We start from the raw sequence: 54,755 nt of genomic DNA, 5'->3' as shown, positions 1-54,755 counted from the left end.
ATGGAAGAAATCCAACTGCACCCGCAGGTTGGGTTCGCCCAGCTCGGCCAGGATGGCGTGGGCCTCGGCCTGCCGGTTGATGAAATAGCCCGGGATGCTGCGCGTGTTGATCGGCTCGATCAGCAGGGTCAGCCCGTGTTCGGCCAGGCGCCGCGCGGAATAGCGCAAGTTTTCCAGATAGGTTTCGCGCATGCGCGGGCGCTGGCTTTCGTCGGTCACCAGTCCGGCCATGGCATGCAGGCGCGGACAGCCGAGGGCCCGGGCATATTCGATGGCGCGATCGACGCTTTCGCGGAACTCCGACTCACGACCCGGCAATGCCGCCAGGCCACGCTCGCCGGCGGCGAAATCGCCCGGCGGCAGGTTGAACAGCACCTGGGCCAAACCATGGGTCTGCAAGCGCTCGGCCAGTTCGGCCGGGGCGTACTCGTAGGGGAACAGGTACTCGACGCCCTTGAAACCGGCGGCGGCGGCGCGGCCGAAGCGTTCGAGGAAGGGCACGTCGTTGAACAGCATGCTGAGGTTGGCGGCGAATCGGGGCATGGGCATTCTCACCACTGGGCGCCGAAGGTCTGGCGCAGTTCTTCGATTTGTTCGTCGTTGAGCAGGCGGACCGGCTGCTGGCGCAGGAGAAGGTACAGCTTGGCGGTCTCCTCCAGCTCTTCGATAGCGTAGGTCGCCGCCTCCAGATCCTTGCCGGAAACCACCGGGCCATGATTGGCCAGCAGCACCGAGCTATGCCGGCCGACCAGCCCGCGAATCGCCTCGCCCAGCTTCGGATCGCCGGGGCGATGGTACGGGATCAGCGGCAGACGGCCGACCCGCATGACGAAATAGGGCGTCAGCGGCGGCAGGCAGGATTTCGCGTCGAGGCAATCGAGACAGGACACCGCTGCCGAGTGGGTGCAATGCAGGTGCACGATGGCCCCGGACTCCTCGCGTCCTTCGTAGACCGCGCGATGCAGGAAGGCTTCCTTGGAGGCGGGTTTGCCGGCCTGGTGGTTGCCGTTCCAGTCCAGCTTGGCGATGTCCGCCGGGTCCAGTTCGCCCAGGCAGGCGTTGGTCGGGGTCAGCAGCCAGCCGTCGTCCAGGCGCGCGCTGATGTTGCCTGAGGAACCCGGGCTGAGGCCGCGCAGGTGCAGCGAGCGGCCAATCCTGACGATCTGTTCGCGCAGGGCGCTTTCCTTGCTCATGCCAACATCCCCCAGGCCTTGACCATGAAATCGGCACTGCCGAAGTTGCCGGACTTCAGCGCCAGGCTGAGTGGGCGGCCGGCCTGCCCGAGGGTCTGGGTCCAGGGCACGCCGGGGTCGATGCTCGGCCCGATGCGCAGCCCTTCGACGCCCAGTACACCGACCACCGCGCCGGAGGTCTCGCCGCCGGCCACCAGCAACTGACCGACCCCCTGCCCTTCCACCAACCCCTTGGCGATAGCCGCCAGGGCAGCTTCGATGCGCTCGCCCACGACCTGGCCGCCGAAGGCTTCCTGCACACGGCGCACCTCGTCCGGCGCGCTGCTGGCGTAGATCAGCACCGGCCCACGTTGGCCGTGCTCGGCGCTCCAGGCCAGGGCTTCGGCCACCAGCGCGTCGCCACGCGCCATCAGCTCGGCCGCTTCCAGGCGGAATGCCGGAAAAGCGGCCCTGGCCTGTTCGATCTGGCCCAGCGTGGCGCGCGAACAACTGCCGCTGAGGATCGCCTGGCGTCCCCAGGGCTGTTCCAGACGACCGGCGTCCTGGCCACCACCCAGCTCGCCCGAGGCACGCCAGTGCGCCGCCAGGCCCAAGGCCAGGCCGGAGCCGGCGGTGACCAGCGGCAGGTCGGCGCAGGCGGCACCAAGCACGTCCAGATCGCTGTTATCGATGGCGTCGCTGATGGCGATGCCGATACCGTCGGCGCGCAGCGCAGCGATCCGCGCACGGGTCGCCTCGACACCGGCACGCAGGGTGCGATAGTCGATCAGGCCGACGCGGCGGCGGGTTTGCGGCTGCAGCACGCGCAGCAGGTTGGCGTCACGCATCGGCGTCAGCGGATGGTCCTGCATGCCGCTCTCGTTGAGCAGCACGTCGTTGGCGAACAGATAGCCGTTGAACACGCTGCGGCGATTGTCCGGCAGCGCCGGGCAGGCCACGGTGAAGTCGCTGCCGAGGGCATCGAGCAGCGCATCGGCGACCGGGCCGATGTTGCCTTCGGCGGTGGAGTCGAAGGTCGAACAATATTTGAAGTAGAACTGCCGGCAGCCCTGCGCACGCAGCCACTCCAGGGCTCGCAGCGATTGCGCGACCGCCTCGGCCGGCGCCAGGTTGCGCGACTTCAGCGCCACCACCAGGGCATCGGCGCCTTCCAGGTCGAGCAAGTGCTCCGGCACACCGATGGTCTGCACGGTACGGGCACCGCCGCGCACCAGCATGCTGGCGAGGTCGGTGGCGCCGGTGAAATCGTCGGCGATGCATCCGATCAGCGGCATGGCTCAGCCCTCCTCGTTGGCAGCGGCGGGCAGGCGGATGCCGGGGAAAATCTTCGCCACGGCAATGTCATCCTCGCGGCCATGGCCAGCGGCGGACGCTTGCTTGAACATCTGGTGCGCGCTGGCGGTGAGCGGCAGCGGGAAGACCGCCTCCTGGGCACTGTCCAGCACCAGGCCGAGGTCCTTGACGAAGATGTCCACCGCCGAACGCGGCCGATAGTCGCCGGCCAGCAAATGCGGCACGCGATTCTCGAACATCCAGGAATTACCCGCGCTGTGGCTGATCACCTCGTACAGCGCCTCGGGGTCGCAGCCCTGGCGGATGCCGTAGGCCATGGCCTCGGCCGCCGCGGCGATGTGCACGCCGGCGAGGAGTTGGTTGACCAGCTTGATCTGCGAACCCTGCCCGGCTTCCGTACCGAGCCGGTAGACCTTGGCCGCCACCGCGCCGAGTGCCGTTTCGGCCCGCTGGAACGCTTCTTCCGGACCGGACGCCATGACCGTCAGCTCGCCGGCAGCGGCTCGCACGGCACCGCCGGAAATGGGCGCATCCAGCATCAGCACCCTGTGCTCGGCCAGGCGCCCGGCGATACGCCGCGCAGCCGCCGCGGAGATGGTCGCGCAGGCCACCACCACCGTGCCGGGCCGCAGGCGCGGAGCGATCCCTTCGCTGCCGAACAGCACCGCTTCGGTCTGTGCAGCATTGACCACCACGATGAACAGCACCTCCGCCGTCGCCGCCCCCTCGCCCAGCGAGACCAGCGGCTGGCCCCCTTCGGTCACGAAGGCATCGCGCACCTCTTCGCGAATGTCGTAGCCCCAGACGGGCAGCCCGGCGCGGAGCAGCGAGCGGGCCATGCCCAGGCCCATGGAGCCGAGGCCGATCACGCCGATGGTGGAGGAAACAGCAGTCATGTGGGGGACCCTCTTGTGCTTATTGTCAGGAGCCGTCGGCCTCTCGTCGCGCCTCGCGCAGGCGGCCTTCGGCGTTTTGCAGATGCAGGGACGCGGCGTGGCGCGCGGCCTCGCCATTCCCTGCCGCAATGGCTTCCACCAGCGCCAGATGTTCCTGGTCGACCTGCCGCATGTACTCCCGATTCCGCGCCTCGTTGCGCCGGGTGATGCTGATCGCCTGCTGCAGCAGCTGGTGGAGAAAATCGATGGTTTCGACGAAGTGCTGGTTGCCGGTGGCGAGCACGATAGAGCGATGGAAGGCCAGGTCCTCGCGGACGCCGTCCTCGCCGCGCTCGACGGCTTCGTCCAACTCGGCCAGGGCGTTGCGCATGGCCCGCAGTTGCGCGTTGGTCCGTCGCTTGGCCGCCAGTTCGGCTGCCTTGATTTCCAGGGCGCTGCGGATTTCCAGGATTTCCACCACCGCCTCGAAGTTGCCCTGGGGCGGCGCCAGCCGCAGCGCCACCGAAGGATTGGCGGTCACGTAGGTGCCGCTTCCCTGGCGCGATGCGACCATGCCTTCGCGCTTGAGCATGGAAATGGCCTCGCGCACCACGGTGCGGCTGACCCCGTACTGCTCGCACAGGGCCTGCTCGGTGGGCAGGCGGCTGCCGGCGGCCAGGCGGCCTTCCTGGATCGCCTCGATGAGGCGCTTGGCCAGGCGCTCGGCCAGCTTCGGTGTGGCTTCGTTCAGTGCTTCCACTCGATTCTCCCGGCAACCGACCCGATTCCATTTCGGCCTTGCGGCAGAAACCGACCCATGGGCGGGTTGCGCTCAACGTAAATTCATCATACAACATGACAACTGCTTGTCACGCAGTTCTTCGACAACAAGAATCCGGGATGTCCCGACACACCCGGGTATTCTCCTCAGTGGAGTGCGATACATGAAGATCGTAGTCACCGGTGGTGCCGGCTTTCTCGGCAGCCGTCTGATCGAGGCCTTGCTCAGCCCCGCCGCGAGCGACCTCGTGCCTGGCCTGTCCGGCATTCTCTCCGTCGACCTGGCCCCCTGTCCCGTTCAGGACCCACGGGTCGAGTCGGTGATCGGCGATGTCGCCGACCCCGCCTTCATCACCCCACTCATCGATGCCGATACCGCCCTCGTCTATCACCTGGCCGCCGTGGTCAGCGGTCAGGCCGAAGCGGATTTCGACCTCGGCATGCGCGTCAACCTGGACGCTACCCGCGTGCTGCTGGAAGCCTGCCGCCATCGCGCCCGCACCCCGAAACTGGTGTTCGCCAGCTCCCTGGCGGTATTCGGCGGCGAGCTGCCGGAGCGGGTGCCGGAAGACCTGGCGCCGCTGCCGCAATCCTCCTACGGCGCGCAGAAGGCCATGGCCGAGCTGCTGATCAACGATTACTCGCGCAAGGGCTTCATCGATGGCCGGGTGTGCCGCCTGCCGACCATCTCGGTGCGCCCCGGCAAGCCGAACGCGGCGGCCTCGTCGTTCGCCAGCGGCATCATCCGCGAACCGCTGGCCGGTGAGCCGAGCAACTGCCCGGTACCGCTGGATACGCGTCTGTGGCTGTCTTCGCCGAACACAGTGATCGCCAACCTCGTCCACGCGGCCCGCCTCGAGGGTGCGGCCCTCGGCCTGCGTCGCACGCTCAACCTGCCCGGCATCAGCGTGCGGGTCAGCCAGATGCTCGACAGCCTCGCCCGCGTCGGCGGCGATGCGGCACGGGTACTGGTCGGCCACGAGCCGGACGAACGCGTGCAGCGCATCGTCTGCAGCTGGCCCGGCGACTTCGACATCGAGCGGCCGTTGCGGCTGGGCTTCCATGTCGACGAGGATTTCGATGCCGTGGTGAGGGCGCACCAACGCTTCATGACAACGCAGTGATTACCGGTGCCCACGGGCGCCGCCGTTCCCAACCCGACGATAAAAACAAGAGGGAAACTCCATGAACGCAACCGCAATCGCGGGACCGCAGCTGATGGTCGGCCTGGTGCTGGCCATCTTCGTGCTCATCGTGCTGGTCCTGCGCACCCGTATCCATGCCCTGCTCGCGCTGGTCTGCGCGGCCTCCATCGCCGGCTTGGTCGGCGGCATGGCGCCGGATGCGCTGGTCAAGTCGATCACCACCGGCTTCGGCGCGACGCTCTCCACCATCGGCCTGGTGATCGGCTTCGGCGTGATGATGGGGCGCCTGCTGGAGGTCTCCGGCGCAGCCGAACGGATGGCCTACAGCTTCATCCGCTGGCTCGGCAGCAAGCGTGAGGAATGGGCGATGGCCATCACCGGCTACATCGTGTCCGTCCCGATCTTCTGCGATTCCGCCTTCGTCATTCTCAATCCGCTGGTGCGCGCGCTGTCGCGCAATACCGGCAAGTCCGTGCTGACCCTCGGCATCGCCCTGGCCGGCGGCCTGATGCTGACCCACCACGCGGTACCGCCGACGCCCGGCCCGCTGGGCATCGCCGGCATCTTCAACATCGACATCGGCCTGATGATCTTCTGGGGCGTGGTGTTCACCATTCCCGGCCTATTCGTGCTGATCGCCTACGCCCGCTTCATGGGGCCGCGCATCGAGGCGATGATCCAGCGCGACAACCACGTCTCCCTCGAGCCGCGCCAGGCCTACCAGCAGGTGCTCGACCAGGCCGCCGCCCGTGAGCGCGAACTGCCGCCGCTGTGGCTGTCGGTGCTGCCGATCGCCCTGCCGATCCTGCTGATCTTCACCAACACCCTGGTCGGCGCGCTGGCCAAACTCAACGGTGATGCGTCGATCAGCCAGGGGGTGATCGGCCAGGTCTGCGCCTTCGTCGGCAATCCGGTGATCGCCGTCGGGCTCGGCGTGGTCGTGGCGATCTACGGGCTGGTGCCGCGCATGCCGCGCGATGACGTGATCGCAGAGATGGAAAAAGGTGTGGAAAGCGCCGGCATCATCCTGCTGGTCACCGGTGCCGGCGGCGCCCTCGGTGCGGTACTGCGCGACAGCGGCGCCGGCCAGTACATGGGCGAATGGGTAGCGACCCTGCCGCTTCCGGCAGTGTTGATTCCCTTCGTGATCGCCTCGCTGGTGCGCCTGATCCAGGGCAGCGGTACCGTGGCGATGATCACCGGTGCGTCGATCTCGGCGCCGATCCTCGCGGCCATCCCGGACGTCAACATGGTCTTCGCCGCCCAGGCCGCCGCCATCGGCTCCATGGTGTTCGGCTATTTCAACGACAGCTATTTCTGGGTGGTCAACCGCCTGCTGGGTGTGAAGAACGCCAAGCACCAGTTGCTCACCTGGTCGGTCCCCACCACACTCTGCTGGTTCACCGCGCTGGTCACGCTGCTGCTGTTCAACGCCATCCTCGGTTGAATGGCGCGGGCATAAAAAAGCCGGCCCCGCCCATGAGGGCGGTGCCGGCAAGACGATGCACGTCCTTGTGCCGAGGAGCGGGATGACGCCTCTGCTTACAGCAGCGGCAGGGTGTAGCTGACGATCAGGCGGTTCTCGTCCAGGTCGTTGCCGAAGTTGGAGCGCACGGTGGCGTTACGCCATTTGACGCCCAGGTTCTTCAGCGGACCGTCCTGGAAGACGTAGGCGATGTCGGTGTTGCGCTCCCACTCGCGACCTTCGCTGCCATCGGCACGCTCGACGTTGTCGCCGGTGATGTAGCGGGTCATCAGGGTCAGGCCCGGGATGCCGACGCCGGCGAAGTTGTAGTCGTAACGAACCTGCCAGGAACGCTCGTCCTTGTTGGCGAAGTCGTTGATCTGCACGAAGTTCACCAGGTAGGCATCGGTACCGTTGACGTAGGCGAAACCGGTGTCGCCGCTCATCTTCTGGTAGCCCAGGCCAAAGGCGTGGTAGCCCAGGGTGTAGGTGAACAGGCCGCCCAGGGCCTTGTTGTCGACGTTGGACTGGCCGTCATCGGTGGAACGGGCGTAGCGCAGGTCGCTCTTCAGGGATTGCTTGTCGCCCAGCGGCAGGACGTGAACCAGGCTCAGGTAGTTCTGCTTGTAGAAGTTATCCAGCGCACCGTAGTGGTAGCTGGTGGTCAGGCTGTCGTTCCACTTGTAGGACAGGCCAGCGAAGTTGAACTCGTCGCTGTCCACGTTGCTGATACCGGTAATGCCCTTGCGGCCAACGGTGTTGATCACCATGGTCTCGTGGTCGGACGATTCGCGCTGGTTCACGCGGTTGAGCTGGCCGGCGTCGAAGGTCAGGCCGTCGATCTCGGCGGAGTTCAGCCAGCCGCCCTGGAAGCTCTGCGGCAGCAGACGCGAATCGTTGGACATCAGCACCGGCATCTTCGGCATCAGGGTGCCGACTTTCAGGGTGCTCTTGGAGATCCGGGCCTTGGCGGTCGCGCCGAGATCGCCATAAGTGTCCTGCGCTTCGCCAGTTTCCTTGTCCACTTGCAGCAAGCCAGTGCCGGAAGTGCCGCGACCGGAATCCAGCTTCACGCCCAGGGTACCGATGGCGTCGAGGCCAAAACCGACGGTGCCTTCGGTAAAGCCCGACTCGTAACGCACAATGAAGCCCTGTGCCCACTCTTCGGACTTACTACGGAACTCGGCCGGGGTCTTGCCGGTGACGCGCGGCGGGTTAGGCTCGCCCAGGTCCTGGCGGAAGTCGCGGTTCATGTAGAAGTTGCGCAGCTCCAGGGTGGCCTTGCTGTCCTCGAAGAAGCCGGCAGCGCTTGCCTGCTGGCTGAGGGCGATGCCCAGGGTGCCGGCGGCGACGGCCAGCGCCAGGGTGGTTTTTTTCATTATGGTTTCTCCAGTGTGTTTACGGTTGGGCAAAACGGTCCTGGGAAACTTCACGGGAGAAGCGGCAGCCCGGGACCGGATCCGGCAAACCGCACGCCGTCGCACGAGCGAACAAAGGTCCGTCGCGTACAAGGCATGCGGTTGGAAACTAGGAGTATTCGATCCGTGGATGGACGAAGGCCGAAGACGGGAAGGCGGGCGTTACGGCGAACACCGGGTGTCGGCAGTGTTTCATCGGTTGCTCTCTCATCTTTTTATAGTGGCCTTACATGGCGTCATCGAGATGGGCGAGCCAAGGCAGATATTGTGCCAGTCATCACGATCACTTCTGCGACGGTTGTTTCAGAGGTATTTCAAAGTATTTACGGATGTGTTTCCGCGCACCCATAGGCAATTTTCCGCCCACACGGATAATCAATTTGGCGGATTTCCGCCAACCAAAGTCGTAGGACGATCTTCGGCTCCCCAATCGGCAAGCCAAGAAAATTTGAATCCGCTCACGAAACGCCGATGCCAGACGGCTTTCAACGATCAGGCATGACGCCGGAGCGCGTCAGTATCTCGCGCAACGGCTCCTGGAGACTGGGCGATGCCTGCAGCCGCTCGAGCTGTCGCTCGATGAGCGCCATGGGGTTTGCCGGGCCAAGATGCTCCGGCTGGATATCCCCACCCTTGCTCACCAGCAGTGCGAAATGGATGACGTTCTCCAGCTCTCGGGTATTGCCGGGCCAGATATACCCTTCGAGTTGCCGCTGGGCCTCGGGGCTGAGCAGCGGCGGAGACAGGCCGAGCCGCTGGGCATAAATGCCGAGGAAGTATTCGGCCAGGGGCAGGATGTCGCCGACCCGCTCGCGCAACGGTGGCCAGTTCAGCCGGCCTTCGCTCAGGTAGAGATAAAGACGCTCGTCGAAGGTGCCGGCCTCCACCGCGCGCACCAAATCGATGCTGGTCGCAGCCAGCAAGCGGACCTCGACCGGATTCGGCCGCTGCGCGCCGACCCGCATCACCTCACGATTCTCCAGGGCAGCCAGCAGTTTGGCCTGAAGAGAGAGCGGCAGGTCGCCGATCTCGTCGAGATAGAGGCTGCCGCCGTTCGCCGAGCCGAACCAGCCGGCACGCCCGGCCGTTCCGGCACGGGCTCCAGCGGCATGGCCGAACAGCTCGGCCTCGGCATGCTTCGGGCTCAACGCGCCGCAATTCACGGCGACGAATAACCCTTGGCGGTCGCTGCTGCGATGGATGTGGCGTGCCAGCAGCTCCTTGCCACTGCCGGTCTCGCCCTGGATCAGCACCGGCAGCGTGCTCGCCGCCAGCCGTTCGACCTCGGCGCGCAACCGTTGGGAGGTCGGGTCGGCGAAGACCAGGGCGCGCGCCCGGATGCTCAGCGGGCTGCGATCCGCGTCGGACAGCGTCAGCAAGGCAGGGGAAGTGGAGAACGTCATGGGCGATCCAGTCAGGCTCGACGCCGCTCCAGTTGTTCGATGCGGTTCTGCAGGCGATAGAGATAGCCGAACCCCTGCTCCCAACGACGGTGGCCGGACTTCACATTGATGTGGCCGGCGCCGGGCAGGATCACCGCCTCCGCTCCCCAATCGCGCGCCATTTCCAGCGCCCGGACCGCACTGGCCGCCGCGTCGTTGTCCGAGCCGACCAATTGGCTCGGGAACGGCAGCGGGTCACGGGGGATGGGAGCGAAGTTGCGCAACGGTTCGGGGCAACCCAGCCGCTCCACGTCGGCCGGCGCCACCAGCAGTGCGCCGCGCACACGACGCAACGATGCCGCCGGCGCCTGGGCCGCCCAGTGAGCGACGGTGACGCAACCGAGGCTATGGGCAATCAGCACCACCGGCCGGGCGTCCGCCGCCACCGAGCGCTCCAGCTCGGCGACCCAGTCGGCCAGACGCGGCAACATCCAGTCGGCCTGCTCCACCCGGGCGCTGTTCGGCAGGCTGCGCTGCCAATGGCTTTGCCAATGATCGTCGGCAGAGCCTTGCCAGCCCGGCACGATCAGATAGCGGATGGATTCGCTGCGCATGGTGCTGCCTCTGCTGTTCACGAGCAGGCAGTATAGGAAGGCACCTTATACGCGTTAAGGAATAAGAAATTATTTGCTTATTCCTTATGAAAATGAAAAAGGGCGCGCCGCAGTACGGACACGCCCTTCGATTCAGGCCAGGACGATCTGGTTCTTGCCTTGGCGCTTGGCCTGGTACATGGCGGCGTCGGCGCGGGCGAACAGGGCGCTGAGGCTGGTGTCCTTCGGGCCGAGGCAGGTCAGCCCCTGGCTCACCGTGACACCGAACGATTCGCCGTCGACATGGATGACCAGGCGCTGGATTTCCCGCTGCAGACGCTCGGCGATCTGTTGCGCCAGTTCCGGGGCGCAACCGGGGAAGACCGCGGCGAACTCTTCGCCACCGATCCGCCCGAACAGGTCGCCCCGCCGCAGGGCGCCGGCCCCGCACTGGGCGACGCGCTGCAACACCAAGTCGCCGGTCTGGTGGCCGTGGGTGTCGTTGATCCGCTTGAAATCATCGATGTCCAGCAGGAGGAACGCCAGTGGGTTGCCGTACTGCCGCGCCAGTTCGAATTCGCGCTGGGCGCATTCGAAGAAGTGCCGGCGGTTGCTGCTCTGGGTCAGCACGTCGGTGGTGGCGAGGCGGTGGAGCTCGCCTTCCAGTTGTTTCTTCTCGGTGATGTCTTCGGCGATGCCCACCACGATCGGCGGCTTGCCGGCCTCGCCGCGCTGGCTGACGAAGCACTTGTCGCTGAGCCAGCGGATCTGCCCGTCGGCGCGGATGATCCGGTATTCGCGGACCTCGATGGCGCCTTTCTCGATCACTTCGGCGAGGCTCTGCTCGGCGTAGTCGAGGTCGTCCGGGTAGATGCTGTTGAGCCATTCGCCATAGTCGGCGAGCAGCAGCGCGGCGGAGCGGCCGAAAATGCGCTCGTAGGCCGGGCTGACATAAATCATCTTCCTGGCTTCCCAGTCGAAGGCCCAGAGCACGGCATTCACGCTGGCCAATAGCGAGCTGAACAGTTGTTCGCGCTCGCTCAGCCGTGCCACTTCGGCACGCGCATGCATCAGCGCGAGCAGCGTCTCGGCGGGAGCCGGCAGCTCGGCGATTTCTGAAACGGGAAGCTCGTTTTTGCTATCCATCTAGCACGACCCAAAACTGGAGGGCTATTCCTGACGTATGCCGCAGGCATACGGGCACAATGAAGCCCGCCGGATGGCGAGCACTCATCAGATGAATTACAGCGCATGAAGTTCCGGTCAGCCTGCGCGCCAGCGAAGCGTGCCGATCAACGGTTGATCCGGATGACGGCGCGTCAGGGAAGGGTGAGCGGCGGCCGGCGGCTCGCCCGCGCCACGCTGAGCGGGTCCAGTGCGCAGAGCGCTTCGTACTGGCTGACGAACACGCGCCCGCCGAAGCGCTCGAGGAAGTCCGAGCGCCTGAGCTGGTCCATCACCGGGCCCTTCACTTCCGACAGGTGCAGTTGCACCCCGGCGGCATGCAGGCGTTCGACGATGGCCTCCAGGCTGTCCAGGGCGCTGGCGTCGATCAGGTTGACTCCGGAACACATCAGCACCAGGTGTCGCACCTGCGGCCGCGCCGCCACCAGCGCGCCGATGCGTTCCTCCAAATAGCGTGCATTGGGGAAATACAGGCTCTCGTCCACCCGCAGCGACAACACGCCGGGGCTTTCCACTACGTCGAAGCGCTCGACGTTGCGGAAATGCTCACTGCCCGGCAGTTGGCCGACCACCGCCATGTGCGGGCGGCTGGTTCGCCAGAGAAACAGCAGCAACGACAGCCCGACGCCGATCAGGATGCCCGTTTCGACACCTAGCAGCAGCACCCCGGCCAGGGTGGCGAACTGGGCCGCGCCGTCCTGCCGGGAGAAACGCCAGGTGCGGCGCAGCGCACCGAGGTCCACCAGGCTGAGCACAGCGACGATGATGGTCGCCGCCAGCACCGACTGGGGCAGGTTGTGGAACAGCGGGGTGAACAGCAGCACGGTGACGGCGATTCCCACGGCCGTGAGCACACCGGCCATGGGCGTCCTGGCCCCGGCGTCGAAATTCACCACCGAACGAGCGAAACCGCCGGTGACCGGAAAGCCGCCGCTCACCGCCGCCGCCAGATTGGCCGCGCCGAGGCCGAGCAGCTCGCTGTCCGGCTCGATGCGTTCGCGGCGCTTGGCGGCCAGGGTCTGCGCCACCGACACCGATTCGACGAAGCCGACCAGACTGATCAGCAAAGCCGCCGGCAGCAGTTGCAGCGCCAGCGACAGGTCCAGCGTCGGCAACGCCAGCCCCGGCAAGCCCCGGGGAATCGCCCCCACCACTTTCACGCCGGCCTGATCCAGGTGCAGCGCGGAGACCGTCAGCACCGAAATCAGGATCGCCAATACCGGCCCGGCCTTGGCCAGGTTGCCGGCCAGACCGACTCCCAGGCCGAGCTTCATCAGCAGCGGCTTGAGACGCGAACGCACCCACCAGAGGAATGCCAGGCTGGTCGCGCCGATCGCCAGGGTGGGCAGGTGCGTCTGCGGCAGGCTGGCCAGCAGGGCGGGCACGAGCTGCGCCAGGGTATCGCCGGAAACCGGCACACCCAGGACATGCTTGAGCTGGCCGACGGCAATCAAAATTCCGGAGGCGCTGATGAACCCGGAAATCACCGGGTGGCTGAGGAAATTGGCGACGAAGCCTAGCCGCAGCAACGCCATGCCGGCCAGCATCAGCCCCGACAGCAGCGCCAGCAGCATGGCGGCGCCGACGTAATCGGCACTGCCGGCGGGAAACAACGGGCCGAGGGCTGCCGCAGTCATCAGCGAAACCACCGCCACCGGCCCCACCGCCAGGGTACGGCTGGAGCCGAACAGGGCGTAGGCCAGCAGCGGCAGGATGCTGGCGTAGAGCCCGGCTACAGGCGGCAGGCCGGCGAGCATGGCGTAGGCCAGGCTCTGCGGGATCAGCATCAGCGTGACGATCAACGCGGCCAGCCCATCCTGGGCCGCCATCGAGCGATCGTAATGCCGTCCCCATTCGAGGCAGGGCAGCCAGCGGCGCCATTTCATCCACGCTTCTCCTGCTGGAAGTCGCAGGCCGGCGAGGCCTCCACCGGACGCGGCTCATGGGGCAGGCGATGGGGCTCGGCGAGCCACTCGCGGCCACGCAGCATCAGGTCGAAGTAGATGCTCGGCATCGCCTTCACCTTCAGGTCCCAGGCCATACGCCGGGGAACCCGCGGGTCCAGCGGGAAGGTGGGCAGCAGCTTGCCGCCGTAGCCGAACTCGGCCAGCACCACCTTGCCGCGCTCCACCGTCAGTGGGCAGGAGCCGTAGCCGTCATACAGCGCCTGCGGGCCGCGCCCGGTGAGTACCGCCAGGACGTTCTCGGCGACCACCGGAGCCTGCTTGCGCACCGCGGCGGCGGTCTTCGCGTTGGGTGCGGCGCAGACGTCGCCGAGGCTGAAGATGTTGCCGTAGCGCGGATGGCGCAGGGTCTCGTGGTCGGCCTCCAGCCAGCCGTCTGCACTGGCCAGGGGGCTCTGGCGAATGAAGGCCGGTGCGCGTTGCGGCGGAACCACGTGCAGGAAGTCGAAGTCTTTCTCGACGAGGGCGCCGCCTTCCGCCGTGGTCGGCTTGAACCAGGCCTTGTGCGCCGACCCGTCCACCGCCACCAGATTCGTATTGAAGTTCAGTTGCGCGCCGTAGCGCTCCACGTAACGCATCAGGGACGGCACGAAGTCGGCGACACCGAACAGCACCGCGCCTGCCGAGCAGAATTCCACCTCGATGTCTTTCAGCACGCCCTGGCGGTGCCACCAGTCGCAGGACAGGTACATGGCCTTCTGCGGCGCGCCGGCACACTTGATCGGCATCGGCGGCTGGGTGAACAACGCCCGACCGTGGCGCAGCGCCTGCACCTGCTGCCAGGTGTAGGGGGCCAGCTCGAACTGGTAGTTGGAGGTCACGCCGTGCTTGCCGAGGGTCTCCTGCAAGCCTTCGATGGCGCCCCATTCCAGGGTCAGACCGGGACAGACCACCAGCACCCGGTAGCCCAGGCGATTGCCATCCTCCAGCACCACCCGCTGTTGTTCCGGCTCGAAACCCGCCACCGCCGCGCGCACCCATTGCGCGCCCTTGGGAATGCAGCGCGACATCGGCCGCTCGGTGCGAGCCCGGTCGAACACACCGGCGCCAACCAGCGTCCAGCCCGGCTGGTAGTAGTGCTGCTCGCGCGGCTCGATCACCGCGATGCGCAGACCGGGATCGCGCCGCAGCAGGCTGGCGGTGACGGCGCATCCCGCCGCGCCGCCGCCCACGACCAGGACGTCGTAGCGGGCGGTATGCGCCGGCGGCTGGATCGCCTCGGTGCGTGGCGCCTGCTGCCAGCGCTGTTCCAGACGCGGCAACAGCCCGGCGAGGTCGTAACCCGCAGCCTTCGCTGTCGTCATCAACGTCTCGGGGTCGAGATGATGCGCTTCGCTCAGGGCCCACAGGCTGGTGGAGCGGGTGCCGGTGCGGCAGAACGCCAGAGCCGGCCCACGCACCCGGTCGAGCAGCGCGGTGAAGGCGGCGACATCGCCATCGCCGATCTGCCCGGAAATCACCGGCAGATAGTGGTAATCCAGCCCGTTGGCCTTGGCGGCCGCCTCCATCTCGGCGGAGGTTGGCTGGCCCTCGCCTTCGCCATCGGGGCGGTTGTTGATCACGCAGCGGTAGCCGGCGGCGGCCAGGGTGCCCATGTCGGCCGGCTGCAACTGAGCGGCAACGGCGATGAACGGGGTAAGGCGTTTCAACGAATCCATGACACGGGCCTCCGCTCAGAGCACGTTCAAGGGGATTTTCAGATAGCGGGTGCCGTTGCCCTCGGCGGGCGGCAGCTCACCGGCACGCATGTTCACCTGCACCGACGGCAGGATCAGCGTGGGCATGCCCAGGGTCGCGTCGCGGGCGCTGCGCATGGCGACGAAGTCGTCCTCGCTGACGCCTTCATGGACGTGCACGTTATGCGCACGCTCCTCGGCCACGCTGGTTTGGTAGCGGAAGTCTTCGCGCCCCGGCGCCTTGTAGTCGTGGCACATGAACAGACGGGTGTCGTCGGGCAGCTCGAACAACGTGCGGATCGAGCGGTACAGCACCCGTGCATCGCCACCGGGGAAGTCGCAGCGGGCGGTGCCGTAGTCCGGCATGAACAGGGTGTCGCCGACGAAGGCGGCATCGCCGATCACGTAGGTCATGCACGCCGGGGTGTGACCCGGCGTATGCAGGGCGCGGGCCTCGAGGGTGCCGATGGTGAAGCGGTCGCCGTCGTGGAACAGGTGATCGAACTGGCTGCCGTCGGTGGCGAATTCGCTGCCGGCGTTGAACAGCTTGCCGAAGACGCCCTGGACTACGGTGATGTGGTCGCCGATGGCCAGCCGGCCGCCCAGTTCGCGTTTCAGGTAAGGCGCGGCGGACAGGTGGTCGGCGTGGACGTGGGTCTCCAGCAGCCATTCGACCGTCAGCCCCTGCGCGCGGACATAGGCGATCAGCCGGTCGGCGCTGGCGAAGGAGGTGCGCCCCGCCGCCGGATCGTAGTCGAGTACCGAGTCGACGATGGCGCAGCGCCCGGTGGCGGGGTCGCTGACCACATAGCTGTAGGTGAAGGTGTTCGGATCGAAGAAGGCTTCAACGTGGGGTTGCATGTTCGTCATCCTCAAGAATCGCCGAGCGGGATAATTAAGAAAGAGCGTAACTGTTATTTTGTTCTATGCTTAGAACTTTTATACATATAAGAGGGAAGCCTTCTTCCCCTACGCCCTAAGCCAGCGTAAGTACCTGATTCAAAAGAAAAATAGCGGTGATTCGACGATAGTCGCAGAAGACTGCCAAAAGGATGGCAAGGCGCGACGACCGAGCCAACGCCTCGGTCGTCGTGTGGGTGCAGGCCGGGATCAATGTGGCCGGTTACGGCAGGTGTTCAGCCCGAGCAGCGAATAGGCGGGACAGAAACTGAACAGGCCGGTGGCAAGCGGCACGACGCCGATCCAACCCCACAGACCTATCACACCACTGAGGCTGAGGCCGATCAGGATCAGGCCGGCGGCGATGCGCAGGCCACGGTCGAGGGTTCCAACGTTGGCTTTCATGATGACCTCCAGAGGTCAGTGCGTGCGCCGGCGTTCCAGCGCTGAATACAGCAGCATCCCCGCGACCATGGCCAGGACGAACAGCAGCACCTGCCACTGTCCGGTGAGCAGGATCGCCAGCGCCGGGCCGGGGCAGATACCGGCGATGCCCCAGCCGACGCCGAAGACTAGGCTGCCAACGATCAGACGGCGATCCAGCTCACGCTTGCGCGGTAACTGCATGGGCGCACCCAGCAGCGAACGCTCATGCCGGCGCGCCCAGGCGAACGGCAACAGCGCGGCACCGATGCCACCCACCATCACCAGCGCCAGGGACGGGTCCCAGGCGCCCGCCAGGTCGAGAAACCCCAGCACCTTGGCCGGGTTGGCCATGCCCGCCAGCAGCAGGCCGAGGCCGAACAGCAGGCCGGCGGCGAATGCAGTCAGTTTGCGCATGCTCAGCCCCCGAGAAGATGACGCAGGACAAACACAGTGGCGAAACCGCTGGCCATGAAACACAGGACAGCCACCAGCGAGCGCGGCGACAGCCGGGCCATGCCACAGACACCGTGACCGCTGGTGCAGCCGGCGCCGTAGCGGGTACCGATGCCCACCAGCAGGCCGGCAGCGACCAGCCCCGGCCAGCCGGTCTGGAATTCCACCTCGGGCAGCGAGCCGGACAGCAGCCAGAACAACGGCGCCACCAGCAGGCCGAGCAGGAACAGCGCCTTCTCGCCGCGCCCCTCCGATCCGGGCTCGAGCAGGCTGCCGAGCAACCCGCTGATGCCGGCGATCCGGCCGTTGAAGAGGACGAACGACCCGGCCGCAATGCCGATCAGCAGGCCGCCGGCCAGTGCGCTCCAGGGAGTGAAGTTCGTCCAGTCGATGGTCATGCGTTTTCCTGCCCCTCGCAGAACAGTTGGTACAAGGTATTGATCACGGCCAAGGCTGCCGGGCTGCTGATCCGGTAGAAGATCTGCTTGCCGTCGCGGCGGGTTTCCACCAGGCCTTCGCGGCGCAGCACCGCCAGTTGTTGCGATAGCGTCGGTTGCTGGATGCCGAGCAGGGCCTCCAGGTCGCTGACGTTGCGTTCGCCCTGGGAGAGCTGACAGAGCAGCAGGAGCCGGTCAGGATTGGCCAGGGCCTTGAGCAACTGGCCAGCGGCATCTGCATTGGCGCGCAACTGCTGGATATCGATTTCCGATGAGGTCATGGCGAGCCTTTCAGTTATGTGATTTACAATATATATATTTATAGATTGTTTTCAAGCCGTAGCGGCTCGGCGGTCGAATCGACGCCGGCAAACCGCCATCTGTACTGGAGAATGCAATGAGCGACAACCAACGGATTCACCTGCGCCTGCGGCAGGAAGAGGATTACCGCTGCACCCTGGCGTTCGACGACGGCGTTCCGCCCCTGACCGCCGATGAGCCGCCGCCCCTCGGCCAGGGCCAGGGACCGAGCCCGGTGCAACTGCTGCTGGCGGCGGTCTCCAACTGCCTGACCGACAGCCTGCTGTTCGCCCTGCGCAAGTTCAAGCAGGACGCCGAGCCGCTGTCCGCCCACGCCATCGCGGAGGTCGGGCGCAACGCGGAGAACCGTCTGCGGGTGGTGGGTATCGAGGTGGATCTCAGCCTCGGCAAGCCAGCGGCGGAGATGCAGCACATCCCGCGCATCCTCGATCAGTTCGAGGCGTTCTGCACCGTGTCGCAGAGCGTGGCGGCGGGCATCCCGATCCGCCTGCGGGTATTCGACCGCGACGGCCAGTTGCTGAAAGGCGAGTGAACCCCGGAAAGCAGAACGCCCCGAACCGGTCGGGGCGTTCTGGCGATGCGTCGGCGATCAGGCGATGGCCGGTGCCGGGCGCAGCGAGTAGGTCTTGAGCTGCTCAGCGAATTCGCGCAGCGACTGGATGCCGCTGGCTTCCGCCTCGTGGACCCACTCCTTGATGGCCGCAAGCATGTCGTGGCCGTTGGCGCTGGTCTTGACCCAGATTTGCTGCAGGGCCAGGCGCTTCTCGTAGATCACCTTTAGCGCCTGGCTGTGCGCCAGCATCTCCTGGATGCGCAGTTGATGACGCTCTTCCAGCAGGCTGGTTTCACGCGACAGCAGACGCTTGGCACGATGGAACAGATGGCGGACCGATTCGTCGGCCTTCGCCAGTTCTTGCTTCACCAGCGGCGCGATCACCAGCTTGCGGTACTGCGCCATGATCTGGAAACGGTTGTTGAGGATGGCCATGGCGGTGTCCATGTCCAGCTGGCCCTTGCCTTCCACACGGTGGGCGATGGGCGCCACGCGGGCGACCTTGGCCAGGCCGAACAGGCTGAACAGCTTGATCCAGGCGAAGCCGATATCGAACTCCCACTTCTTCACCGACAGCTTGGCCGAGTTCGGGTAGGTGTGGTGGTTGTTGTGCAGCTCTTCGCCACCGATCAGGATGCCCCAGGGCACCAGGTTGGTCGCGGCGTCGCGGCATTCGAAGTTGCGGTAGCCCACGGCATGGCCGAGGCCGTTGATCACGCCGGCCGCCCAGAACGGAATCCAGATCATCTGCACGGCCCAGACGGTCAGGCCGAGGGCGCCGAACAGCGCCAGGTCGATCAGCGCCATCAGGGTCACGCCCAGGTTCGGGTAACGGCTGTAGACGTTGCGCTCGATCCAGTCCTCGGGGCAGTTCTTGCCGTAGATACGCAGGGTGTCCTCGTTCTTCGCCTCTTCCTTGTACAGCTCGGCGCCCTTGCGCATCACGGTGGACAGGCCCTTGATCACCGGGCTGTGCGGATCGTCCACGGTTTCGCACTTGGCGTGGTGCTTGCGGTGGATGGCGGTCCATTCGCGGGTGTTCATGGCGGTGGTCATCCACAGCCAGAAGCGGAAGAAGTGCTTGAGCGCGGGGTGCAGTTCCAGTGCGCGGTGCGCGGAGTAACGATGAAGATAAACAGTGACGCTGACGATGGTGATATGGGTCAGTACCAGGGTGACCGCCACCAGTTGCCACGGTGACAGATCGAGAAAACCGTTGTACCACATGCGGGTATTGCCCTCGGAGGATGGAAACGCAGCTTGTCGAACAAGCACCGCCGCATTATCACTGACCGGGGCCAGAAAACCAGTCCGTCTTTTAGATAAGACAGGGCACTGTGCCATCACGCTATACTCGCCGCATGCCCGCAGGACTACCCCCTTGAAAAAACTCCAGCAGAGCGCGTTGCGCATCAGCCTGATCTATCTCGCCTTCGCGAGCTTCTGGATTCTTTTCAGCGACGGCATCGTCCTGTGGCTGGCCGGCGACACCAGACGGCTGGCCGAATGGCAGACCGCCAAGGGGCTGCTCTTCGTCGCCGCCTCCAGCGCCTTGCTGTACAGCCTGATCAGGCTGAACCTGGGCCGCGTGACGCAACTGCTCAAGGCCCGGCTCAACCATGAAAGCCGCCTGCGCCAGGCCGCCGCCGTGTTCGAGAGCACCCAGGAAGGCGTGCTGGTGGCCGACAAGAACAACCGCATCGTCCACGTGAACCCGGCCTTCAGCCGCATCACCGGCTACGCGGCGAAGGAAGTGCTGGGCCAGAACCCGAGCCTGCTGAAGTCCGGCCGCCACGACCGGCAGTTCTACGAAGAAATGTGGCAAACCTTGCAGCGCCAGGGCTTCTGGAGCGGCGAGGTGTGGAACCGGCGCAAGAGCGGCGAGGTGTATCCACAATGGCACTGCATCCGGGTCATCCATGACGAGGCCGGCGTGCCCAGCCACTATGTCGCGGTGTTTTCCGATCTCAGCGCGATCCGGCATTCGCAGAGCGAACTGAACCACCTGGCCAACTACGACCCACTTACCGACCTGCCGAACCGCCTGCTGTTCAGCGAACGGATCGAACAGGCCCTGCAGCGCCAGCAGCCGGACAGACCGGGCGGCGCGCTGCTGCTGATCGACCTCGACCACTTCAAGCACATCAACGAAAGCCTCGGCCACAGCGTCGGCGATCAGCTTTTGAAGGCTGTGGCAGAGCGCTTCGCCAACCTCCAGAGCGGCTCCACCACCCTGGCCCGCCTGGGTGGCGACGAGTTCGGCCTGCTCTGCGAAGACCTGGACCAGGCCGCCCAGGCCGGGGCGAAGGCCCAGCGGCTGCTCGATCTGATGAGTGCCCCGTTCAACCTGAACGGCCAGGAGTTCTTCATCGGCGCCAGCGTGGGCATCAGCCTGTTCCCGACGGACGGACAGAATGTCGATCAACTGCTGCGCAACGCCGACTCGGCCCTGTTCAAGGCCAAGAGCAGCGGGCGCGAGTCCTATGCCTTCTACACCCAGGAGCTGACCCAGCAGGCGCGGCAACGCATCGAGCTGGCCGCGGCCCTGCGCCACGCGCTGGAGAACGATGAGCTGCGCGTCTATTACCAGCCGATCCATGACCTGGAGAGCGGCCGGGTGGTGGGCGTGGAATCCCTGGTGCGCTGGGAACATCCGGAGCGCGGACTGGTCCCGCCGGGGGAATTCATCCCGATCGCCGAAGAAGGCGGCCTGATCGGCGCCATCGACCTGTGGGTGCTGGAACAGGCCTGTCGGCAGATGCGCCAGTGGCAGCAGACCGGGATCATGCTGCAGTTCATCGCGGTGAACATTTCCAGCCGCCTGTTCGGCCGTGCCGAGCTGGACGCACGGGTCGCCCAGGTCCTGGAAGAGACCGGCCTGTCCCCCTCCTGCCTGGAGCTGGAAGTCACCGAAAGCGCGGTGATGGACAACCCCGATGCCGCGCTGGAACTGCTCGAACGCCTGCATCGCCTGGGCGTGCGCCTGTCCATCGACGACTTCGGCACCGGCTACTCCTCGCTGCAACGTCTCAAGCGCCTGCCGGTACACAAGCTGAAGATCGACCAGGGCTTCGTCGCCGGCCTGCCGGACGACAGCGAGGACGCCGCCATCACCCGCGCCGTCATCGGCCTGGCGCACAATCTGGGCCTCAGCGTCCTGGCCGAGGGGATCGAGCAGCCGGAACAGGCGCTGTTCCTGCTTCAGCACCGTTGCGAACTGGGCCAGGGCTACTGGTTCGGCCGCCCGCAGCCAGCCGAGCGGCTGCGCCTGAAGCCCCACCCGCTACCCGCCTTCTGGGCCGACAACATCTGAATCGGCCGGCACCGCCAGGCGATAGAGCTTCTGGCAGCGCTCGCAGAAGAAGCTGCGTCGCCGCGTCTTGCCCAGGTACTCCTTGACCAACGGAATCCGGCAGTGCGGGCAGACCGTCCGGGTGTGCACCAGCCAGTGCCGCTTGAGTACGAAAGCCTTCTTCCAGGCGAGGAATTCGAAGCTGTACTGCCGCACCTGCTCCACCAGCGCACGCAACTTGACTGGCGGCAGCGCACCAACCTGCGACAGCGGATGGACGCGGATACGGAACAGCACTTCGTTCTTGATGATGTTGCCGGACCCGGCGAACAGCGTCTGGTCGAGCAACGCGTCGCAGGCCAGCAGGGCGGGACGTTCGCGTAGCTTGCGCCGGGCCGCCGCGGCATCCCACTGGTCGGCCATGACGTCCGTGCGCCAGTCGTAGAGGTCGTCCAGGCGGCCTTCGAGGAATTGCACGGAGCAGGCATAGAAGTTCAGCTCGCCGTTGGCGAAGCCCAGGCTCAGGCGTGGCGAGCGGTTTTCCTTGCGCGCGTCGATGCTGTAGCTGCCGAACAGCAGGAAGTGAATCCGCAGCACGAAGCCCGGCAACTGGACGAGGAAGTGCTTGCCCCAGCTGCGCATGTCCAGCACCGGCTGGCCGACCAGCCGTGCCTTGTCCTGGGTAGTATTGCCCTCGACATGCAGGATGGTCTCGCCGACGAACCGGGCGGTCTCCTCCCGCAGGATGACAATGGAAGGCCCTTCGGGCATGGCACGCGCCTTTCTCCGCCTGTTTCAGGTAGGAGCCGTGCGGGTCCTGGACGTTCCGTCCTGTCTGCTCCCGGCTGGGCTACCTTTTATGCGATCCCACTGTCCCATCGCGAGACCCGCCATGCCCTTTCCCCGTCTTTCCGACTTCCCTCGCCTGCCCCTGCTCGGACCACCCACCGCGCTGGAAAAACTCGAACGGCTTTCCGCCCACCTCGGGCGGGCGGTCTATGTGAAACGGGACGACACCACGCCCTTCGCCCTCGGCGGCAACAAGGTACGCAAGCTGGAATACCTGGCCGCCGACGCCTTGCGCAGCGGCGCCGACACCCTGCTCACCGCCGGCGCCATCCAGTCCAACCACGTGCGCCAGACCGCCGCCGTGGCCGCGCGGCTCGGGCTGGGTTGCGTCGCGCTGCTGGAGAACCCCATCGGCAGCGACGACGCCAACTACCTGGGCAACGGCAACCGCCTGCTGCTCGACCTGTTCGGCGCCGAGGTGGTGGCGGTGGACAACCTGGACAACGCCGACGACCTGCTCGAAGCCCACGCCGAACGCCTGCGCACATTGGGGCGCAAGCCGTACCTCGTGCCAATCGGTGGGTCCAGCCCCCTCGGTGCCCTGGGCTACGTGCGTGCCGGACTGGAACTGGCCGAACAGATCGCCGCCTGCGGCGAGTCGTTCTCCGCCGTGGTGCTGGCCTCCGGCAGCGCCGGCACCCACGCCGGACTGGCACTGGCCTTGGCACAGGTGCGCCCGGAGCTGCCGGTGATCGGCGTCACCGTCTCGCGCAGCGCGGCGGCCCAGCAGCCAAAAGTCGAAGGGCTGGCGCAACGCACCGCCGACCTGCTCGGCAGCCCGCTGCCGGCAGCGTTCCGTGTCGAACTGTGGGACGAGTATTTCGGACCGCGCTACGGCGAACCGAACGAGCGCACCCTGGAGGCGATCCGCCTGGTGGCAAGCCAGGAGGGTTTGTTGCTGGACCCGGTGTACACCGGCAAGGCGTTCGCCGGCCTGCTCGACGGCATCGCCCGCCAGCGCTTCCCCGGCGACGGGCCGCTGCTGTTCCTCCACACCGGCGGTGCTCCGGCGCTGTTCGCCTATCGTCCGGCCAGTGGCGCGTAGGCTCTACCCCCTCTCCCCCGGCCCCTCTCCCGTAAACGGGAGAGGGGAGATTCGCGCCGCCCGCTGTAATGAATTGATCCGGACACCCGGCCATTTGCCTGTGAGATCAGTACCTATGCCTCGTCAGGCGGAATCATGGTGTAGGGGCGAATTCATTCGCCCGGCGAGGCGCGGATCGGGCGAATGAATCGCCCCTACAAAGCCAGCGCAGGCAGGCCCCAAATTGGCTGGCCAGAACGAGGTATTCGCCTAGTCTGTCTATGTATTCGTGCGACCTATCGCACGACGTTATTCGAAAAAGAAATAACCAGATCGCTTTTAACCATTTCAGCGCATATGCCGCTTTTGCCTATAGTGGCGTCACCCAACGCTTCACCCAGGAGGCTCCATGACGTTCGCTACATTCCGTCGTCCCCTGCTGCTCGCCAGCCTGACCGCCATCCTCGCGGCCGGGTTCGCCGGCCTGGCCAGCGCCGCCGATGACCTGCTCAAGGACATCCAGCAGCGCGGCAGCATCAAGATCGGCCTGGAGGGTACCTACCCGCCGTTCAACTACCAGGACGAGAACGGCAAGCTGACCGGTTTCGAAGTGGAACTCGCCGAGGCGCTGGCCAAGGAGCTGGGAATCAAGGCCGAGTTCCAGCCGACAAAGTGGGACGGCATCCTCGCCGCCCTCGAATCCAAGCGGCTGGACGTGGTGATCAACCAAGTGACCATCTCCGAGGAGCGCAAGAAGAAATACGACTTCTCCGCGCCCTACACCGTGTCCGGCATCCAGGCGCTGACCCGCAAGGGCCAGGAGGACAGCATCAAGAGTGCCCAGGACCTGGCCGGCAAGAAGGTCGGCGTCGGGCTCGGCACCAACTACGAGCAATGGCTGAAAGAGAACGTCCCGCAGGCGGATATCCGCACCTATGACGATGACCCGACCAAGTTCCAGGACTTGGCTGTCGGACGCCTGGACGTGGTGCTGGTGGATCGTCTGGCGGCCTTCGAGATGGTGAAGAAGACCGGCGGCCGCCTGGCCGTGGCCGGCGAGCCGTTCTCCCGCCAGGAAGCCGGCATCGCCCTGCGCAAGGGCAACCCCGAACTGCTCGCCGCCCTCGATAAGGCCATCGCCACGCTGCGCGAAAACGGCACCCTCGAACGACTCTCCGAGAAATGGTTCCAGGCTGACGTGACGCAATGATCGAAACCAGCCTGCAGCTTGCGCTGGACTCCGCGCCCTTCCTGCTGAAGGGCGCCCTCTACACGGTGATTCTCAGCCTCGGCGGCATGTTCTTCGGCCTGCTGCTCGGCTTCATCCTGGCCCTGACCCGGCTCTACGCCGTCGCCCCGTTGCGCGGCGTGGCGCGGGTGTACGTGTCGTTCTTCCGGGGCACGCCGCTGCTGGTCCAGTTGTTCATGATCTACTACGGCCTGCCGCAGCTGGGCATCCAACTAGAGCCGCTGCCGGCCGCGCTGATCGGCTTCTCGCTGAACATGGCCGCCTACACCTCGGAAATCCTTCGGGCCGCCATCGCCTCCATCGACCGCGGACAATGGGAGGCCGCCGCCAGCATCGGCATGAGCAAGGTCCAGGCGCTGTACCGGGCGATCCTGCCCCAGGCCGCACGCACCGCCCTGCCGCCGCTGGGCAACAGCTTCATCTCGCTGGTCAAGGACACCGCGCTGGCTGCCACCATCCAGGTGCCCGAGCTGTTCCGCCAGGCGCAGTTGATCACCGCGCGAACCTTCGAGATTTTCACCATGTACCTGGCGGCGGCGCTGATCTACTGGCTGCTGGCGACCGTGCTGTCGCACTTCCAGGGCCGCCTGGAAGCCCGGGTCAACCGCCATGAGCAGGACGCCTGATGATTTCCATCCGTAACCTGAGCAAAGCCTTCAAGGGCCAGAGCGTCCTCCAGGGCATCGACCTGGACGTGCAGCCCGGCGAAGTGGTCGCCATCATCGGCCCCAGCGGCTCCGGCAAGACCACCCTGCTGCGCTGCCTCAACCTGCTGGAGGAACCCAGCGGCGGGCGTATCCAGGTCGGCGGTATCGAGATCGATGCCGACCGTCCCCTCGGGCCGCAGCAAGGGCTGATCCGCAAACTGCGCCAACACGTCGGTTTCGTCTTTCAGAATTTCAATCTATTCCCGCACCGTACGGCCCTGGAGAACGTCATCGAAGGCCCGGTGCATGTGAAGAAGGAGCCGCGCGAGCGTGCCGTTGAGCGCGGCCGCGCCCTGTTGGCCAAGGTCGGCCTGGCGGGCAAGGAAGACGCCTACCCGAAGCGCCTCTCCGGCGGCCAGCAGCAGCGCGTGGCGATCGCCCGGGCGCTGGCCATGGAGCCGGATGTGATCCTCTTCGACGAACCCACTTCGGCACTGGACCCGGAGCTGGTGGGCGAAGTGCTCGCCACCATTCGCAGTCTCGCCGAGGAACGCCGCACCATGGTCATCGTCACCCATGAGATGAGCTTCGCCCGTGATGTGGCCAACCGGGCGATCTTCCTCGACAAGGGCGTGATCATCGAACAGGGCGACGCTCGCCAGTTATTCAGTGCGCCACGCGAAGAGCGCACCCGGCAGTTTCTGAGCAAGTTTCTCGGCGACGCACGCTGAGAAAGTCAGAGCGCGTCCAGCGCCTGCACAAAATCCGCAACAATGTCTGCCGCGTCCTCGATACCCACCGAGACGCGGATGGTGCCGTCGTGGATATCCAGCTCGGCCAGGGCCTCGGGCGACAGGGCGCGGTGCGAGGTCTTGCCGGGGTGGCTGATGCTGCTGGCAACGCCGGCCAAGGACGGCGCGAAGGCGGTGTGCCGCAGCCCGCGCATCAGCCGGTCCACTTCGTCCAACCCACCGTGCAGGGTGAAGCTGAGCATGCCCGAGCAACCCTTGCCGAACAGGCGCCGGGCCAAGTCGTGGTCGGGGTGCGAGGCGAGCCCCGGGTAGTGCACCTTGGCCACCCGCGGGTGCGCTTCCAGCGCCTCGGCCAACGCCTGGGCGTTGCGCGAGTGGGCCTGCATGCGCAAGGCCAGCGTCTTGGCGCCGCGGAAGGTCAGCCAGGCCTCGAATGGGCTGGCACTGCCGCCGGCATTGATCTGGAAGCGTCGAGCCTGGGCGATCCAATCGGCATCGCCGACCAGGATGCCGCCGGTGGCGTCGCTATGGCCGTTGAGGTACTTGGTGGTGCTGTGCAGCACCAGATCGGCGCCGTCGGCCAGCGGCCGGTACAGCGCCGGCGAGAGGAAGGTGTTGTCCACCAGCAGCTTGAGGCCATGGGCTTTGGCCAGCGCTGCCAGGGCCGGCACGTCGCTCACCCGCACCAGGGGATTGGAAGCCGTCTCGGTGTAGATCAGGCGCGTCGCCGGGGTGATCGCCGCCTTCACCGCGTCGAGGTCGCCGATGTCCACCAGGGTAGAGGCGATGCCGAAACGGCTCAGTTCTTTCTCGATCAGGCTCTGGGTGGTGCCATACAGCTCGCGGCTGGCGATCAGGTGGTCGCCCGCGCTCAGCAGGCCAAGCAGCGCGGCGCTGATGGCGGCCATGCCGGAAGCGGAGAACAAGGCCGCCTCGCCGCCCTCCAGGTCGCGCACCAGCATTTCCAGCGCCGCCTGGTTGGGGTTGCCGATGCGGGTGTACATGTAGTTGTCCGGGTTGCCGGCGAGGAAATCGTCGACCTGTGCCAGGCTGTCGTAGACGAATACCGAGGTTTCGTAGATCGGCAGGCTCTTGGCCCGGGTGACCATGTGCTGGTCGATGTCGTTGCCGCTGTGCACGGCACGGGTGGAGACGCCGAGGGGACGTTCGGACATGGGAGGCTCCGCTGCGCAGAAAAAAAGACGCCGACGATCATAGCGCTCGCCGGCGTGAGGAGTAGCACGGAATACGCCGCGCATGGGAGATCAGAACGCCGGCACCACCGCACCGGCATAACGGCTTTCGATGAAGGCTTTCACTTCGGGACTGGTCAGGGCCGCGGAAAGCTTTTTCAACGCCTCGCTGTCCTTGTTGTCCGGCCGCGCCACCAGATAGTTCACGTAGGGCGAGGTACTGTCTTCGATGACCAGGGCATCCCTGGCCGGATTGAGCTTGGCTTCCAGCGCGTAGTTGGTGTTGATCAGCGCCAGGTCCACCTGGTCCAGCACACGCGGCAGCAGGGCCGCTTCCAGCTCCTTGAACTTGAACCCCTTGGGATTCGCGGCGATGTCCTTGGGCGTCGCCAGGGCGTTGTCCGGGTCCTTCAGCGTCAGCAGACCGGCCTTTTGCAACAGCAACAGTGCGCGGCCGCTATTGCTGCCCTCGTTGGGGATGGCGATGGTGGCGCCCTCCGGCAATTGCTCGAGCGAGGTGTAGCGACGCGAGTAGCCGCCGAACGGCTCCACGTGCACGCCCTGGACGATCACCAGATGGGTGCCTTTGCCGGCGTTGAAGTTGTCCAGGTAAGGCTTGGTCTGGAAATAGTTGGCATCGAGGCGCTTCTGATCCACCTGCAGGTTCGGTTGCACGTAGTCGGTGAAGACCTTCACCTCCAGATCGATACCCTCCTTCGCCAGCTGCGGCTTGATCAGTTCGAGGATTTCCGCATGCGGCACCGGCGTCGCGGCCACGCTCAGTTTTTCCCCGGCAGCCGCCAGGCCAGCGGATAACGCAGCCGCCAGGGCTGTCAGAAGCAACGTTTTTTTCATCGAAGAATCCTTCTCGTCAGTTCAGCCGCGCCATGCGACCGGATAGAGGAAGCCGGCAATTGAGGGAGCCGGGTGAGGCTGGACGATACGGGTATTTGTTATTCCACATAAATACTATTTATTCATTTTTATATTCTAAATAGATATTAAAAGGTGCCCTAACAGCCTGAAACGGTTTCAATCCGCGCTGTAGTTCCCTCTGCATCTGCTAATTTCTATTAGTTATATAAAAATTCATAAACAGTATTTTTAAGAATATTCGAAGTCCTCCTACTATCCGCTCCACGCCGGTCGCCCGGCTCAGCCTTTGCACAAGCGCAACCCAACAGGAGCGACACCATGAGCGCGACGACCCTTCGCAGCCTGGAAGGCCAGGACGAGGAAAGCATCCTGCGCGAAATCCGCAGTGCCCTGCGCGGCCTGCGGTTCGGCTCGGTGGAAATCACCGTGCACAACGCCCAGGTGGTGCAGATCGAGCGGAAGGAAAAAATCCGCCTGCAGGCACCGACCAAGCAATCCTGACGTAACCCACAAGCCCGACTGGACAACCGGAGGGCGTGACCATGAAACCGAGCCTACGCATGAACACGCACCGGTACTGCAGCTGTCGACCGCGAATGCGGCCTTGACCAAGCCCCTAGCCAACACACCAATAAGTTTTCAGGAGCTGCACCATGTCCATTCGCCGTTTCGCCCTGGCTACCCTGGCCAGTGCTTTCATCGCCGCGCCCGCGCTGGCCGCGACAGAAATACTCAACGTTTCCTACGACCCCACCCGCGAGCTGTACCAGGCGTTCAACGCCGCGTTCAATAAACACTGGCAGGCCGAAGGCCACGAACCGGTAACAGTCCAGCAGTCCCACGGCGGCTCCGGCAAGCAGGCCCGTGCCGTGATCGATGGCCTGCGTGCCGACGTGGTCACCCTGGCCCTGGCCGGCGACATCGACGAGTTGCACAAGCTCGGCAACCTGATTCCCGAGGACTGGCAGAGTCGCCTGCCCGACGCCAGCACCCCCTACACCTCCACCATCGTGTTCCTGGTGCGCAAGGGCAACCCGAAAGGCATCGAGGACTGGGACGACCTGGTCAAGCCCGGCGTGGAAGTGATCACCCCGAACCCGAAAACCTCCGGCGGCGCCCGCTGGAACTTCCTCGCCGCCTGGGCCTTCGCACAGCAGAAATACGGCAGCGAGGAGCAGGCCAAGGCCTTCGTCGAGAAGCTCTACAAGAACGTCCCGGTGCTGGACACCGGCGCCCGCGGCTCGACCATCACCTTCGTCAACAACCAGATCGGCGACGTCCTGCTGGCCTGGGAGAACGAGGCCTTCCTGGCGCTCAAGGAACAGGGCGGCGAGCACTTCGAGATCGTCGCGCCGAGCCTGTCGATCCTCGCCGAACCGCCGGTGGCGGTAGTCGACAAGAACGTCGAGAAGAAAGGCACCCGGGCGGTCGCCGAGGCCTACCTGAACTACCTCTACAGCGAGGAAGGCCAGCGCATCGCCGCGCAGAACTTCTACCGTCCGCGCAACGAGAAGGTCGCCGCCGAGTTCGCCAGCCAGTTCCCGCCGTTGAAGCTGGTCACCATCGACGGCGCCTTCGGCGGTTGGAAGCAGGCCCAGCCGAAGTTCTTCAACGACGGCGGCGTGTTCGACCAGATCTACCAGGCGCAATAAGAGCAGCCGCAAGCGACAAGCCTCTAGCTGCAAGCGGGTTTGTCGCTGTGGCACCTACGTGTCGCTTGCAGCTTGGCTGCTTCCGCTGAGGTTTTATGTCCCGCCGCATCTCCCCCGTCATACCCGGCTTCGGGCTGACGCTGGGTTACACCCTGGTGTATCTCAGCCTGTTGGTGCTGATTCCCCTGGGTGCGCTGTTCCTCAAGACCACCCAGCTGAGCTGGGAGCAATTCATCGCCGTGATCGGCGCGCCGCGCGTCCTGGCGGCGCTGCGCCTGAGCTTCGGCACCGCGTTGCTGGCCGCCGTGCTCAACGGTGTGATCGGCACCCTGCTGGCCTGGGTGCTGGTGCGCTACCGCTTCCCCGGTCGCAAGCTGATCGAAGCCATGATCGACCTGCCGTTCGCCCTGCCTACGGCGGTCGCCGGCATCGCCCTGGCGGCCCTGTACGCACCGGCCGGGCCGGTGGGCCGCATCGCCACCGAGCTGGGTTTCAAGATCGCCTACACCCCGCTGGGCATCACCCTGGCGCTGACCTTCGTCACCCTGCCCTTCGTGGTGCGGACCCTGCAACCGGTGCTCGCCGACATTCCCCGGGAAGTCGAGGAAGCCGCGTCCTGCCTGGGCGCCAAGCCCTGGCAGGTGTTCCGCCACGTGCTGCTGCCGGCACTGCTGCCAGCCTGGCTGACCGGCTTCGCCCTGGCCTTCGCCCGCGGTGTCGGCGAGTACGGCTCGGTGATCTTCATCGCCGGCAACATGCCGATGAAGACCGAGATCCTGCCGCTGCTGATCATGGTCAAGCTGGACCAATACGACTATGCCGGCGCCACCGCCATCGGCGTGCTGATGCTGGTGGTCTCCTTCCTCCTGCTGCTGCTGATCAACCTGCTGCAGCGACGCATTTCCACCCCCTGAGGAGGCCCATCATGTCATCCCTCACCCTGACCGCCGCCTCTTCGGCCCAGGCCATCCGCCGCAGTCGGACATGGGGCCGGCGACTGCTGATCGCCGGCGCCTGGCTGGTGTTCGCCCTGTTCCTGCTGCTGCCATTGCTGGTGGTGCTGGCCGAGGCACTGAAGCAGGGCTTCGGCACTTTCTTCTCCGCCCTTCTCGAGCCGGACGCCCTCGCCGCGCTGAAACTCACGCTGATCGCCGTGGGCATCTCGGTCCCGCTGAACATGCTGTTCGGCGTGGCCGCCGCCTGGTGCGTGAGCAAGTACGAATTCCGCGGCAAGAGCCTGCTGGTCACCCTGATCGACCTGCCGTTCTCGGTGTCGCCGGTGATCGCCGGCCTGATCTACGTGCTGATGTTCGGCGCCCAGGGCTGGTTCGGGCCCTGGCTGCGCGAGCACGACATCCAGATCGTCTTCGCCGTGCCGGGGATCGTCCTCGCCACCCTGTTCGTCACCGTGCCCTTCGTCGCCCGCGAGCTGATCCCGCTGATGCAGGAGCAGGGCACCCAGGAGGAAGAAGCCGCGCGCCTGCTTGGCGCCAATGGCTGGCAGATGTTCTGGCACGTCACCCTGCCGAACATCCGCTGGGGCCTGATCTACGGCGTGGTGCTCTGCACCGCCCGCGCCATGGGCGAGTTCGGCGCGGTGTCGGTGGTCTCCGGGCATATCCGCGGGGTCACCAACACGCTGCCGCTGCACGTCGAGATTCTTTACAACGAATACAACCACGTCGCCGCCTTCAGCGTCGCCAGCCTGTTGCTGCTGCTGGCGCTGTTCATCCTGCTGCTCAAGCAGTGGAGCGAACGCCACGTGAATGCCAACCGCGGGGAATGAGCCATGTCCATCGAGATCAAGCAGGTCAACAAACGCTTCGGTACCTTCCAGGCGCTGCGCGACATCGACCTCAACATACACAGCGGCGAACTGGTCGCCCTGCTCGGCCCGTCCGGCTGCGGCAAGACCACCCTGCTGCGGATCATCGCCGGCCTGGAAACGCCGGACACCGGCAGCATCGTGTTCCATGGCGAGGACGTCTCGGCGCGTGACGTACGCGACCGCAACGTCGGCTTCGTCTTCCAGCACTATGCGCTGTTCCGTCACATGACGGTGTTCGACAACGTTGCCTTCGGCCTGCGCATGAAACCCCGCCGCGAGCGGCCGAGCGAAACGGCGATCGCCGCCAAGGTCCACGAATTGCTCGGCCTGGTGCAGCTCGACTGGCTCGCCGACCGCTACCCGGAACAGCTCTCCGGCGGCCAGCGCCAGCGCATCGCCCTGGCCCGCGCCCTGGCGGTGGAACCCAAGGTGCTGCTGCTCGACGAACCCTTCGGCGCCCTCGACGCCAAGGTGCGCAAGGAGCTGCGCCGCTGGCTGGCACGGCTGCATGAAGAAGTGCACCTGACCAGCGTGTTCGTCACCCATGACCAGGAGGAAGCCATGGAGGTGGCCGACCGCATCGTGGTGATGAACAAGGGCGTGATCGAACAGGTCGGCGCGCCGGGCGAGGTCTACGACAAGCCGGCCAGCGACTTCGTCTACCACTTCCTCGGCGACGCCAACCGCCTGCATGTGGGCGAGGACCACCTGCTGTTCCGGCCGCATGAGGTGTCGCTGTCGCGGCAGGCCATCGCCGATCACCGGCCGGCGGAAGTGCGCGATATCCGCCCGCTGGGCGCCATCACCCGGGTGACCCTGAAGGTATCCGGCCAGGACGAACCGATCGAAGCCGAAGTGACCAAGGACCACGCCAGCCTCGCCGGGCTGCTCCGTGGCGAGACGCTGTATTTCCGGCCGAATGCCGGCCTTCGGCCCTGACCGCGAAGAAGCCCCTCCGGCGTGCAACTCCGCGTAGGGGCGAATTCATTCGCCTACCCAAGCCCCGTCGGGCGAATAAATTCGCCCCTACAACCATGCCCACCATCACGGCTCTCGCGGCATCCATGCCGCTCAACCCCTACACGACGATTCCGCTCGGCCTCCTGACGGGGCGTCGGAGTTGGCCCCACCTCTTCTGCAAGCTTTCTGGCAATGCCAAAGCGTCAGGATCACTTCGCTGCGCCGGGCGGCACGAATCTCCCCTCTCCTGTTTACGGGAGAGGGGCCGGGGGAGAGGGTTTGCCACGCGCACAAGTTTTCGTGCTAGAGGAACAAATCCGCCCTCAAACCTTCAGGCATCCACCTGCGCAGCGATCCGGCCGATAGCCCGGCGACCTTCCGGCGATACGTGCAGTGCCCGCGAGCCGTTGGCGGGACGTAGCCAGCCAGCCTGCTTGCAGGTGTCCAGCAGCGCCGCACCGAGCGCGCCGCCCAGATGCGGTTTGCGCTCGCTCCAGTCGGGGCAGGCGCAGGCCAGTTGCCGGCGACGACGCCCGACACTGCCGAGGTCGATGCCCAGGGCGCTCAGGCCAGCGTTACCAAGGTCGGTAACCACCACCTGCTTGCCGTCCTGCACCAGCCAGCCGGCACCGGCCATGCGCTCGAACAGCCCCACCGCCAGTTCGCCGGCGAGGTGGTCGTAGCAGGTCCGCGCTTCGCGCAGGGCCAGCGGTGTGCCGCGCGACACGGGGATCGGCCGGGGCTTGCGCGGCTGCGCGGCCAGGGCGGCGCTGGCCAGGGCCTCGACCACTTGCCCCACCTCCGGCCCGGCGAGCTTGTAGTAGCGGTTGCGCCCATGGGTTTCCTGCACCAGCAGGCCGCCTTCGGTCAGCTTGGCCAGATGCCCGCTGGTGGAAGACGGCGACAGCCCGGCCAGCAGCGCCAGTTCCCCGGCCGGCCGTGCGCTGCCGTCCATCAGCGCCCAGATCATCGCCGCCCGCCCCGGATCGGCGAGCAGCCCGGCGACCTGGCTGATACCCGGTGTGTAATCCATAGTTCACCTCACGACGAAACATCCCATGCACGTGGAAGGGATACTGGCCCCGAAACCCGCAACGCGCCAGCCGGCGCCGACGAAAAGGAGCCACGCCATGATTGCCGTGATATTCGAAGCCCAGGCCCATCCCGGGCGTCGCCAGGATTACCTCGACCTCGCCGCCGAATTGCGTTCGCTGTTGGCGGACCAGGAGGGGCTGATCTCGGTCGAGCGCTTCGAGAGCCTGAGCACGCCGGGCAAGACCCTCTCGCTGTCGTTCTGGCGCGACGAAGCGGCCGTCGCCGCCTGGCGCCGCCAGGAAGCGCACCGGCACGCCCAGGCCGCCGGGCGCGGGACGCTGTTCGCCGACTACCGCCTGCGCGTGGCCACGGTGAGCCGCGATTACGGCATGCACGACCGCGAGCAGGCGCCGGTCGATAGCCTTCGCCATCACGCCGCCGTCCAGGGATAAGGAACGCCGCCATGTACGAGTCGTTTTCCACCTACTGGCCGCTGATCCTGCTCACCTTCCTGCTCGCCGGCACCGTGAAGGGCGTGGTCGGGCTCGGGCTGCCGACCATCTCGGTCGGGCTGCTCGGCCTGGTGATGCCGCCGATGCAGGCTGCGGCGCTGCTGATCGTGCCGTCGATGGTGACCAACATCTGGCAGCTCGCTGACGGCCGCAGTCCCTTCGCCATGCTGGTTCGGCTCTGGCCGATGCTGGCCGGCATCGCCGTCGGCACCTGGGGGATGAGCGCGCTGGTGAATGCCGCCGAACTGCCCGGCGCGACCCGCTGGCTGGGCATCGCCCTGGTGGTTTATGCCGTGCTCGGCCTCGCTTCGGTGCGCTTCAGCGTATCGGCGGCGAACGAGCGCTGGCTGGCGCCGCTGATCGGTACGGTCACGGGCGCCATCACGGCGGTGACCGGCGTTTTCGTGATCCCGGCGGTGCCTTATCTGCAGGCGATCGGTCTGGAGAAGGACGAACTGGTGCGGGCGCTGGGGCTGTCGTTCAGCATGTCCACCCTGGCCCTGGCGGTGAGCCTCGGCCACAGCGGCGATCTGCTGCAACCGGCGGTGCTCGGGGTGTCGCTGCTGGCGCTGTTGCCGGCCCTGCTGGGCATGGCCGGCGGCCAGTGGCTGCGCCGCAGGATCAGCGCCGAGCGCTTCCGCCGCTGGTTCTTCTGCGGCTTGCTGTTGCTCGGCGCGGATCTGAGCCTGCGCGGGCTGTTCTGACCCTAGGCAAGCGCCGGCTGCGAACGCTTCAGGCCGAAAAACTCCAGCTCGGCGAACAACGCCACCACCAGCGCCTGGCCGATGACGAAGACGTACCCGAGCACGGTCGGCGCCACCCAGCCGCCAATCAACAGCAGCACGCTGTCGGCCACCCACAGCGCGTTGACCGCGATTACCGCCCAGATCCAGCCGCGCTGCAGGGTATCGCGGTTGCTCAACCAGGCCAGCACCAGGGCGAACGGCAGCAGGCTAACGCCGGCCCCGAGCAGCAGTTCGAAAGGCAGGCCGAGCCATTCGGTGAGCCAACCGGCGGCCAGCGACATCAGCAGGCCGGTGGCGCCGCTGGCGGCGGCATCCAGCAGCAGGGCACGACGCAGCAGCGGAGAGGGTTGCAGATGAGTCATGACGAGATCCTCCTGAACGAGTGGGAAGGCACCGTCTGGCGCCTTGGCCACAGGATTCTCCCGAGCGGATCATGGCGTCGATTACCTGCCAGGTAATGGCCGCCCGGCCGCCCCTGGTCTATCGTCTCGAACCATGAACACCGCCATCGCCCACATCAACCAGATCGCCCCGGTCGGCGCCCTGCTCCGCCAGTGGCGCCAGCGCCGTCGCCTGAGCCAGCTCGACCTGGCCTGCGAGGCGGACATTTCCACCCGTCACCTGAGCTTTGTCGAAACCGGCCGCGCCCAGCCGAGCCGACAACTCTTGCTGCACCTGGCCGAACAACTGGACATTCCGTTGCGCGAGCGCAACCAGTTGCTGGTGGCCGCCGGCTTCGCCCCGCTGTTCCCGCAACATCGGCTGGATGATCCGGCGCTCGGCGCCGCGCGCGAGGCGGTCGAGGTGCTGCTCAAGGCCCACGAGCCCTACCCGGCCCTGGCCGTGGACCGCCACTGGAACCTGCTGGCGGCGAACCGCTGTGTCGCGCCTTTTCTCGCCGGCCTGCCCGAAGAGCTGCTGAAACCGCCGCTCAACGTGCTGCGCCTGAGCCTGCACCCACAGGGATTGGCACCGCGCATCGCCAACCTGGCGCCATGGCGCGAACACCTGCTGGCGCGCCTGCGCCGCGATCTGGAGATCAGCGCCGACCCGCAACTGGCCGCGCTGCTGGAGGAACTCGCCGCGTTTCCCGCCCCACCGCCGGCATCTCGCGACGAGAACGCGCCGCTGCCGATGGTGGTGCCGCTGCAATTGCACAGCGATCTTGGGCTGCTCAGCCTGATCAGCACCACCACGGTGTTCGGTACCGCCGTGGACGTCACCCTCGCCGAACTGACCCTGGAAACCTTTTTTCCCGCCGATTCGGCGACCGCGGCAGTGCTACGGCAACTCGCACCTCAGGATTGAGGGCGAGGGTGATTCCTGAAGAAATCACTCTTTCGGGTCATTCCAGATAGCCAGCGGGACAGTAGTCTGTGCACACTGTCACACGGACGGTCCTACGCTGCTCACAACAATAAAAAAGGAGCACCCGGATGTATCGCAGGTCTACACGCGTTCGCTTCTTCGCCTGGCTGCTGGTCTGCCTGGCCAGTCTTTCCCTGCCGGTTTTCGCCGAAAGCACACCGCTTACCCAGATTCAGGTCCATGCCTGCCGCGCCACCGGCAGCCTGCTGCTGCTGCGCGGCGAAGGCTTCCAGGAGAGCCACGCGGCGCGCCTGGAAAACGACATCCGCGCCCTCGACGAGGCGATGCGCAGCCTGCCCCAGGCCAGTGCCGAGCTGCGCCAGCACCAGCTACAGCTGGTTGCGCAATTGAGAAGGGGGGTGGCCTTCGGGCCGGGTGACGAGAACATGCCCTGGCGCTATCCGCAGGAGCTGGCCAAGTCGCTACGCGACTTCCTCACCGCCGCCCGCGCGGAACCCGGCGCCAATCCGCAGGACGAACTGCCGGCCAAGCTGGAATACCTCGCCGTGCAATACCTCAGCCGGTCCTACATCGGCACCTTCGAAATCGCCCGGGAACAGCCAGACACCTATCTCGGCCAGGACGAGCGCCAGTTGGTCCCGGCGCTGGACAACGAACTGGGCGCCCTGGACACCAAGGCCAATCCCAAAGCGGCGAAATTGCAGACCCGCTGGAAATACCTGCGCGCCGCGCTGATGGACATGAACAGCCAGAGCAACGCGCTGGTCAGCGCCTCCGGGCGGCCTTTCGCGCCGACCACCGTGGACCGCAATGCGCGCTCCCTGAGCACGCAGTTGATGGCGCTGAACCCGGGAAGCTGATCCCGGGCACGATTCAGGCCGTGGCCTTGCGCTCGCGGAGGCAGGTCGGGCCGGCACGCTCTTCCACCGCCCGACGGACCTCGTCGCGCAGGCCGAGCAGGAAGCCCAGCTCGGCCACCACGAACAACGGGCCGACGATCAGGCCGACCAGGTCGTCGACGAACGCCGGCTTGCGGCCTTCGTAATAATGGCCGACGAACTGGATGATCCAGCCGACCACGAACAACGCCAGCCCACCGCTCAGCCAGACCAGGGTGGTTTGCACCGCCAGCGCCTTGCCGGCCCACAGGCTCAGCAGCAGTAACAGGGTCATGACCACACCGAAGCGCAGGTCCAGGCGGACATAAAACACCGCCGCAGCCAGTGCCACCAGGGCCGCCGGCGACAACCAGAACCCGGCCAGGTCGAAACCGGGGCGCGACAGCAGCACGGCGACCGCCACGACTATCATGGGAATACCGACGAAATGGGTGGCGATGTTGCGCCGGTCGCGGTGATAAGCCGCGTACTGAGCCAGATGATCGACGAGTGTCTTCATGTTTTTTGTTCTCTTCAGCAAGGCAAGTCCGGGCATGATGGCCCCACCCTCCTTCCACGCTCTGTCAGCTAGCCGACAAACCTCCGGAGCCTCCGATGAGCGACGCAACCCTCTACCGTGAACGGCTGTTGAACGGCCACTGGTTCAGCGGCCTGCCGACGTCATTGCAGGACAGCCTGCTGGGCGCCGCCCAGGTGCGCCGGCTGGATGCGGGGCAGCGGCTGTTCAGCCGGGGCGACAAGCCGTGCGGGCTCTATGCGGTGGCGGAAGGGGCGATCCGTATCGGCGCGGTGGCGCAGAGCGGCAAGGAGGCGCTGCTGACGCTGGTCGAGCCGCCCTACTGGTTCGGCGAGATTTCGCTGTTCGACGGCCAGCCGCGCACCCATGACGCCTACGCCGAAGGCGTGACGGTGCTATTGCAGGTGCCCCAGGCGTCGCTGCTCGCCCTGCTCGATCGCGAGCCGCGACACTGGCGCGATTTCGCCCTGCTGATGAGCCAGAAGCTGCGTCTGGCGTTCATCGCCCTGGAAGAAATGAGCTTGCTCCCCGCCGCACCCCGCCTGGCCCGCCGCCTGCTGATGATCGCCGAAGGCTACGGCGACGCCAGCGGCCCCCGCCGCACCCTGCAACTGGCCCAGGAACAACTGGCCCTGATGCTGGCCATCTCCCGCCAGACCACCAACCAGATTCTCAAGGACCTGGAAGCCCAGGGCATCGTCCGTCTCGGCTATGGCGAGATCGAGATCGTTGATCTGGATGGGTTGCGGCAGGCGGCGACCCAAGTCTGACGCCGCCCTTGTAGGAGCCAGCTCTGCTGGCGATCAGCCGTAACGCAAAATCAGGCCATGCGATCCGTTTGCGACTGACGTCCTTGCCAGAACAAGCCCTCTCACGGAGGCTGTCGTTCTTGTTATTGGCAAGGATGCCCCTCTGATGCTCTCCCCCCAAGGAAACCGGCTCCGGGTCGGACGTTATTCCGAACCCGGCCGAATCTACCTGCTGACTGTCGTAACTCAGGGGCGCAGACCTCTCCTACGGGAACTCCGAACAGGGCGCCTCGTGGTAGGAGAGCTACGTCAAGCGGAAGAGAGCGCACTCGTCCGCTCGCTGGCCTGGGTCGTGATGCCCGACCATATGCACTGGCTGATTGAACTGCAGCATTCGACGCTGGAAAGCCTGATGCAACGCGTGAAATCGCGCAGCGCCAAAGCCATCAACCAGATGCAGGGCACACAAGGTCGAGTCTGGCAAAAGGGCTTTCATGACCATGCGGTGCGACAGGAAGAGGACTTGATAACACTGGCGCGCTATGTAGTAGCCAACCCGTTACGGGCTGGGCTGGTCCGCCGAATCGGCGATTACCCTTTGTGGGATGCTGCATGGCTTTGATGCGAGCCTCTGGAATGAGGTTCCCGCAGATAGCTATCGCGAGCAGAGCTCGCTCCTACAAGAGCCCGGCATTCCGCCCTCAGCGCTCCGGCCGATAGCCCATGCGCAAGCCGCCCCAGTGCCGGCCCTGGACGAAAATGGGCACGGAAAGGTCATGCATCAGTTCGCCGGTATCGCGCATGTAGGTCTGTAGCAGCAGGCGCTGCTGGTGGCTGCCGCAGCGGGCGCCGGTGCGGTCGTTGAACAGGCGCTTGCTGCGGCTCTTCAGCATGTCCACCTTCGGGTCGCCGGTCTGTGGGTGGGCGAAGGCGCGGTTGTGGGTCGGCACGTAGCCTTCCGGGGTGGTGGCGATGGCGAAGACCAGTCCGTCGTGACGCTGCAGCAGCGGTTCCTGGATCTCAGGCAGGACCTGATCGGTGTATTCGTCGAAGCGGGTGCGGTACTTGGTCGGGTGGGTATTGGCGATCGGCTGGTAGTTGCGATCGAACAGGTCGTCCAGGCGAATCCGCCCCGCCGCCAGGTCGGCCTCGAACCTCGCGGCGATGGCCGCCGCGCCCTCGCGGGCCAGGTCGAAGACGCGCTGGTGGTAGTCGTCCAGGCGCACTTCGGCCAGTTGCTCGCTGACCGTCTCGGCCTGGGCCACCAGTTGCGCCGCCGCCTCGCCGAGCTGGCGGGTCTGCGCTTCGCTGGCGTGGGCATCGGCGCGCAGCTGCTCCAAGGCCTCGAACAGATTGGCCAATCGCTGGTGATTGCTCTCGGTGCCGGCGGCGATCTGCGCCACCTGCTCTTCCACCTCGCCGGCCAACCCGGCGATCCCATGCAGATGCTGCCCGGTTTCCTCGATCTGCTGCGCCGCCTGGTCCAGTTCGCTGGCCTGCTGCTGGATATGCGCCACCACCGCGCTGCTCTGCTGGCGGATATCGGCAACCATCTGCCCGACCTCTTCGGTGGCGCTGGCAGTGCGTCCGGCCAGGCTGCGCACTTCGTCGGCGACCACCGCGAAGCCGCGCCCCTGCTCGCCGGCGCGGGCCGCCTCGATGGCGGCGTTGAGGGCCAGCAGGTTGGTCTGGCTGGCGATGGACTGGATCACTGCGGTGACCTGCTGGATCTGCTCGGTCCGTGCGCTCAGGCCGTCGATCAGCTCGCGACTGGCGGCGGTCTGCGCGCTCAGGGCCTGCATCCGGGCGATCGCCTGTTGCAACTCGCCCTGCCCGCTGGTGCTGCTCTGGCGCACCGACTGCGCGGCGGCGAGGGTCTGCTGGGCGAGCCGGGCGCTGTCCTGCTCGGTGGCGGTCATCGCCTCGGCGCCGCCGGTGACCTGATCCACCGCGCCCATCTGCGATTTCAGCTTGTTCGCCAGTTGCTGCACGCTGAACGCCACCTTCGCCGCCGACAGGGCGTTCTGGCTGGTGTGCCGGGAGAGGTTGGCGCTCAGCTCGTCGAATCCCTTTCCGCCTTCGGCCTTCGGCCCGTGCGAGCCCTCTTCCGTCGAGCGCTGCCAGGGGCCTAGCCAGGGCCAGAGCGCCAGCAGCAGGAACGACGGGATGCTCACATAGAGAGGCAACTGCATCCGCTGGTAGACAAGCATCAAGGCGGCCAGCCCCAGTGCGTGGATCAGGCAGGCAACGGGATGACCGATGAAGGCAGGACGCATGATGGACCTCTTGTTGTTTTTCCGTCGGCGTCATCGCTCCGGGAAGCGGTGACGCCGGATGAATCCTCGATCGAGCCGGTCTTTCCACCAGCCACAGGCACGGCCGCCGGCGCTCCAGTCATCCCAGCCGAGCAGCGCACCGCCGTCGCCGGTGGCCAGCAGCGCCAGGCTGCGCCGCTGCGGCCGGTAGACGCGCAAAGCCCCGCTGCAGAGCGCCGCATTCAGGTTGGCGGCGAGCACCGGCCCCTGGCGTACAGCATAGACACCGCTCTTGCGCGCACCGGGCAGGCTGGCGCAGTCGCCCACGACGTAAACCTGCGGATGCGACAGGCTCTGCAAGGTGGGGGCGATCCGTGCGAAACCCGCGCTGTCGCATTCCAACCCGCTCCGCGATATCCAGGGCAATGCCGCCGCGCCGCTGGCCAGCAGCAGGCGTCCGCCACGCCACACCGGCTCTTCGCCGCTGAGCAACCACTCGTCGTCTATGGAGGTTATCGGACAATGTTCGCGAACCTGAACCCTGCGCGCACGCAAATGCCCGAGTGCGCGCAGGCGCAGGCCCGGCGCCAGGTTGGCGAGCAGCGCATCGGCACAGAACAGCGCCAGCCCCGGTACCTGATCGGCCAGTGCCAGCGCCAGTTCGACCGCGGCGGCGCCACCGCCGAGGATCGCCAGCCGCTGCGGCTCGGCCCGCCAGCGCTCCCAGCCGGCGAGGAAGTCGGCGAAGGGCTTCACCGCCAGCACCTCCATGGCGTCGCCGCGCCGGGGCGGTGCGGCCACCCCGGCACCGACGTTGAGCGACAGCCAGGACGCCCCCAGGGTTGGGCCATCGACCACTTGCACGGCACGCTCGTCCGCCGCCAGCGCGTGGACCTCGCCGATGAGCAGTTCGACCTCGGCGGCACGGCACAAGGGCTCCAGGGGGATACGGCAGTCTTCCGCCCGGTAACGCCCGGCCAGCAGCCCCGGCAACATGCCGGAGTACCAGGCGTCCGGCGTGGCACTGAGCAATCCGATGCGCCCTGGCGGCGTCACCCCAGTGGCCCAGCGGCGCAGCACGCCGAGGTGGGCGTGGCCGGCGCCCACCAGCAACAGGTCGTATAGGCTCACGGGCGCAGCAGTCCCTCGCGGTATTGGCTCGGCGCCTGCCCCGTCCAGCGCTTGAAGGCACGGCTGAAGCTGCTGGTGTCGGCGAAGCCGAGCAGGTAGGCGATCTCGCTGATGGAGCAGCGGGGGTCGCGCATGTGACGCAGGGCCAGGGCCTGGCGGGTGTCGTTGAGCAGGCTTTCGTAGCTCGCGCCTTCGTCGGCCAGGTGGCGTTGCAGGCTGCGCAGGCTCAGGTGCAGCGCCTGGGCGATCCGCTCGGCGGACGGTTCGCCGTTGGGCAACTGTGCTTCCAGGCAGGTGCGCACCTTGCGCTGCCAGGTGGGCGACTGGAGCTGTTCGAGGGTGCGCTCCAACACTGCCTCGTTGTGCAGGGCAAGTTCCGGGTTGGCGTCTTCCAGAGGCCGCTCGAAGTCAGCGCGGGCGAACTGCAGCAGGGTCTCCGTGGCGCCGAAATGCAGCGGCGCGCGGAACACGTCGTGCCAGGGTTGCGGATCGGCCGGACGCGGGCGGCTCAGGTATACCGCCAATGGGGCGTATTCGCGACCGAGGCGGTTGCGGCAGGTGCGCACATAGATCGCGGCGAAGGCATCCAGCGCCTCGGGCGCCGGCTCGGGTCCGCCCGGCGGCACCTGCAAACGGAATTCGTAGCGCTCGCCGACCCGCCGCAAGTCCAGCTCGGAGGCATCGCTGACCACCTTGTGGTAGCGCACGATGCGCTCGAACACTTCGAGCAGGCTGGCGCTGGCGATCAGGGCGTAGCCCAGGGCATGGAAGGTGGTAGGGCCGACGTACTGGGAGACCTTCAGCCCCAGCGCGGGGTCGCCGCTGGCCTGCACCGCCAGCCGCCACAGGCGGGTAGTGGCGGAGAGCGGGTAGCGGGCGTTGGGGTCGTCCATCAGCGCCGGGTCGAGGCCGGCCTCGCGGCACAGCGCGGTGCTGTCCAGGCCGAGGGCATCGAGCTGCTTGCGCAGGGCGCGCGTCCAACTGGCCAGGGTGGTGGGTTCGTCAGTCATGCAGGTTGGCGTGTCCGGTCAACAGGTTGGCGTCCAGGGTCAGGCCGGTTTCGGCATGACGATGCAGAGTAGCGTCGTGCCCTGACGTGCGCTCCGCGTGCGCGACGATAACAAGAGGATGCGAGCATGACCCCGACTCCCGCAAGCCGCGATCTGCAGAATGACCAGCAGAAATCCGCGCATATCCGTGAAGTGGTGATGGCCCATGGCGAGGAACTGCGCCGGCGCTACCCGATCCTGAAGCACCAGGACGCCCTCGGCGCCGGCATCCTGGCCTTCGCCCTGGCCGGCATGATCGGCGCCGCGGCGCTCTATCTGAACGACTTGATCGCCTGGTGGGCCTGCCTGCTGGCCAACGCCTTCTTCGCGTCGCTGACCCACGAACTGGAGCACGACCTGCTGCATTCGATGTACTTCCGCAAGAGGCGTGGGCCACACAACCTGATGCTGGCCCTGGTCTGGCTGGCCCGGCCGAGCACCATCAGCCCCTGGATTCGCCGCGAGCTGCACCTGAACCACCACAAGGTCTCCGGCAGCGCCACCGACGTCGAGGAGCGCGCCATCACCAATGGCGAGCCCTGGGGCCTGGCCCGGCTGCTGATGGTGGGCGACAACATGATGTCGTCGTTCATCCGCTTCCTGCGCGCACCGACCTGGGCGCACAAGAAGAGCATCGTCCTGCGCACCCTGAAGGGCTATGCGCCACTCGGCCTGATCAACTGGGGCATCTGGTACCTGTTCCTCGGCTTCCATCTGGTCGACACCGTCGCCACGGCGGCCGGTGCGCCCCTAGGCTGGTCGGCCACCACCCTGCAGGCGATGGGCGTGGTGAACGCCGCCGTGGTGGTGTTGGTCGGCCCGAACGTCCTGCGCACCTTCTGCCTGCATTTCGTCAGCTCCAACATGCACTACTACGGCGATGTCGAGCCGGGCAACGTGATCCAGCAGACCCAGGTGCTCAACCCCTGGTGGCTGTGGCCGCTGCAGGCGTTCTGCTTCAACTTCGGCAGCACCCATGCGATCCACCATTTCGTGGTCAAGGAGCCGTTCTATATCCGCCAGATGACCGCGCCGGTGGCGCACAAGGTGATGCGCGAGATGGGCGTGCGCTTCAACGACTTCGGCACCTTCGCCCGCGCCAATCGCTGGAATCCGGTGGAACGGCCGGCCGCACAACGCACCCAGGCCGCCTGAGCATGCCGCAAAGCCCGCTGAACGTCCTGATCGTCCATGCCCATCCCGAGCCGAAGTCCTTCTGTGCCGCCATGAAGGACCTCGCGGTCGAAACCCTCACCGCAGCCGGCCATGCGGTGCAGGTCTCCGACCTGTATGCGATGGGCTGGAACCCGGTGGCTTCGGCCGCCGACTTCCAGATCCGCAACGACCCGGATTACCTGGTCTACGCCTTGGAACAGCGCCACGCCCATGCGGGCAATGCCCTCGCCGCCGATATCGCCGGCGAGCTGGACAAGCTGCTCTGGGCCGATCTGCTGATCCTCAGCTTCCCGCTGTACTGGTGCTCGGTGCCGGCGATCCTGAAGGGCTGGATCGACCGGGTGCTGATTTCCGGCGCCTGCTACGGCGGGTTGCGCTTTTACGATCGGGGCGGCCTGGCCGGCAAGCGTGCACTGCTCAGCTTCACCCTGGGCGGGCAGTCGCATATGTTCGCCAACGAAGACGCCATTCACGGCGACTGGGAGCCCATGCTGCGCCCGTTGCAACGCGGCACCCTGGCCTATGTCGGCTTCCGCGTGTTGCCGCCGTTTCCGGCGTATCACGTGCCCTACATCGGCGACGACGCGCGCCGCAAAATCCTCGACGCCTACCGGTTGCACCTGAATAACCTGGATCGCCTCAAGCCCCTGCGCTTCCCATCGATGGCCGACTTCGACCGCCAGCTCCACCCGCTTACGGAGGTTCCGGCATGAAGACCTGGATCTGCATCGTCTGCGGCCTGATCTACGACGAGGCCAAGGGCTGGCCGGAGGAAGGCATCCCCGCCGGCACCCCCTGGACGGAGGTGCCGGACGACTGGCTGTGCCCGGATTGTGGGGTGAGCAAGGGGGATTTCGAGATGCGCGAGCTGGCCTGACGGCTCAGCCGAGCCGCCAGCGGTGAAACCGTTGCAGCAGCCGTAGCGCCATCTGCGGCGCGTGGGCCTTTCGCCATTCGCCGGCAGCGTACTTGTTGGCCTCGGCCAAGGTCGGGTAGGCGTGGACGGTGCCGAGGATCTTGTTCAGCCCGAGGTTGTGCGTCATCGCCAGGACGTACTCGGCGATCAGGTCGCCGGCGTGCTCGCCGACCAGGGTCACGCCGAGGATGCGGTCCTTGCCGGGCTCGGTGAGGGCTTTCACGAAGCCACGGGCGGCCTCGTCGGTGATTGCCCGGTCGAGGTCGTCGAGGCCGTAGCGGGTCGTCTCGTAGGCGATACCTCGCGCTCGCGCCTCGTCTTCCGACAAGCCGACCCGCGCCACTTCGGGGTCGGTGAAGGTGCAGTGGGGAATGACCCGGTAATCCGCCTTGAAGCGCCGCAAGCCGCCGAACAGCGCGTTGACCGCCGCATACCAGGCCTGGTGCGCGGCGAAATGGGTGAACTGATAGGGACCGGTGACGTCGCCCACCGCGTAGATGTTGGGGAAGCGCGTGGCCAGGTACTCGTCGGTTTCCAGGGTGCCGTCGGCGCGCACGGCCAGGCCCAGGGTTTCCAACCCGTAGCCTTCGACGTTGGCCACCCGGCCAAGGGCCAGTAGCAGAGTGTCGAAGGGGATGGTTTCCTCATCGCCCGATGCGGTACGGGCGATGAGGCAAGGCTTGCCATCACGCTGCTCGAAACGCTCGGGCGTATGTTCCAGGCGAAGCTCGACCCCGTCCTCACGCAGACCGGCCATCACCGCTTCGGCTACGTCGGCATCTTCGTGGGGTAGCAGGCGCGTGCCGCGCACCACCTGGACGACCTGACTGCCGAGGCGCTGGAAGGCCTGCGCCAGCTCGCAGCCGACCGGCCCGCCGCCCAGCACCAGCAAGCGCTTCGGCTGCTCGCGCAGGCTCCAGATGCTGTCCGAGGTGTAGGGCCGCAGGTCGGCCAGGCCGGGGATATCCGGAATCTTGGGGCGTGCCCCGGCAGCGATGATCAGGTTGCGGCTAGTCAATACCCGGCCGTTCACTTCGACGCTCCAGGGCGAGACGATCCGCGCTTCACCGTGGATCACCTCGACGCCCAGTTCGCGGTAGCGCTGCGGCGAATCGTGCGGCTCGATGGTGCCGATCACCCGCTGCACGCGCGCCATCACCGCGGCGAAATCCACCTCGCCGGCCACGCCGCGAAAGCCCAGCGCCTCACCCTTCTTCAGCTCCGCCGCCAACCTGGCCGAGCGCAGCAGGGCCTTGGATGGCACGCAGCCGGTGTTCAGGCAGTCGCCGCCCATGCGGTGTTTTTCCACCAGCCCGACCCTGGCTTTCACCGCCGCGGCGATGTAGGCGCTGACCAGCCCTCCGGAGCCCGCGCCGATCACCAGCAGGTTGCGCTCGAAACGCCTGGGCCGTGCCCAGCCGGCATAGACCCGCCGCGCCTTGAGCGCATCCAGCAGGCGTCGCGCCAGCAACGGGAACAGGCCGAGCAACACGAAGGCGCCGAGCAGCCCCGGCGAGAGGATGCCGCCCAGCGATTCCAGCCGGCCCAGCTCGCGGCCGGCGTTCACGTAGACCAGCGTCCCCGGCAGCATGCCGAGCTGGCTGACCCACCAGAAGGTTCTCACCGGCAGCCGGGTGAGGCCCATGGCCAGGTTGATCAAAAAGAACGGGAAGAGCGGCACCAGGCGCAGGGCGAACAGGTAGAACGCGCCCTCCCGGCGCATGCCGCCGTCGATGCCCTCGAAGCGCCGGCCGAAACGCTCCTGCACCCAGTCGCGCAGGAGGAAGCGGCTGCTGAGCATGGCCAGCGTCGCACCCAGGGTGGAGGCGAAGGACACCAGCAGGAAGCCTTCCAGCAGGCCGAACAGTGCGCCGGCCAGCAGCGTCATCAGTGCCGCCCCCGGCAGCGACAGGCCAGTGATCGCCACGTAGGCCAGGAAGAACAGCACGGCCGCCTGCCAGGGATGCGCGTCTACCCGGGCGTCGAGCGCCGCCTGCTGGGCCTTGAGGTTGGCCAGGGTGAAGTAGTCCGCCAGATCGAATGCGAAGAAGCCGAGGATCAGCGCCAGGATCAGGCCAAGCAGGAGAAGCTTGCGGGTGTTCATGACGCTCCTTGGTACGAAGTTCGGTGACCGGCGGTCTGCCAGGTTTTCCCGGCTAGCAGCAGCCTCCGGCGCTGCCGGCCGTCGTATCGAACGGCATCGCGCTGCCGCAGCCTTCGAACAGGCCGAAATGGGTAGAGAAGTCGCCGATGAATTCGAAATGGGCGGCGAAGCGGCTGTCCCGGAGCATGCGCCAGGTGTTGCCGCACACTGGAAACACCCGGCCGCGTTCGATGCGGTGGTGCTTGTCGAGCACGAACACCTCCGGCTGCTCGGCCAGGGTGCCCTTGTAGATCACCGCCTGGCCGTAGTCCTCGCAGGCGCTTTCCAGCCCCTCCAGCTTGAACAGCCGGTAGGTGGCGGAAAAGAAACGGACAGGGCCGATACGCTCGGCAATCGAGCCGTCCAGCGCGATGGGGCGGTCTTCCACCAGACGCGGATCGGCGAAACCGGCCGCCTTGGCCAGATGCAGGAAGTCGTTCCAGTAGAGCGCCCCGGCGAGGCATTCGCCGTACAGCTCCGGATCGTCCGCCAGCGCGGCGGGTATCCGTCTGTCGGCGTACACGTCGGAGAAGTACAGCTCGCCGCCGGGCTTGAGCACGCGCCAGGCTTCGGCCAGCACCCGCGTCTTGTCCGGAACCAGGTTGATCACGCAGTTGGAAACCAGCACGTCGAAGCTGTCGGCCGGCAGGCCCAGTTCGTCCAGGCGTTCGATATCGCCTTCGAGGAAATGCAGATTGGAGTGAGCATGGCCGAACGCCTGCGCATGGAATGCCTGGTGCCGACGGGCCACGGCCAGTTGTTCGGGCGTCATGTCGACGCCGGTCACGCCGCCCCGCTCGCCGACCAGGGCGGACAGGCAGTAGGCATCGCGCCCGGCACCGCAGCCGAGGTCCAGCACTTGGCAGCCTTCCAGCGCCTGGGGTGCGATCAGGCCGCAACCGTAGTAGCGCTCCAACACCTCGGGGTGCAGCCTGGCCAGGACCGTCCGCGGATGCACCGGCGGCGGCGTGGCGGTGCAGCAGGCGCTGGTCTTCAGATCGGCGGTGGATTGCAGGGTCTGGCCGTAGTAGATCTTTACGTCTTCGCGCATGGTCGTGTTTCCCGGTCGATGACTATCCCAACGCACCGCCGCAACTGGAGCCCTGCCCGGCGGTGCAGGCGAAGCAGTGGTCGCGGGTGACGATGGGGTTGCCCGCCAGCGTCGCGCCCAGCAGATCGCGCAAATGGGCGCGGTCGCGGCCGATCAGTTGCAACGGCAGGTCGAGCATCTGGTTGAAGTCGCAGTCGTAAAGGTAGCCCTGCCAGTCCACGCTGATCAGCGAGCGGCACATCACCGCCTCGAGGTTCTCCGCACGGTAGCTGTCGCGCAGGAGCTGCATGTAGGCGTTGAACTGTCCCTTGCTCACCAGGGTGCTGCCGAAGCGGGCGATGGGCTGGTTGGTGATGCACAGTAGGTGGTCGAAGCGGATGCCGAAGTCCTCAATCAGGTGGCGCTTGTAGTCGGCTTCCAGCTTCTCCTGGGGCAGCGGCAGGCTCGGCCCCTGGGGGTTGTAGACCAGATTGAGAACCAAGCCGCTGCCTGCCTCGCCGTAGCCCAAGGCATTGAGCTGCCGAAGTCCGGCGATGCTCGCCGCGAACACGCCTTCGCCGCGCTGGCGGTCGACGTTTTCCCGCGAATAGCAAGGCAGCGACGCGGTGATCTCCACGCCCTGCCCGGCCAGGAAGGCCGCCAGGTCCTCCTGACCGGGCTCGCTAAGGATGGTCAGGTTGCAGCGGTCGATCACCCGCAAACCTTCGCGACGGGCATGGCGGACGATGTCGCGGAAGCGCGGATGCAGCTCCGGCGCGCCGCCGGTGAGGTCGAGAGTGTGTACCGGGTGGGCATCGATCACGCGGTGCAGGATGCTCAGGGTTTCGTCACTCATGCTCTCCGTACGCGTCGGCCCGGCATTCACATGGCAATGCAGACAGCGCTGGTTGCACCGATAGGTGAGGTTGACCTGCAGGGCCTCCAGCGCGCCACGGCGGATCGCGGGAAAGGCCAGGCGGTCGAGCAGGGGCAGCATGGTGTGCACGGGCCGTCTCCTGTTGGGGGGCTAACTATGGAGTCCGGCCCCGGAAGCTTGTTACAGCGCGGTACGAATGGGGTTCAGCATAGCGTTCATGCCGGGCATTGGGCGGCGCAGGGATTAGCGGAGATGACCAGCCGCCCAGCGCGCGACAGGCGAAATCCGGCGAAACCGACCAGACTGCACGGGTGCCCAATCGAGGAGAATCCCGATGCCACGCTTCGCCCTGTTCTTCGCCGCCGGCTTCCTCGCCGTGCTCTGCTTCCACCAACCCGTGGTCGGGCTGCTGCATGCCTATGGGGTGATTCCCTTCGCGCCGTTCAATACCCAGCCCACGGCTCCGCTGGGCGTACCGGCCTGGCTGTCTGCCGCCTTCTGGGGTGGCGTCTGGGGCATCGTGATGCTCTGGGTGCTGCGCTGGGAGGCGGGTAAACCGCAACCCTGGCTCAAGGCGTTGCTGTTCGGCGGCATCGCCCTGACCGCCGTGGCCTTGCTGGTGGTCCGGCCGTTAAAAGGGCAAGGGCTGGAACTCGCCGCGCTGCCGCCGCGCTTTCTGCTTGGCTTTCTGATCAACGCGACCTGGGGTGTCGGTACCTTGATCTTCGCCCGTACCTTCAGAACGGTTTAGGAAGCGAAGAGATCGGCCGGCAACCTCTCCAACAGGTCCGCCTTCAAGCGCAGCAGGCGCGCCGCGCGGGCCTCGAGCAGGGCCAGGGGCGCTTTGTCCGGCGGCAGGTTCATCAGTTGGCCGGTCAGGTTGAGTACCAGCGCCTCACGGGAAAAAGCCTTCTGGCCGAGCCCGTAGAATGCCGAGACCAATTCACGCAGACCGATCGGCAGGCGCCACTGGACACGTAGTGCGGAACCGAAGCCGGACGCGTGCTGCGCCATGGCCCGGTCGATCTCGGCATCGCTGAGCCCGCCTCCACTGTTGCGCCAGTCCTGCAGGCTGCGCAGCAGGGCGAGATCGCCCAGGTTGTGCAGCAGGCCGGCGGTGTAGCAGACCTCCGCATCCAGAGCCAACTCGCCCGCCAGCCAGTGGGCCAGTTCGGCGCTCTGCTGCGCGCGGGCCCAGGCCTTACCCGCCCGCTCGGCCAGACGCTCGTCACGCAGGCTGGCGCTGCGTTGCAGGCTGAGGTTCAGCACCAGATTCAGGGCGCGGGTGACCCCGAGGTGCGGCAGCGCCTGCATCAGCGTCTGGCAAGGCGCGCCCCGATGCTGGCCGGCGCTGTTGGCGACGGCAATCAGGCGAGCCGTGATCTGCGGATCGCGCGCGAACGCATCGTTCAGCTCGCTAAGACTCTTCTCGCTCGCCTGCAAGTATTGCCCGACGGCGACACGTACCTCGCCGAGCAAGGGCGCGCCCTGTCCTTGCAGACGCACGCTGTCGAGGTAATCGTTGAGGCTTCGTTTCGCCACGGTATCGGTCGCAGTCCCCAGCAGGCCGTGCAGACGTTGGCGCAGCTTGGCCGGGTCCAGCGGACGCGCCAGATAGGCAGATGGCGCCAATGGCAGGGCGGCCCGCACGCTGGCCGCATCGAGACGCGCGCTCATCAGCACGAACGGCAATCCCACCGCCCGCGGCTGGCCACGCAATGCGCGCAGCAATTCCAGGCCCGGCAGGCCGGGTAGCTCGCCATCGGCAATCACCAGGTCAGGCAGGCGCTGCTCGCAGGCAACCAGTGCGGCTTTCCCGTCAGCCATCGCAACGACTTCGGCATCCGTCCGTACCTCCCGAACCATGCGCTGAAGCAGGTCGGCGGTGACCGCCTCGGCTTCGACGATCAGGACATAGGGAGCGGGAACGGACATGGAGGCGAACTCGAGGATGACAGAACGATGAAAGTCTACTGGGAGCTGGCCCGAATGATAGAGCGACCGATACCAAAGTCTGTCTTTCGAGACAGCTTTAACGGGGCGATTTGCCGTGGATCAACAAACCGGGGTCGCTTCGCAGCAGCGGCTGGCCGTCTTGGAAGAGGGTTTGTCGGAAGGGAATCGAAAGCAGCGCGGGATCGCTCCCATGGAGGTCATCCAGGGGAGCGATCGCGGTGGGGTCAGGCGAGTTCGTCGAAGCATTCGGCGAGGATCGCCAGGCCCTTGTCCAGCACCTCATCCGGCGCGGTGATCGGCACCAGGATGCGCAGCACGTTGCCGTAGGTACCGCAGGAGAGCAGGATCAGGCCCTTCTCGCGTGCCTTGGCGACGATCTGGCCGACCAGCGCAGCGGCCGGCTTATGCACATCGCCACCTTCGAACAGCTCGACGGCTATCATCGCGCCCAGGGCACGCACGTCGCCGATAGACTTGTGCTTGGCCTGGATGGCCTTGAGGCCGGTGACCAGATGCTCGCCGACCGCCTTGCAGCGATCCAGCAGGTTCTCTTCCTCGAATACTTCCATCACCGCCAAGGCCGCGGCGCAGGCCAGCGGGTTGCCGGCATAGGTGCCGCCCAGGCCGCCGGGAGCGATGGCATCCATGTACTCGGCCTTGCCGCAGACACCGGCCAGCGGGAAACCGCCAGCAATGGACTTGGCGAAGGTGGTCAGGTCAGCCGCGACGCCCATCTGCTCCATGGCGAAGAAGGTGCCGGTACGGCCGGCGCCGGTCTGTACCTCGTCGGCGATCAACAGGATTCCGTGTTGGTCGCAGAGCGCGCGCAGACGCTGCATGAATTCCTTCGGCGCCACGTAGAAGCCACCTTCGCCCTGCACCGGCTCGATGATGATCGCGGCGATGTCGCGCGGTTCGGCATCGTTCTTGAAGATGCGCTCGATGCTGGCCATGGCGTCATCGACGCTCACGCCGTGCAACTCGCAGGGGTACTGGGCGCGATAGACGCCACCGGGCATCAGGCCCATGCCAGCGGAATACGGCACCACCTTGCCGGTCAGGCTCAGGGTCATCATGGTGCGGCCGTGGTAGCCGCCGGTGAAGGCGATCACCCCGGCGCGGCCGGTGGCGGCACGGGCGATCTTCACCGCGTTCTCAACCGCCTCGGAGCCGGTGGTCACCAGCAGGGTCTTCTTGGCGAAGTTGCCCGGCACGCGTGCAGCGACCTTCTCGCAGACCTCGACGTAGGGCTCATAGGCGAGGACCTGGAAGCAGGTGTGGGTCAGCTTGGTCAGTTGATCCTGTACCGCCGCCACCACTTTCGGGTGCAGGTGGCCGGTGTTGAGCACGGCGATGCCGCCGGCGAAGTCGATGAACTCGCGGCCTTCCACGTCGGTCACGATGGCATTCTCCGCCTTGGCGGCGAAGATCGGGTGGATCTGTCCGACGCCCCGCGGAACAGCGGCTACACGGCGTTGCATCAGGGATTCGTTGGTCTTGCTCATGGGCTCCTCATTGGCCGTTCATCGTGCGGCCGGATTCAAGGATGAAGAATGCGCCCGTCACCGGTCGCGGCAGCATACGATGATCGACTGCCGCGCCCCACGTGCGCTCGGAGTAGCAATCGGGCTTCGGCCGGGTAGGCCGGATCCCTTCGTTCGCCCCCACCGGTTCTCGGCGGGGTGGAAGAGGCCGGCGGAATGACCGGCAGCCTCTTCCCGGCCCTCCTCCTCGCGGAGAAGAGCCATGGTCGTCAGATACCGCCGAGGCAGAGGTACTTGATCTCCAGGTAGTCCTCGATGCCGTACTTAGAACCCTCGCGACCCAGGCCGGACGCTTTCACGCCGCCGAACGGCGCCACCTCGGTGGAAATGATCCCGGTATTGATGCCGACCATGCCGTATTCCAGCGCTTCGGCCACGCGAAATACGCGGGACAGGTCGCGGGCATAGAAATAGGAAGCGAGACCGAACTCGGTGTCGTTGGCCATGCCGACCACCTCGGCCTCGTCCTTGAAGCGGAACAGCGGAGCCAGCGGGCCGAAAGTCTCTTCCTTGGCCACTGCCGCAGTCGTCGGTACATCGACCAGGATGGTCGGCTCGAAGAAGCTGCCGCCCAAGGCATGGGGCTTGCCGCCCGCGACTAGCTTGGCGCCCTTGTTCAGCGCATCGTCGATGTGCTCCTTCACCTTGGCCACGGCTTTGTCATCGATCAGCGGACCGGTGGTAACGCCCTCGTCCAGGCCATTGCCGATCTTCAGCTTGGCCACCGCCGCCTTGAGCTTCTCGACGAAAGCATCGTAGACGCCGTCCTGCACATACAGGCGGTTGGCGCAAACGCAGGTCTGGCCGTTGTTGCGGTACTTGGAGATCAGCGCGCCTTCCACGGCGGCGTCCAGGTCGGCGTCGTCGAAGACGATGAAGGGTGCGTTGCCGCCCAGCTCCAGGGACACCTTCTTGATGTCGTGGGCGCACTCAGCCATCAGCTGGCGGCCGATCTCGGTGGAGCCGGTGAAAGACAGCTTGCGCACGATCGGGTTGCTGGTCAGCTCGCCACCCACTTCGCCGGCGCTGCCGGTAACGACACTCAGCACGCCCTTCGGAATACCGGCCCGCTCGGCCAATTCCATCATCGCCAGCGCGGAGAACGGTGTCTGGCTGGCCGGCTTGATCACCATGGTGCAGCCGGCGGCCAGGGCCGGACCCGCCTTGCGGGTGATCATCGCTGCCGGGAAGTTCCAGGGGGTGATAGCTGCGGTCACACCAATCGGCTGCTTGATCACAATGATGCGCTTGTCCGGCTGGTGGCCAGGAATGGTATCGCCATAAACGCGCTTGGCTTCTTCGGCGAACCACTCGATGAAGGAAGCGGCATAGGCGATCTCGCCCTTGGCTTCGGCCAGCGGCTTGCCTTGCTCTAGGGTCATCAGTCGGCCCAGGTCGTCCTGGTTCTCCATCATCAGCTCGAACCAGCGACGCAGCTTGTTCGCCCGCTCCTTGGCGGTCAGCGCACGCCAGGCTGGCAACGCCCGCTCGGCGGCCTCGATGGCGCGGCGGGTTTCCGCACGCCCCATCTTGGGCACGGTGCCGATGATCTCATTGGTCGCGGGGTTGTTGACCTTGATCGTCTGACCGTTGTCGGCGTCCTGCCAAGTTCCGTCGATATAGGCTTGCTGGCGGAACAGGGAGGCATCTTTCAGTTGCATGGGCGATCTCCTTCACGCCGACGCATGGCGCCGGGCAGTACTTGTTATGGCCGTGCCGGAGGCCGACCAAGCGGTTCACGCGCGGAACACCGCGCCGATAAAGGCTTGCGGCAGCACTGGAAGCAAGGAGCCCGATCACACTCACCCGTTCCACCCCACTGCCAGGGAAGGCGTTTGAAATCTCAAACGAATCCTAGGGTCGAGCGCGACAAAGGGCAATAGCCTGTTCGGAAAAAACAACGAAATATTCAATGATTTGATGCTTTGCTGAGCAGCATCGCGAATAGGGGCATTGGATTGTTCAAGATCGTGAACAAAACAGTACACATTGGACGAGAGCGCCCGAGATGCGTATCATGGCGCCCGCGCTGCATCCGTAGCTCAGCTGGATAGAGTACTGCCCTCCGAAGGCAGGGGTCGTGGGTTCGAATCCCGCCGGATGCGCCATCTTCCTAGGGGACTACCCCTATGCAAAGCCCACCACACGGTGGGCTTTTTCATTTCTGCAGTACCCTTCCGGTCGTCCTGCCATCATGCATATGTGCGGGTGCGATGGTCACCATGTCGCAGGCGGCCAGGGCAAGCTATCTCGGTTGATAGCTAGCCATATCGCCCGACTGCGAAACAATATCTTTAATACGGCGAGCAGGTTCAGAGGTTAACGATGCACCAGATGGCTCGGACGAGGCCTGAAAAGCATTTGGCAAGGGGCTGCCGGAGTGGGTTTGATTGGTGGCGGCGGAACCGGGGCAGCGGAGAGATCTTGGAGACCGCACAGGATGACCAATATCCAACCGCCGACCTGTCGCGGCCTACGCAGCCCTCGTTATCGGCAATACCCGTGTCGCT

General features: G+C 66.0%; 55 protein-coding genes and 1 tRNA gene (1 of these 56 running past the window's edge). 24 read left to right on the top strand and 32 right to left on the bottom strand.

Annotated elements, in window-relative coordinates; all coding sequences use genetic code 11:
- The 5 genes in view from otnI to PIN01S_RS23435 are tightly spaced (at most 8 nt apart) and all read right to left on the bottom strand, a layout consistent with a single transcriptional unit that may run on beyond the window.
- On the bottom strand, positions 1–543 hold the 5' portion of the coding sequence (gene otnI / locus PIN01S_RS23455) for a 2-oxo-tetronate isomerase (RefSeq protein WP_084339335.1). The gene continues 234 nt to the left of window position 1, outside the view; only the first 543 of its 777 coding nucleotides appear in the window; its start codon is at positions 541–543; its stop codon lies beyond the left edge, outside the window.
- An 8-nt stretch (positions 544–551) separates the two neighbouring features.
- Positions 552–1,193: a 3-oxo-tetronate 4-phosphate decarboxylase gene (gene otnC / locus PIN01S_RS23450; RefSeq protein ID WP_084339332.1), complete on the bottom strand. Its 642-nt coding sequence runs from the start codon at positions 1,191–1,193 to the stop codon at positions 552–554.
- Positions 1,190–2,467, bottom strand: a complete 1,278-nt coding sequence (gene otnK, locus PIN01S_RS23445) for a 3-oxo-tetronate kinase (protein ID WP_084339331.1) — start codon at positions 2,465–2,467, stop codon at positions 1,190–1,192. Before otnK ends, otnC begins: the two co-directional genes overlap by 4 nt.
- Before the next feature lie 3 nt (positions 2,468–2,470).
- Entirely contained in the window at positions 2,471–3,499 is a 1,029-nt protein-coding gene (gene ltnD / locus PIN01S_RS23440) for an L-threonate dehydrogenase (RefSeq protein WP_139198575.1), read from the bottom strand.
- Complete coding sequence (locus PIN01S_RS23435) at positions 3,408–4,121, bottom strand: FadR/GntR family transcriptional regulator (protein ID WP_212633085.1); 714 nt, start codon at positions 4,119–4,121, stop codon at positions 3,408–3,410. The genes ltnD and PIN01S_RS23435 overlap by 92 nt, the downstream gene beginning before the upstream one ends.
- 184 nt (positions 4,122–4,305) lie before the next feature.
- On the opposite strand from PIN01S_RS23435, the gene denD reads away from it, so the two are divergent.
- Both denD and PIN01S_RS23425 read left to right on the top strand, forming a co-directional pair.
- Complete coding sequence (gene denD, locus PIN01S_RS23430) at positions 4,306–5,265, top strand: D-erythronate dehydrogenase (RefSeq protein WP_084339329.1); 960 nt, start codon at positions 4,306–4,308, stop codon at positions 5,263–5,265.
- Between the two features lie 61 nt (positions 5,266–5,326).
- A complete protein-coding gene (locus PIN01S_RS23425; protein ID WP_084339328.1) occupies positions 5,327–6,733 on the top strand; it encodes a GntP family permease in 1,407 nt (468 codons plus the stop codon).
- 95 nt (positions 6,734–6,828) lie between these two features.
- Here PIN01S_RS23425 and PIN01S_RS23420 read toward each other — a convergent pair whose 3' ends face one another.
- From PIN01S_RS23420 to PIN01S_RS23370, 11 genes are all read right to left on the bottom strand, one after another.
- Positions 6,829–8,130 carry an OprD family porin gene (locus PIN01S_RS23420; protein ID WP_084339327.1) on the bottom strand — a complete coding sequence of 434 codons (1,302 nt, stop codon included), beginning with the start codon at positions 8,128–8,130 and terminating at the stop codon, positions 6,829–6,831.
- A 524-nt stretch (positions 8,131–8,654) separates the two neighbouring features.
- Positions 8,655–9,572 carry a sigma 54-interacting transcriptional regulator gene (locus PIN01S_RS23415; protein WP_084339326.1) on the bottom strand — a complete coding sequence of 306 codons (918 nt, stop codon included), beginning with the start codon at positions 9,570–9,572 and terminating at the stop codon, positions 8,655–8,657.
- 11 nt (positions 9,573–9,583) lie between these two features.
- A complete protein-coding gene (locus PIN01S_RS23410; protein ID WP_084339325.1) occupies positions 9,584–10,165 on the bottom strand; it encodes an alpha/beta hydrolase in 582 nt (193 codons plus the stop codon).
- A gap of 132 nt (positions 10,166–10,297) precedes the next feature.
- Complete coding sequence (locus PIN01S_RS23405) at positions 10,298–11,290, bottom strand: GGDEF domain-containing protein (protein ID WP_084339324.1); 993 nt, start codon at positions 11,288–11,290, stop codon at positions 10,298–10,300.
- A gap of 173 nt (positions 11,291–11,463) precedes the next feature.
- The gene (locus tag PIN01S_RS23400) at positions 11,464–13,215 is read right to left on the bottom strand and encodes a SulP family inorganic anion transporter (protein ID WP_084339323.1); all 1,752 of its coding nucleotides are present in this window, start codon (positions 13,213–13,215) and stop codon (positions 11,464–11,466) included.
- On the bottom strand, positions 13,212–14,951 hold the full coding sequence (locus tag PIN01S_RS23395; RefSeq protein ID WP_084339322.1) for a bifunctional protein tyrosine phosphatase family protein/NAD(P)/FAD-dependent oxidoreductase: 1,740 nt from the start codon (positions 14,949–14,951) through the stop codon (positions 13,212–13,214). The genes PIN01S_RS23400 and PIN01S_RS23395 overlap by 4 nt, the downstream gene beginning before the upstream one ends.
- Before the next feature lie 15 nt (positions 14,952–14,966).
- Positions 14,967–15,830, bottom strand: a complete 864-nt coding sequence (locus PIN01S_RS23390) for an MBL fold metallo-hydrolase (protein ID WP_084339321.1) — start codon at positions 15,828–15,830, stop codon at positions 14,967–14,969.
- A 249-nt stretch (positions 15,831–16,079) separates the two neighbouring features.
- Positions 16,080–16,274 carry a YgaP family membrane protein gene (locus PIN01S_RS23385; protein WP_084339320.1) on the bottom strand — a complete coding sequence of 65 codons (195 nt, stop codon included), beginning with the start codon at positions 16,272–16,274 and terminating at the stop codon, positions 16,080–16,082.
- Positions 16,275–16,289: 15 nt separating this feature from the next.
- Positions 16,290–16,709: a YeeE/YedE family protein gene (locus PIN01S_RS23380; protein ID WP_084339319.1), complete on the bottom strand. Its 420-nt coding sequence runs from the start codon at positions 16,707–16,709 to the stop codon at positions 16,290–16,292.
- Between the two features lie 2 nt (positions 16,710–16,711).
- Complete coding sequence (locus PIN01S_RS23375; protein ID WP_084339318.1) at positions 16,712–17,146, bottom strand: YeeE/YedE family protein; 435 nt, start codon at positions 17,144–17,146, stop codon at positions 16,712–16,714.
- Positions 17,143–17,466, bottom strand: a complete 324-nt coding sequence (locus tag PIN01S_RS23370; protein WP_084339317.1) for an ArsR/SmtB family transcription factor — start codon at positions 17,464–17,466, stop codon at positions 17,143–17,145. The genes PIN01S_RS23375 and PIN01S_RS23370 overlap by 4 nt, the downstream gene beginning before the upstream one ends.
- Positions 17,467–17,582: 116 nt before the next feature.
- Between PIN01S_RS23370 and PIN01S_RS23365 the strand changes: the two genes are divergently transcribed.
- A complete protein-coding gene (locus tag PIN01S_RS23365) occupies positions 17,583–18,038 on the top strand; it encodes an OsmC family protein (RefSeq protein WP_084339316.1) in 456 nt (151 codons plus the stop codon).
- 57 nt (positions 18,039–18,095) lie between these two features.
- Here the strand turns inward: PIN01S_RS23365 and desA are convergent, their stop codons facing one another.
- Positions 18,096–19,286, bottom strand: coding sequence for a delta-9 fatty acid desaturase DesA (gene desA, locus PIN01S_RS23360; RefSeq protein ID WP_084339315.1), 1,191 nt, complete (start codon positions 19,284–19,286; stop codon positions 18,096–18,098).
- A gap of 154 nt (positions 19,287–19,440) precedes the next feature.
- On the opposite strand from desA, the gene dibA reads away from it, so the two are divergent.
- Complete coding sequence (gene dibA / locus PIN01S_RS23355; RefSeq protein WP_244505999.1) at positions 19,441–21,372, top strand: phosphodiesterase DibA; 1,932 nt, start codon at positions 19,441–19,443, stop codon at positions 21,370–21,372.
- On the opposite strand, the gene PIN01S_RS23350 is transcribed toward dibA, so the two are convergent.
- Positions 21,343–22,122 carry a DNA-formamidopyrimidine glycosylase family protein gene (locus PIN01S_RS23350; protein WP_084339313.1) on the bottom strand — a complete coding sequence of 260 codons (780 nt, stop codon included), beginning with the start codon at positions 22,120–22,122 and terminating at the stop codon, positions 21,343–21,345. The two genes, dibA and PIN01S_RS23350, sit on opposite strands and share 30 nt — an antisense overlap.
- A gap of 121 nt (positions 22,123–22,243) precedes the next feature.
- Here PIN01S_RS23350 and PIN01S_RS23345 point away from each other — a divergent pair, with 121 nt between their 5' ends.
- The 4 genes from PIN01S_RS23345 (at position 22,244) to tcyN (ending at position 25,851) form a co-directional block, all read left to right on the top strand.
- Complete coding sequence (locus PIN01S_RS23345) at positions 22,244–23,245, top strand: D-cysteine desulfhydrase (RefSeq protein WP_084339312.1); 1,002 nt, start codon at positions 22,244–22,246, stop codon at positions 23,243–23,245.
- 388 nt (positions 23,246–23,633) lie between these two features.
- Positions 23,634–24,434 carry a cystine ABC transporter substrate-binding protein gene (tcyJ, locus tag PIN01S_RS23340; protein WP_084339311.1) on the top strand — a complete coding sequence of 267 codons (801 nt, stop codon included), beginning with the start codon at positions 23,634–23,636 and terminating at the stop codon, positions 24,432–24,434.
- Positions 24,431–25,099, top strand: coding sequence for a cystine ABC transporter permease (gene tcyL, locus PIN01S_RS23335; RefSeq protein WP_084339310.1), 669 nt, complete (start codon positions 24,431–24,433; stop codon positions 25,097–25,099). The genes tcyJ and tcyL overlap by 4 nt, the downstream gene beginning before the upstream one ends.
- Positions 25,099–25,851, top strand: a complete 753-nt coding sequence (gene tcyN, locus PIN01S_RS23330) for an L-cystine ABC transporter ATP-binding protein TcyN (protein WP_084339309.1) — start codon at positions 25,099–25,101, stop codon at positions 25,849–25,851. Before tcyL ends, tcyN begins: the two co-directional genes overlap by 1 nt.
- Positions 25,852–25,856: 5 nt before the next feature.
- On the opposite strand, the gene PIN01S_RS23325 is transcribed toward tcyN, so the two are convergent.
- The gene (locus tag PIN01S_RS23325) at positions 25,857–27,047 is read right to left on the bottom strand and encodes a trans-sulfuration enzyme family protein (protein WP_084339308.1); all 1,191 of its coding nucleotides are present in this window, start codon (positions 27,045–27,047) and stop codon (positions 25,857–25,859) included.
- Between the two features lie 90 nt (positions 27,048–27,137).
- Positions 27,138–27,920, bottom strand: a complete 783-nt coding sequence (locus PIN01S_RS23320; protein WP_084339307.1) for a MetQ/NlpA family ABC transporter substrate-binding protein — start codon at positions 27,918–27,920, stop codon at positions 27,138–27,140.
- Positions 27,921–28,259: 339 nt separating this feature from the next.
- On the opposite strand from PIN01S_RS23320, the gene oscA reads away from it, so the two are divergent.
- The 5 genes from oscA (at position 28,260) to PIN01S_RS23295 (ending at position 32,360) form a co-directional block, all read left to right on the top strand.
- On the top strand, positions 28,260–28,442 hold the full coding sequence (gene oscA / locus PIN01S_RS23315) for a sulfur starvation response protein OscA (protein WP_084339306.1): 183 nt from the start codon (positions 28,260–28,262) through the stop codon (positions 28,440–28,442).
- Between the two features lie 152 nt (positions 28,443–28,594).
- Complete coding sequence (locus PIN01S_RS23310; RefSeq protein ID WP_084339305.1) at positions 28,595–29,593, top strand: sulfate ABC transporter substrate-binding protein; 999 nt, start codon at positions 28,595–28,597, stop codon at positions 29,591–29,593.
- A gap of 95 nt (positions 29,594–29,688) precedes the next feature.
- Positions 29,689–30,507 (top strand): sulfate ABC transporter permease subunit CysT, encoded by an 819-nt coding sequence (gene cysT, locus PIN01S_RS23305; RefSeq protein ID WP_084339304.1) that lies wholly within the window; start codon positions 29,689–29,691, stop codon positions 30,505–30,507.
- A gap of 11 nt (positions 30,508–30,518) precedes the next feature.
- A complete protein-coding gene (gene cysW / locus PIN01S_RS23300) occupies positions 30,519–31,379 on the top strand; it encodes a sulfate ABC transporter permease subunit CysW (RefSeq protein WP_084339303.1) in 861 nt (286 codons plus the stop codon).
- A 3-nt stretch (positions 31,380–31,382) separates the two neighbouring features.
- A complete protein-coding gene (locus tag PIN01S_RS23295) occupies positions 31,383–32,360 on the top strand; it encodes a sulfate/molybdate ABC transporter ATP-binding protein (RefSeq protein WP_084339302.1) in 978 nt (325 codons plus the stop codon).
- Between the two features lie 352 nt (positions 32,361–32,712).
- Here PIN01S_RS23295 and PIN01S_RS23290 read toward each other — a convergent pair whose 3' ends face one another.
- Positions 32,713–33,414, bottom strand: coding sequence for an ArsR/SmtB family transcription factor (locus PIN01S_RS23290; protein ID WP_084339301.1), 702 nt, complete (start codon positions 33,412–33,414; stop codon positions 32,713–32,715).
- Positions 33,415–33,511: 97 nt separating this feature from the next.
- Between PIN01S_RS23290 and PIN01S_RS23285 the strand changes: the two genes are divergently transcribed.
- Together PIN01S_RS23285 and PIN01S_RS23280 are read left to right on the top strand one after the other, a co-directional pair.
- Positions 33,512–33,868 carry an antibiotic biosynthesis monooxygenase family protein gene (locus PIN01S_RS23285; protein WP_084339300.1) on the top strand — a complete coding sequence of 119 codons (357 nt, stop codon included), beginning with the start codon at positions 33,512–33,514 and terminating at the stop codon, positions 33,866–33,868.
- A gap of 11 nt (positions 33,869–33,879) precedes the next feature.
- Entirely contained in the window at positions 33,880–34,632 is a 753-nt protein-coding gene (locus PIN01S_RS23280) for a sulfite exporter TauE/SafE family protein (protein ID WP_084339299.1), read from the top strand.
- A gap of 2 nt (positions 34,633–34,634) precedes the next feature.
- On the opposite strand, the gene PIN01S_RS23275 is transcribed toward PIN01S_RS23280, so the two are convergent.
- Positions 34,635–35,036 (bottom strand): hypothetical protein, encoded by a 402-nt coding sequence (locus PIN01S_RS23275; RefSeq protein WP_084339298.1) that lies wholly within the window; start codon positions 35,034–35,036, stop codon positions 34,635–34,637.
- A gap of 133 nt (positions 35,037–35,169) precedes the next feature.
- Between PIN01S_RS23275 and PIN01S_RS23270 the strand changes: the two genes are divergently transcribed.
- Both PIN01S_RS23270 and PIN01S_RS23265 read left to right on the top strand, forming a co-directional pair.
- Positions 35,170–35,982: an MmyB family transcriptional regulator gene (locus tag PIN01S_RS23270; RefSeq protein WP_084339297.1), complete on the top strand. Its 813-nt coding sequence runs from the start codon at positions 35,170–35,172 to the stop codon at positions 35,980–35,982.
- A 128-nt stretch (positions 35,983–36,110) separates the two neighbouring features.
- A complete protein-coding gene (locus PIN01S_RS23265) occupies positions 36,111–36,863 on the top strand; it encodes a hypothetical protein (RefSeq protein ID WP_084339296.1) in 753 nt (250 codons plus the stop codon).
- Between the two features lie 13 nt (positions 36,864–36,876).
- On the opposite strand, the gene PIN01S_RS23260 is transcribed toward PIN01S_RS23265, so the two are convergent.
- A complete protein-coding gene (locus tag PIN01S_RS23260) occupies positions 36,877–37,401 on the bottom strand; it encodes an Mpo1 family 2-hydroxy fatty acid dioxygenase (RefSeq protein WP_084339295.1) in 525 nt (174 codons plus the stop codon).
- A gap of 95 nt (positions 37,402–37,496) precedes the next feature.
- Between PIN01S_RS23260 and PIN01S_RS23255 the strand changes: the two genes are divergently transcribed.
- Both PIN01S_RS23255 and PIN01S_RS23250 read left to right on the top strand, forming a co-directional pair.
- Complete coding sequence (locus PIN01S_RS23255; RefSeq protein ID WP_084339294.1) at positions 37,497–38,189, top strand: Crp/Fnr family transcriptional regulator; 693 nt, start codon at positions 37,497–37,499, stop codon at positions 38,187–38,189.
- Positions 38,190–38,334: 145 nt separating this feature from the next.
- Positions 38,335–38,790 carry an REP-associated tyrosine transposase gene (locus PIN01S_RS23250; protein ID WP_084339293.1) on the top strand — a complete coding sequence of 152 codons (456 nt, stop codon included), beginning with the start codon at positions 38,335–38,337 and terminating at the stop codon, positions 38,788–38,790.
- A gap of 79 nt (positions 38,791–38,869) precedes the next feature.
- Here PIN01S_RS23250 and PIN01S_RS23245 read toward each other — a convergent pair whose 3' ends face one another.
- The 3 genes from PIN01S_RS23245 to PIN01S_RS23235 form a co-directional block, all read right to left on the bottom strand.
- Positions 38,870–40,087, bottom strand: coding sequence for a methyl-accepting chemotaxis protein (locus PIN01S_RS23245; protein ID WP_244506000.1), 1,218 nt, complete (start codon positions 40,085–40,087; stop codon positions 38,870–38,872).
- Between the two features lie 387 nt (positions 40,088–40,474).
- A complete protein-coding gene (locus tag PIN01S_RS23240; protein WP_084339291.1) occupies positions 40,475–41,554 on the bottom strand; it encodes an FAD-dependent oxidoreductase in 1,080 nt (359 codons plus the stop codon).
- The gene (locus PIN01S_RS23235) at positions 41,551–42,564 is read right to left on the bottom strand and encodes an AraC family transcriptional regulator (protein WP_084339290.1); all 1,014 of its coding nucleotides are present in this window, start codon (positions 42,562–42,564) and stop codon (positions 41,551–41,553) included. Before PIN01S_RS23235 ends, PIN01S_RS23240 begins: the two co-directional genes overlap by 4 nt.
- Positions 42,565–42,690: 126 nt before the next feature.
- Here PIN01S_RS23235 and PIN01S_RS23230 point away from each other — a divergent pair, with 126 nt between their 5' ends.
- The 3 genes from PIN01S_RS23230 to PIN01S_RS23220 are packed head-to-tail and all read left to right on the top strand — an operon-like array spanning position 42,691 to position 44,656.
- Positions 42,691–43,758, top strand: a complete 1,068-nt coding sequence (locus PIN01S_RS23230) for a fatty acid desaturase (protein ID WP_084339289.1) — start codon at positions 42,691–42,693, stop codon at positions 43,756–43,758.
- Positions 43,759–43,775: 17 nt separating this feature from the next.
- Positions 43,776–44,492, top strand: coding sequence for an NAD(P)H-dependent oxidoreductase (locus tag PIN01S_RS23225; protein ID WP_084339333.1), 717 nt, complete (start codon positions 43,776–43,778; stop codon positions 44,490–44,492).
- Positions 44,489–44,656: a rubredoxin gene (locus tag PIN01S_RS23220; RefSeq protein WP_084339288.1), complete on the top strand. Its 168-nt coding sequence runs from the start codon at positions 44,489–44,491 to the stop codon at positions 44,654–44,656. Before PIN01S_RS23225 ends, PIN01S_RS23220 begins: the two co-directional genes overlap by 4 nt.
- A gap of 4 nt (positions 44,657–44,660) precedes the next feature.
- Here the strand turns inward: PIN01S_RS23220 and PIN01S_RS23215 are convergent, their stop codons facing one another.
- Genes PIN01S_RS23215 through arsS form a run of 3 tightly spaced genes read right to left on the bottom strand, consistent with a single transcriptional unit; the run spans position 44,661 to position 48,865 of the window.
- Entirely contained in the window at positions 44,661–46,799 is a 2,139-nt protein-coding gene (locus PIN01S_RS23215; RefSeq protein ID WP_084339287.1) for a dihydrolipoyl dehydrogenase family protein, read from the bottom strand.
- A gap of 52 nt (positions 46,800–46,851) precedes the next feature.
- Complete coding sequence (locus PIN01S_RS23210; protein WP_084339286.1) at positions 46,852–47,889, bottom strand: methyltransferase domain-containing protein; 1,038 nt, start codon at positions 47,887–47,889, stop codon at positions 46,852–46,854.
- 22 nt (positions 47,890–47,911) lie between these two features.
- Positions 47,912–48,865 carry an arsenosugar biosynthesis radical SAM (seleno)protein ArsS gene (gene arsS / locus PIN01S_RS23205; protein ID WP_212633086.1) on the bottom strand — a complete coding sequence of 318 codons (954 nt, stop codon included), beginning with the start codon at positions 48,863–48,865 and terminating at the stop codon, positions 47,912–47,914.
- Positions 48,866–49,079: 214 nt separating this feature from the next.
- Between arsS and PIN01S_RS23200 the strand changes: the two genes are divergently transcribed.
- Positions 49,080–49,496, top strand: a complete 417-nt coding sequence (locus PIN01S_RS23200) for a hypothetical protein (RefSeq protein WP_084339284.1) — start codon at positions 49,080–49,082, stop codon at positions 49,494–49,496.
- Here PIN01S_RS23200 and PIN01S_RS23195 read toward each other — a convergent pair.
- The 3 genes from PIN01S_RS23195 to gabD all read right to left on the bottom strand — a co-directional run bounded on the left by PIN01S_RS23195 (position 49,493) and on the right by gabD (position 53,906).
- Positions 49,493–50,680 carry an HDOD domain-containing protein gene (locus tag PIN01S_RS23195; RefSeq protein ID WP_084339283.1) on the bottom strand — a complete coding sequence of 396 codons (1,188 nt, stop codon included), beginning with the start codon at positions 50,678–50,680 and terminating at the stop codon, positions 49,493–49,495. The genes PIN01S_RS23200 and PIN01S_RS23195 overlap by 4 nt on opposite strands.
- A gap of 245 nt (positions 50,681–50,925) precedes the next feature.
- Entirely contained in the window at positions 50,926–52,206 is a 1,281-nt protein-coding gene (gene gabT / locus PIN01S_RS23190; RefSeq protein ID WP_084339282.1) for a 4-aminobutyrate--2-oxoglutarate transaminase, read from the bottom strand.
- 248 nt (positions 52,207–52,454) lie between these two features.
- On the bottom strand, positions 52,455–53,906 hold the full coding sequence (gabD, locus tag PIN01S_RS23185) for an NADP-dependent succinate-semialdehyde dehydrogenase (protein ID WP_084339281.1): 1,452 nt from the start codon (positions 53,904–53,906) through the stop codon (positions 52,455–52,457).
- A 370-nt stretch (positions 53,907–54,276) separates the two neighbouring features.
- Between gabD and PIN01S_RS23180 the strand changes: the two genes are divergently transcribed.
- Positions 54,277–54,353: transfer RNA gene (locus tag PIN01S_RS23180), tRNA-Arg, on the top strand.
- Positions 54,354–54,755: the final 402 nt, after the last annotated feature.

Source organism: Pseudomonas indica NBRC 103045 (genome assembly GCF_002091635.1).
GTDB lineage: Bacteria > Pseudomonadota > Gammaproteobacteria > Pseudomonadales > Pseudomonadaceae > Pseudomonas_M > Pseudomonas_M indica.
The sequence above is the reverse complement of the archived record's forward strand: the minus strand, read 5'-3'. Positions and strand labels throughout refer to the sequence as shown.

Bases quoted from the DNA above. Each gene is read 5' to 3' on its own strand.
- ltnD (WP_139198575.1), bottom strand. From the start codon at position 3,499: ATGGCGAGGCCGCGCGCCACGCCGCGTCCCTGCATCTGCAAAACGCCG.
- PIN01S_RS23230 (WP_084339289.1), top strand. From the start codon at position 42,691: ATGACCCCGACTCCCGCAAGCCGCGATCTGCAGAATGACCAGCAGAAA.
- denD (WP_084339329.1), top strand. From the start codon at position 4,306: ATGAAGATCGTAGTCACCGGTGGTGCCGGCTTTCTCGGCAGCCGTCTG.
- PIN01S_RS23210 (WP_084339286.1), bottom strand. From the start codon at position 47,889: ATGCGCGAAGACGTAAAGATCTACTACGGCCAGACCCTGCAATCCACC.
- PIN01S_RS23290 (WP_084339301.1), bottom strand. From the start codon at position 33,414: ATGGATTACACACCGGGTATCAGCCAGGTCGCCGGGCTGCTCGCCGAT.
- PIN01S_RS23415 (WP_084339326.1), bottom strand. From the start codon at position 9,572: ATGACGTTCTCCACTTCCCCTGCCTTGCTGACGCTGTCCGACGCGGAT.
- PIN01S_RS23400 (WP_084339323.1), bottom strand. From the start codon at position 13,215: ATGAAATGGCGCCGCTGGCTGCCCTGCCTCGAATGGGGACGGCATTAC.
- PIN01S_RS23405 (WP_084339324.1), bottom strand. From the start codon at position 11,290: ATGGATAGCAAAAACGAGCTTCCCGTTTCAGAAATCGCCGAGCTGCCG.
- PIN01S_RS23280 (WP_084339299.1), top strand. From the start codon at position 33,880: ATGTACGAGTCGTTTTCCACCTACTGGCCGCTGATCCTGCTCACCTTC.
- PIN01S_RS23370 (WP_084339317.1), bottom strand. From the start codon at position 17,466: ATGACCTCATCGGAAATCGATATCCAGCAGTTGCGCGCCAATGCAGAT.
- cysT (WP_084339304.1), top strand. From the start codon at position 29,689: ATGTCCCGCCGCATCTCCCCCGTCATACCCGGCTTCGGGCTGACGCTG.
- tcyL (WP_084339310.1), top strand. From the start codon at position 24,431: ATGATCGAAACCAGCCTGCAGCTTGCGCTGGACTCCGCGCCCTTCCTG.
- arsS (WP_212633086.1), bottom strand. From the start codon at position 48,865: ATGCTGCCCCTGCTCGACCGCCTGGCCTTTCCCGCGATCCGCCGTGGC.
- PIN01S_RS23285 (WP_084339300.1), top strand. From the start codon at position 33,512: ATGATTGCCGTGATATTCGAAGCCCAGGCCCATCCCGGGCGTCGCCAG.
- PIN01S_RS23295 (WP_084339302.1), top strand. From the start codon at position 31,383: ATGTCCATCGAGATCAAGCAGGTCAACAAACGCTTCGGTACCTTCCAG.
- PIN01S_RS23265 (WP_084339296.1), top strand. From the start codon at position 36,111: ATGTATCGCAGGTCTACACGCGTTCGCTTCTTCGCCTGGCTGCTGGTC.
- otnK (WP_084339331.1), bottom strand. From the start codon at position 2,467: ATGCCGCTGATCGGATGCATCGCCGACGATTTCACCGGCGCCACCGAC.
- desA (WP_084339315.1), bottom strand. From the start codon at position 19,286: ATGTGGTACAACGGTTTTCTCGATCTGTCACCGTGGCAACTGGTGGCG.
- PIN01S_RS23250 (WP_084339293.1), top strand. From the start codon at position 38,335: ATGCTCTCCCCCCAAGGAAACCGGCTCCGGGTCGGACGTTATTCCGAA.
- PIN01S_RS23275 (WP_084339298.1), bottom strand. From the start codon at position 35,036: ATGACTCATCTGCAACCCTCTCCGCTGCTGCGTCGTGCCCTGCTGCTG.
- PIN01S_RS23200 (WP_084339284.1), top strand. From the start codon at position 49,080: ATGCCACGCTTCGCCCTGTTCTTCGCCGCCGGCTTCCTCGCCGTGCTC.
- PIN01S_RS23325 (WP_084339308.1), bottom strand. From the start codon at position 27,047: ATGTCCGAACGTCCCCTCGGCGTCTCCACCCGTGCCGTGCACAGCGGC.
- PIN01S_RS23255 (WP_084339294.1), top strand. From the start codon at position 37,497: ATGAGCGACGCAACCCTCTACCGTGAACGGCTGTTGAACGGCCACTGG.
- otnC (WP_084339332.1), bottom strand. From the start codon at position 1,193: ATGAGCAAGGAAAGCGCCCTGCGCGAACAGATCGTCAGGATTGGCCGC.
- PIN01S_RS23380 (WP_084339319.1), bottom strand. From the start codon at position 16,709: ATGCGCAAACTGACTGCATTCGCCGCCGGCCTGCTGTTCGGCCTCGGC.
- PIN01S_RS23345 (WP_084339312.1), top strand. From the start codon at position 22,244: ATGCCCTTTCCCCGTCTTTCCGACTTCCCTCGCCTGCCCCTGCTCGGA.
- PIN01S_RS23195 (WP_084339283.1), bottom strand. From the start codon at position 50,680: ATGTCCGTTCCCGCTCCCTATGTCCTGATCGTCGAAGCCGAGGCGGTC.
- PIN01S_RS23395 (WP_084339322.1), bottom strand. From the start codon at position 14,951: ATGGATTCGTTGAAACGCCTTACCCCGTTCATCGCCGTTGCCGCTCAG.
- PIN01S_RS23385 (WP_084339320.1), bottom strand. From the start codon at position 16,274: ATGAAAGCCAACGTTGGAACCCTCGACCGTGGCCTGCGCATCGCCGCC.
- PIN01S_RS23320 (WP_084339307.1), bottom strand. From the start codon at position 27,920: ATGAAAAAAACGTTGCTTCTGACAGCCCTGGCGGCTGCGTTATCCGCT.
- PIN01S_RS23245 (WP_244506000.1), bottom strand. From the start codon at position 40,087: ATGACCGCCACCGAGCAGGACAGCGCCCGGCTCGCCCAGCAGACCCTC.
- PIN01S_RS23235 (WP_084339290.1), bottom strand. From the start codon at position 42,564: ATGACTGACGAACCCACCACCCTGGCCAGTTGGACGCGCGCCCTGCGC.
- gabT (WP_084339282.1), bottom strand. From the start codon at position 52,206: ATGAGCAAGACCAACGAATCCCTGATGCAACGCCGTGTAGCCGCTGTT.
- PIN01S_RS23375 (WP_084339318.1), bottom strand. From the start codon at position 17,146: ATGACCATCGACTGGACGAACTTCACTCCCTGGAGCGCACTGGCCGGC.
- PIN01S_RS23215 (WP_084339287.1), bottom strand. From the start codon at position 46,799: ATGAACACCCGCAAGCTTCTCCTGCTTGGCCTGATCCTGGCGCTGATC.
- PIN01S_RS23365 (WP_084339316.1), top strand. From the start codon at position 17,583: ATGAGCGACAACCAACGGATTCACCTGCGCCTGCGGCAGGAAGAGGAT.
- PIN01S_RS23260 (WP_084339295.1), bottom strand. From the start codon at position 37,401: ATGAAGACACTCGTCGATCATCTGGCTCAGTACGCGGCTTATCACCGC.
- PIN01S_RS23310 (WP_084339305.1), top strand. From the start codon at position 28,595: ATGTCCATTCGCCGTTTCGCCCTGGCTACCCTGGCCAGTGCTTTCATC.
- PIN01S_RS23270 (WP_084339297.1), top strand. From the start codon at position 35,170: ATGAACACCGCCATCGCCCACATCAACCAGATCGCCCCGGTCGGCGCC.
- PIN01S_RS23425 (WP_084339328.1), top strand. From the start codon at position 5,327: ATGAACGCAACCGCAATCGCGGGACCGCAGCTGATGGTCGGCCTGGTG.
- PIN01S_RS23420 (WP_084339327.1), bottom strand. From the start codon at position 8,130: ATGAAAAAAACCACCCTGGCGCTGGCCGTCGCCGCCGGCACCCTGGGC.
- PIN01S_RS23390 (WP_084339321.1), bottom strand. From the start codon at position 15,830: ATGCAACCCCACGTTGAAGCCTTCTTCGATCCGAACACCTTCACCTAC.
- PIN01S_RS23350 (WP_084339313.1), bottom strand. From the start codon at position 22,122: ATGCCCGAAGGGCCTTCCATTGTCATCCTGCGGGAGGAGACCGCCCGG.
- tcyJ (WP_084339311.1), top strand. From the start codon at position 23,634: ATGACGTTCGCTACATTCCGTCGTCCCCTGCTGCTCGCCAGCCTGACC.
- PIN01S_RS23410 (WP_084339325.1), bottom strand. From the start codon at position 10,165: ATGCGCAGCGAATCCATCCGCTATCTGATCGTGCCGGGCTGGCAAGGC.
- oscA (WP_084339306.1), top strand. From the start codon at position 28,260: ATGAGCGCGACGACCCTTCGCAGCCTGGAAGGCCAGGACGAGGAAAGC.
- tcyN (WP_084339309.1), top strand. From the start codon at position 25,099: ATGATTTCCATCCGTAACCTGAGCAAAGCCTTCAAGGGCCAGAGCGTC.
- PIN01S_RS23220 (WP_084339288.1), top strand. From the start codon at position 44,489: ATGAAGACCTGGATCTGCATCGTCTGCGGCCTGATCTACGACGAGGCC.
- gabD (WP_084339281.1), bottom strand. From the start codon at position 53,906: ATGCAACTGAAAGATGCCTCCCTGTTCCGCCAGCAAGCCTATATCGAC.
- cysW (WP_084339303.1), top strand. From the start codon at position 30,519: ATGTCATCCCTCACCCTGACCGCCGCCTCTTCGGCCCAGGCCATCCGC.